Origin of the sequence: Mycobacterium sp., assembly GCF_036490025.1 — a bacterium.
Classification (GTDB): Bacteria; Actinomycetota; Actinomycetes; order Mycobacteriales; family Mycobacteriaceae; genus Mycobacterium.
In genome coordinates this window covers 1-46108 of record NZ_DASXEP010000075.1, presented here as the reverse complement: position 1 = coordinate 46108, position 46108 = coordinate 1, and the positions used below count along the sequence as shown (strand labels likewise).

Genomic DNA, 46108 nt, shown 5'->3' with positions numbered 1-46108 from the left:
TACCAAGCTTGGCAGGCCCAGTGGAATCAGGCCATGGAGCAGTTGGTGTTGTCCTACCGCGCGATGGCGGGCACCCATGAGAACAACACCACCTCGATGCTGGCCCGCGACCAAGCCGAAGGCGCCAAATGGGGCGGCTAGCCCCATCGGCGGCTCTGCTTGTGAGGCGGATCGTGTTGCACACCCGGCGGGTGGGTTCGCAACGTAGATGACCGCCAATCCCAACGCCGTCGAGCTCACCGTCGACCAGGCTTGGTACATCGCTGAAACCGTTGGAGCGGGCACGTTCCCATGGGTATTGGCGATCACCACGCCTTACACTGATGCCGCCGAACGGGGTGCATTCATCGCAACCCAGCAGGCCGACCTGACCCGCATGGGTATGGTGTCGGCCGATGGTGTCGTCAATTCGGCGGTAGCCGACTGGATCCGGGTGGTGTGCTTCCCGGAGCGGTGGCTGGACCTGCGCTATGTCGGGTCCGCCGCCGCCTCCGGGGGCGACGATCTGTTGCGAGGGATCATCGCTCGGCGGGGCGGGAAAACTGTTGTGGCACTGCGTAACGCACAGCTGGTGACGTTCACGGCGATGGACATTCACGACGCTCGCGCGCTGGTGCCGGTATTGGGTGTCGGCCTGGCGCAGCGCCAGCCCGCTCGTTTCGACGAGTTCAGCCTGCCCGCCCAGGTTGGTGCACGAGCCGACGAGCGGATACGTAATGGTGCCTCGCTCACCGAAGTCCTTGATTACCTGGGTATTCCGCGGTCGGCGCGTTCAGTGGTGGAGTCGGTGTTCACCGGGCCGCGCAGCTACGTCGAGATCGTCGCTGGCTGTCACCAAGATGGACAGCACACCACCACCGAAGTGGGCATGAGCGTCGTCGACACCACTGCGGGCCGGGTGCTGGTCAGTCCATCGCGTGCCTTCGACGGCGAATGGATCTCCACGTTCAGCCCCGGAACCGCCTTTTCCATCGCCGTGGCCGTCGAACAGCTCACCGGCCAGTTACCCGATGGCCACTGGTTTGAGGGCAATCGGCTCTCCAGAGATTTCAGCACGCAGGTCGACTCACAAGTGGTCTGACCCTCCCCGAACAACCGCTATTCACGAAGAGAAAGAGAAGCAATGTCCCGCAGAAGCCTGAGGAGCCGGTGATGTCCAGCGCTGTTATACCCATTGTGCGGGTCGCCATCCTCGCGGACAGCCGGTTGACCGAGATAGCACTGCCCGCGGAGCTGCCGTTGCGCGAAATCCTGCCGGCGGTGCAACGTTTGGTCGTTCCTGCCGTCGCTGAGGATGCGGCTGCCAACGGAAACGCCGTGACCGAGCCGACGACTCCGACTAGGCTCAGCCTTGCTCCGATCGGTGGCGCGCCGTTCAGCCTGGACGCCAGCTTGGGCACGGTCGGCGTGGTCGATGGTGACCTGTTGGCCCTGCTGCCGATCCCCGCCGGGCCGGCCGCGCCGGGCATCGTCGAGGACATCGCCGACGCGGCGGTGATCTTCTCTACATCTCGGTTGAAGCCGTGGGGCACCGCACACATCCAGCGCGGCGCGGTCGCTGCGCTTGCTGGATTGATCTGGGCCGCAACAGGTCTGGGAGTGGTCCACCGGGTAGCGACCGGCTCCTCGGCCGGGCTGTTCGCGGTGGGTGCGATAGCGCTGCTCAGCGTGCTGGCGGGTCTGGCCACGCGTTCGCCCCGCGCCGGTGCGGCGTTATCCGCTGCCGCTTTGGTGCCCATCGCCGCGGCGTTGGCCCTCGCCGTGCCGGGTAGCTTCGGCAGCGCGCAGGTGACGCTGGCTGCGGCCGGCGTGGCGGCGTGGTCGCTGATCACCCTGATCCTGCCCCGCCGCGAAAGCGACGGTGTCATCGGCCTTTTCACTGCAACGGTGGTGTTGGGCATTGGTGTGCTGTTGGCTGCGGGTGCGGCGTCGCTGTGGCAGCTGCCGTTGGTGACGCTGGGCGCCGGTCTGCTCGTCGTGGCGCTGCTGGTCACCGTCGAAGCCCCACAATTGTCCGCGCTGTGGGCACGATTCCCGCTGCCGGTCATTCCGGGACCCGGGGACCCCACCCCGTCGGCGCCGTCGTCACGGGTGCTCGCGGACCTTCCGCGACGGGTGCGCATCAGCGACGCGCACCAGACCGGATTCATCGCGGGTGCCGTGCTGCTCAGCGTGATCGGGTCACTGGCGATTGCGTGGCGCCCGGAGACATTGTCCGGGTGGGGTTGGTATGTGGTGGCCGCGACCGCTGGCGCGGCTGCGCTGCGGGCACGGGTGTGGGACTCCGCCGGGATCAAAGCGTGGCTGCTTGCCCAGCCCTTCTTGGTGGCCGTGGCGTTGGTCGTGCTTTACACCGCGACAGCGCACTACCTGACTGCGCTGGTGATCGCGATTGTGCTGGCGGTATTGGTGTCGGCGTGGGTCGTCGTCGCGCTGAGCCCAGGCATCGCTTCGCCGGAGAGCTACTCGCTGCCGCTACGCCGGCTGGTGGGTTTCGTCGCGTCGGGAATCGACGCGTCGCTGATCCCGGTGATTGCTTACCTGGTGGGACTGTTCGCTTGGGTGCTCAATCGATGAACTCTGCCCGCGCCCGTCGATTCGGTTGTCTCACAGCGGTTCTGGTAGCCGCGCTGTGGGCCTGCCCGCCTGCACTGGCGATCGATCGCCCACAGGTCGACCCGGGCGCCGCGCCACCGCCCGGTGCGCCGGGCCCGGTGCAGCCGATGGAGAAGAACGGCGAGTGCAGCGGTACCGGTGTGATCGCGGGTAGTGACTTCAAGGTGGCGTCGCCAAGCCAGCAGACGCTGGATCCGTCTGCGGCGTGGCGGTTTTCCCGCGGCGATGAACAATTGGTGGCGGTTCTGGACACCGGGGTGCGGCCGGGGCCGCGGCTACCGGATGTGCAGCCCGGGGGTGACTACATCGAAGCCACCGATGGCCTCACCGACTGCGACGGGCGCGGGACAGCGGTGGCCGGCCTGATCGCCGGCCAGCCCGGCGATGACGGTTTCGCCGGCATCGCACCGGGGGCGCGGCTGGTGTCATTGCGGGTGACGTCGGCGAAGTTCTCGGCGCGCGCCGCGGGTGGCGATCCCACCGTCGCTCGAGCGGTCGTCGACGTGACGGCGCTCGGCCGCGCGATCGTGCGTGCCGCCGATCTCGGCGCGCGGGTGATCACCGTCTCCGGGATCACCTGCCTGCCCGCCGATCGCAACGTCGACCAGGGCGCACTGGGCGCGGCGATCCGATACGCGGCCGTCGACAAGGACGCGGTGATCGTCGCCGCGGCCGGCAACATCGGTGCCGCCGGTGCGGCCGCGGGATCCGCGTGTGACTCCAACCCGCTCACCGACTTGGGTCGTCCCGACGATCCTCGCAACTGGGCCGGTGTCACCTCGGTGTCGGTGCCGTCTTGGTGGCAGCCGTACGTGCTCTCGGTGGGCTCGCTCACCCCGACCGATCAGCCATCGAAATTCACCATGGCCGGCCCGTGGGTGGGAGTTGCCGCGCCCGGCGAGAACATCGTGTCGGTGAGTAACCGCGACGACGGCGGGCTCGCCAATGGTCTACCGAATGAGCATCAGCAACTGGTGCCGCTGGTCGGCACCAGTTACGCGGCCGGATACGTGTCCGGTGTCGCGGCGTTGGTACGCAGCAAGTACCCAGAACTGAACGCCACTCAGGTGATTCAGCGGATCACCGCCTCCGCGCACAACGGCGCCCGTGCACCATCCAACGTGGTCGGCGCCGGCACCGTAGACGCCGTGGCGGCCCTGACCTGGCAGCTGCCCGCGGCCCACGACGACAAGTCGCCGGTGAAACACGTTGCGGCGCCGCCGGAGCCGGCACCAAAGAGCCCGGTGCCCCGGATCGTCGCATTCGGCGGCACGGCCGCTCTGCTCTTGGCCGTCGTGGCCGCTGCCGCGATCGCCGCACACCGAAAGGAACCCACACTGTGAGCGCGCACCAATCAGTTTCGCCGCCCACCGGACGGATCACGTTGGTGCTGTTGGCCGTTGTGGCCGCAGCCCTCGCCTTCCCGTGGCATTCGGTACGCGAGCGTTGGGTGCTCGGCGTCGCCATCGTTGCGGTGATCGTGTTGCTGACGCGGTGGAAGGGGCTGCCCGTCACCACGATCCTGCGCCGCCGACTGGCGATCCTGCGACCCAACCGCGGTGCACGCAGAGCGGAGGAATCCGTCACCGACCTGCGGACGACCGCGCTGCTGCGGGTGACGCCACCGATAGCCGTTGCCGACGCGCTGCCGCTGTCGTTGATCGCCGGTTATGCGGAACGCTACGGTCTGCACGCCGACGCCATCCGGGTGACCAGTCGCGACAGCACATCAGAAGTCGGCACCCGGGAGCGGGAGACGTGGATCGGCGTGACGTTGTCTGCCGCAGCGAATCTCGCTGCGCTACAAGCCCGTTCGCCGCAGATCCCGCTGCACGAGACCGCCGAGGTGGCCGCGCGCCGACTCGCTGACCACCTCCGCGAGAGCGGGTGGACAGCCGCGCTCGCAGCCCCCGATGACGTGCCGGCGCCCTACTCGCGGTCTGGCCGCGAGACGTGGTCCGGGATCAGTCAGGAGAGCACGGATTACGTTGCCGCGTATGGCGTCAAGGTCGACACCGCATTGCCGAACACGCTCGCGGCGATCTGGTCGTACCCGGTCCGCGAGGTCTGGACGGCAGCCGAGGTTGCCGGTGCCGGTGACAGCCAGACGCTGGCCGTCGCATGCGCATTCCGCACCGACGCCCGGCCCGGCGCGAGCGGGCCGCTGCCCGGACTGATTTCGAAATCCGGTATCCAGCGGACGACGCTGACGGCCTTGGAGCCGCTGTCGACCCGGCGCCTCGACGGCCATGTCGCACTACCCGAATCGCTGCTACTGGAGCGGATGCACTGGGCCAGCACCGCACAACCACAGTTCGCCGGGCCGCAGGCCGCGGTGAACTAGTCATCCGAGGCTCGTCGGAAAGAACAGGGCCGCGGCGTTCTCATAGAACACGCCGCGCAGCCACGCGTCGTCGATTCCCGGTAGCCGGGTGATCGCCCGCATGGCGTCCGCATAGCCGTAGGGGATGTTGGGAAAGTCGCTGCCGAACAGAATGCGATCACCAAGCTGCCGCAGCCGATGCAGGTGCGACGGCGGAAAGGGCATGAGCTCGTCGACGAACGGGGTGAAAGCCATGGTGGTATCGAGCCTGACGTCGGACGAGTCCTCGCAGATGTCGAGAAACTCCACGTACTCCGGCATCCCCATGTGCGCGACGATCAGCGGCAGCCGCGGATAGCGTTGCAGCAGAGCCCTTATCGGCTCGGGCCCAGTATGCTCGCCTGGAGCCGGTCCGGAACCGCAATGGATGACAACGGGTATCCCGGCGTCTTCGATGGCTCCCCAGACCGGGTCGAGAAGCGGGTCGTTGGGTTCGTACCGGCCGACTTGGACGTGTGCTTTGAAGACTTGCGCTCCGTCGTGGATCGCGGCCCCAACGTAATCTCCGGCCTCCGGCTCGGGATAAAACGTCGCGGTTGCAAGACAATCCGATGTCGCCCGGGAAAACTGAACGGCCCATTGGTTCAGCCACGCCGCCATCTGCGGTTTGTGCGGATAGACCAGCGCGGTGAAGCGGCGCACACCGAACTGCTGCAGCATCTGCACGCGTTCGGACTCGGCTGCCCGATAGTTGATCGGCCACTCACGGCCCACCAGCGGACCCGCGGAATCGAAGTACTGCCACACCTTGTCCATCACCGACTTCGGCATGAAGTGGGTGTGTACGTCGATCACACCGGGCAAGCCCAGCGTCGACCAGATCCGCCGTACCTCGGCGGCCTCGTCTTCGTCGGCCATGTTCCATCCTCGAGTTGTCCGGGAAGAAGTGGGTAATACCGTTGTCTATATCAGTCACTGCGCCGGCTGGTGGACAGGAGGACCAAGGTGTGGGACCCGGATGTCTACCTCACGTTCGCCGATCACCGGGCCCGGCCGTTCTACGATCTGCTGTCCCGGGTAGCAGCCCCGAGCCCGAGGCGGGTGGTCGATTTGGGCTGCGGCGCGGGAAACCTCACCGATCAGCTGGCTCGGCGCTGGCCGGATGCGGTCATCGAGGCGCTGGACAGCTCGCCGGAGATGGTTGCCGCGGCTCGGGAGCGCGGCGTGGACGCTTCGGTTGCAGATCTGAGAACCTGGACGCCGCAGCCTGATACCGACGTGGTGCTCAGCAATGCCGCCGTGCACTGGGTGCCCGAACACGATGAGCTGTTGGTCCAATGGGCCGGCCAGCTGGCCGCCGGGTGCTGGATCGCGATTCAGATGCCGGGCAACTTCGAAACACCGTCGCACGCCGCGGTGCGCGCGGTGGCCCGACGTGCGCCGTACGCAAAGACGCTGCGCGACGTCCCGTTTCGGGTGGGCACCGTGGTCAACACGCCGGCGCACTACGCCGAGTTGCTGATCGATGCCGGGTGCACTGTCGATGCGTGGGAAACTACCTATATCCACCAACTTTCGGGCGAGCATCCGGTGCTGGACTGGATCAGCGGCACCGCGCTTTTGCCGGTCAGCGAACGGCTCGACGAGCAGAGCTACCAACGGTTTCGCGAAGAACTCGTTCCATTGCTCGCCGAGGCTTATCCGGCTCGGCCCGACGGGAGCACCTTCTACCCGTTCCGGCGGGTGTTTTTCGTCGCTCGGGTAGGCGACTAGCCGGCTACTCCGGCAGTCCCAACCGCCGGGCGTCAGCGCGGTAGCGATCCACCCAGTCGTCGGAGCGCTGGTCAGCCTGACGTTCCAGCACTGGCGCGGGAGCCAGCCGGGGATCTTGGCCGACCGCCTCGAGGATCGTCGCGACGATCGTGGTCAAGTTGCGCCACAGCACCGGGTAGGGCACGTCGATCGGATCGATGGCCTCCTCGGTGAACCAGTTACGCCAGCCCTCCTCTTGCTGCTGCAGCATCGTGATGACGTGCGCGATCGCACCGGCGTGGTAGGCGGCTCGCGAGTCGCGCCGCGGGTCTGGCCGGCCGCGCCAGACCCGAGTCTGCACGGCGCGCCAGAACGACACTGCCTGCGACACCACGTCCGGCCGGTAGACGTGTACGTAAACCGGCTCGCTGCCGATCACGTCCCGAATGTCTGACCGCAGACCGTCGCCGGAGTGATCGGGCAACGAAGCCGCTCGGTACTGCAGCAGCGGCGTTTGATTCCACATCAACTTGCCGCCCCAGATGCCGTTGGGCGTCCGGCCAGAGCTGAGGATGTGCTCACGCCAGGCGACTGACGACGCGGTATCCGGCGTGCCCGGCACCAACGGGTCGAGAAGCTGCAGAATCGTCTCGTCCTCGACGTCGGCGAACCACTGCCGCGGTTGCGGCGACATCCCTGTCGTCGGCAGATACTGGAAGAACTCCTGTGGTTCGCCGGCACAGCCGGTTGCCCGCAACGATTCGACCAGCAGCGTGCTGCCGCTGCGTTGCGAGGCAAGCACGAGATACGACGTCGGTTGCGCAGGCATCAGCTGTCATGGCTCCGTTTGCCGGACTTCGACGTCGATACCGCGGTCGACGGCGATGGCCGAGCGACTGGTTGGAGCTTTCTTGTGAATCTTCAAGTAGGTTTCGGTGTAGCGTGCCGCGATGCGGGTGCCGGCGAAATCAGACGGTATGACGTCGCCGGTTTTCTGACGCCAATCATGAAGGCGGACAGCAAGATCAGCGGCAATCTGATCGGCGCGATCATTGCAGTCCCCGTCCAGCAGGTTGCTGGTTTCGGCGGGATCCGCGCGCAGGTCGTAAAGTTCGCGTTCCGGGCGCGGAGCGGTGACCAGCGGTGCGACGGCTTGACCGGACGGGCTCTCCTCGATGTCCCACGGCAGATCCAATAGCGGTCGGCGCGCGTAGTTTTCGATGTAACTGTATTCCTTTGTCCGGATCGCCCGGATCGGATCAAACGAGTCGTGATAGGTCTTGGTGGTGTAGACGTGGTCGCGCACCGGCTTTGGGGTGTCGGGGGCAAGCAACGCCTGCGCATGCGAGACGCCCTCGATATCGGCGGCCCCGGTCACACCCAATAGTTCCAGCAGCGTCGGGAGCAGATCTACGCCGCTGAATAGATCGTCGTACACCTTGTGCGCCAACCCCATCCGAGTGGGAGGGCGGACGATCATGGCGATTCCCGTCCCGGCCTCGTACAGAGTTGATTTCGCACGCGGAAATGCTGCGCCATGGTCGGTGAGGAAGACTACCCAGGTGCTGGCGTCCAACCCGGTGGCGGCAAGTGTGTCCAATATCTGACCGACCGCGGCGTCCGCGGTCGTGATGGATCCGTAAAACTCGGCCAGATCTTCGCGCACCTCAACGGTATTGGGCAGATAGTCGGGCAGATCGACGGCGGAGGCGTCCGCGGGCTCGTAACGATCCCGTGGATAGGGCCGGTGCGTTTCGAAGAAGCCGGCCGTCAGCAGGAACGGTCGGCTGGTGTCATGCTCGTGCAGCCAGTGCTGAGTCTGTTCGACTACGTACTCGCAGTAGGAGTTGGACACGTCGAACTCGTCGAAACCCAGCCGTGAGGGATGCGACGTCTCGTGTTGCATCCCGAAAAGTGCGGTGTGCCAGCCAGATTCGGAGAGGATTTGGGGTAGCGTACGAACACCGGGTCGGTATTCCCACCCGTGGTGGGCCAGTCCGACCAATCCGTTGCTCTGCGGGTAGCGACCGGTGAACAATGACCCGCGCGACGGCGAGCACAGCGGTGCGGTGGCATGTGCTCTGGTGAACAAGATGCCCTCCGCGGCCAGCTGGTCCAGCCGTGGGCTCGAGACGTCGGCGTGACCGTACACCCCGAGATAACGGCCCAGATCATGCCAGTGCACGAACAGCACATTGTCGTGCCGCGGACGTGTTGCGTCCTGATTTGCGTCTGTGCCGCCGATCCCCGTCACCTCCTGAGCTTGCCGGGCGCCGTCGACGTTATCGGCTTGGGCGCGCCGCTGGATATCGCGGCGGCTGTCCGGTCAGGGCCCGGCGTCAGCGACTCACCACTGTTGCGGCGGGCCGGGCGGGCCATATGGCGACGGTGGCGGCGGCGGTGGTTGCGGCGGTGGCTGCCCGGGTGGCCAACGCCCGCCGCCCGGAAAGCCGGTGGGCCCGGGGCCATCGGTCAACTTCGGCGGCATCCCCAAGACCACCCGGAACGCCGGGACGAACATGAGTGCTCCGGTGACCACGATGACGAGGCCGGTGATCAGGTCGTAGGTGACTCGACTGGTGGCGCCGTAGCGGGCCTCGCAAGCGATCGCCAAGATCAGCATGACGAAGCCCCCGCCGAGGATCAGGAAATGGCCCATTGGCTTCTTGAGAAAGAGCATCATCGCGCCGGCCGCCGCCGCAAGGCAGGCTCCGATGATCAGGAACAGGCAAATGACCAGCGCCACAGGAACAGTCGGAACCATGTTCTTGATCTGCTCACGGCACATGTTCAAGTACTCACCGCCGAACCGGTTACATACATCCGCAGCGCGGCTGACTGCGCTGTTCAGATTGATCCACAAGGTCAGCGTCAGGATGGCGCCGAGTAACCCCAGCAACCCGATGGCCGCCAGGCTGATCCAGCCGATGGTCTGCTGCAAACTCGGGACGGCAGCGGGTGCAGGGTAACCGCCCCACGGCGGCCTGTAGCCCGGCTGTTGGCCGTACTCGGCCGATGGAAAGCCGGGCCCGGGCGGCGGGCCATAGCCGGGAACAGGCGGTTGACCATAGCCAGGCTCGACGTGCTCGCGGGGATCTTCTGGCGAGCTGCCCCATTCCGGGGGAACACCCGGCGGAGGTGGTTGCACCTCGGCATCGTAACCGTCGGGCCGGTGAGCCTTGACGTTCTCCGGCTATGCCCCGGGCAGAACAATTCGGCGCCGGGCACGGTATCCGGGCCGAACCGGGTAGCCGCCGTGCGCGGCCAGCGAACGCAGCTGGCGAAGCGCGAAGTCGCGGCCTCGGCCCGACTCCGGGATCACCACTCCGGCCCACAGACCCTCGGAGCCCGGCGTTTCCCAGGCTTCGCGGGCGCAACGCCAACGAAGCGGGCACGCGCGGCACAGCGCTTTCGCCTCGTCGTCCGGGTTGGTGGTCCACCGCTCCGGGTCGGTGGTGCAAACCGGGACGAAATCTTCGGACGGCGCGGTCAGCGATAGCACGGTGGCAGTCATGGCGTTACCCCTCCAGTTGCGGCGCGCTCGCACCGCTAGTGCTACGACTCTATGCGTACTAACGCGCCTACGCAATGATTAAGTCGAAGCAGCGCTACGAAACCGAGCCTGGTTGCGGGTCGACGCCGCAAATGCCCCCATGACGTGCGTAAATAGCTGTAAACGGTGCTATGGTTGGCCCGCCGAGGCGGCCCGCCCGCAGCCGACCGTAGCGCCGGGTGCTACGGATTCGGGCCGAAGACGGAGCGTAAAGCGGGTATCGATGACGCTGGCGTAACGGGAAAGATGTAGCATCTTCAAAGCCGCGACGGGACTTGGGAGCAGGCGATGACAACTCGGCAGGCCGCGTCGGCCAATGGGCCCTACCTGTCGGTCCGAATCGGCACCGACACCCACACGCTCAATCCGAATTCCGGCGTAGCCGTCATCGGCAGAGACCCGGCGGCGGCCGTGCGCATCAACGACGACCGGATCTCCCGCTCACACGTCCGTCTGGAACCGCGTCATGACGGCTGGCACGTCATCGACACCAGTACCAACGGGATGTTCGTCGACGGGGTGCGGCGAAGTTCAGTGCTGATCACCGGCCCCCTGACGGTTCATCTGGGCGACGCGGACGGAATTGCGGTGACGCTGGCGCCCGGGGATCCGCCTGCGGCGGCGGCGGTGACGGCGATCGAGCCCGAGTCCGACGACGAGCACTGGGACGAGTTGGCCGAGACCGATCCCGATGTGGCCCGGGCCGGCAGCGCGGTCGCCGCTCGGCGGCGAGAACTCGATATCACCCAGCGCAGCCTGGCCCGAGACAAAGTCATCAACGCCGGCACCCTGATCGCGTTCGAAAAAGGTCGCAGCTGGCCGCGGCGCGGGACACTGGCCAGGCTGGAAGAAGTGCTGAACTGGCCGCCGGGAACCATCACGCGCATCCGTAACGGCGTCCCAGTCGCTCCGGGCGGTGACGTCACCGAGGTGCTGACCGAGACGGTCCAGGCGCCGCTGATGGCCGAGGCAGTCGAGCTGGCCATGCACAGCATCGGGACGGCGCTGGCCGCTCTGCCGGATCTGGCGGAACCGGACTTCACCCAGCGCGCCACTCCCATCTTGGCCGACCTGCGCAAGCTCGAGATGGTGGCGGCCAACGCCGCGCGCAATGCGAGGGGCACGCCGTCGGTGGTACTTGCGCTGAGCGCGGTGCGCCGAAGCTACAACGAGCTCATGCTGCGGGCCGCACAGTCGCCGTCTGCCACCCTGGGGCAGCGACTCTATGGCGCCCGGCACCGGGCCGAGCTCAGCGTCGACGAGGCGGCCAACGCCGCCGGCGTTTCCACCGAGGTACTTCTCGACGCGGAGTCCGAGCGCTCCGTGCCACCTGATGCCGCCGCCGCGATCAGCACCCTCATCGCGCAACTTGCGATGAGCTGACCCTCAGGTCGCGCGTTCGGGCGTCTGCACCCAACCGTTCTCCGACACGAACTCGCCGAGCGGACGGCCCAGCGCCCAGCCGTCCAGTTCCAGTGAAGGCCGGTCGGGGAAATCGGGCACCGGACCAAGACACAGGATCGCCACCGGCTCGGCACCGGCGGGCATCGACAGCAGCGACGCCAGCTTTGCCGGATCGAACAAGGACACCCAGCCCATTCCGAGGCCCTCGGATCGTGCTGCCAGCCAAAGGTTTTGGATGGCGCACGATACCGACGCCAGATCCATCTGCGGCATGGTGCGACGGCCGAACACGTAGCTGTCTCTGTCATCGGACAGCGCGACCACCAGCAACTCAGCGCAATCGAGGATGCCTTCGACCTTCAGCGCCAGAAATTCCTGCGCCCGGGGGCCCAGCGCGTGCGCCGTGAGCAAACGCTCCTCGTCGACCATCGCGTGAATGTGGCCGCGCAGCCCGCCGTCGGTGATCCGGATGAACCGCCACGGCTGCATCAGGCCGACGTTGGGCGCGGCATGAGCGGCTTGAAGCAGACGTGCCAGAACGTCGTCGGGAACGGTGCTGCCGGGCACGAACCGGCGCATGTCGCGACGCTCGGAGATCACGCGATAGACCGCTTGCCGCTCCGGCGCACTGAACGCGTGATCACCCACGTAGTCATCGTAGAAACCGCCGGGTGTTAAAGCGGGCAACGATGCCCAACTCGACGTGTCGGGGCGCTGGGTGGGCAACACTTGCGTCGGACCGTTTGTGCCAGAACCGGCGAAAAGGATCAGCCCCATGAACATTCCTGAGTCAGTGGAGCAGCTACCCACCAATGGCACTCGTGGACGCGTCTACGGCGAGCCGTACCGAACGGCGGATGGCGGGACGGTGATCACTGTTGCCAAGGTTCGTGCCGGCGCTGCTGCGCCGATGGGTGTATTCGTCGTGCACGGCGGGACGGTGCGCTGGGTGCCGGCGATCGACGCGAACCGGATCGCGCTGATCGGGGTGATCACCGGCCTGATCTCGGCGGTGCTTGCCAGCGCGGCAGTGCTGCGCCGCCCGCCGTGGCCCGACTTGTCGGCGACGTCGTCGGCCTGGGGGCGACGCTGAGCCGTTACGGCCGATAGGTGACGCCGACCGCGCGCAGAACATATTTCGCCGGCATGTCGAAGTTCAGCGATCGTCGGGGCAACCCGGCCAGCACGTCGGCGGGAACGGCAAGCTTGTAGTGCAGCGACAGGTGTCCGGTGAATGCTGGGTCCAGCCTGTCGACGTCGACATCGACGTGCAGCCCGGTTGCCGAGATCTCCGCGGTTGCCGAACCGGATTGCGTTGCCTCCCAACGAACGTCGACGGTGGGGCCGGCCAATTTGGGTAACGACGACAGGGTCGCCAGTACTCGTTGCGAGGTGAATACCAACGACCCGACGTAGCCGGCGACGCTGTGCGCCGAGCGCAGGCCCGGGATGGCGCCGCTGAACCGTCGGGTGACGGGGACGTAGTCGGCGAGGTAAATGATCCCTTCCGCCTCGACCTGGGCCCGCACGTCGGCGGGCAGCTTGCCGATGCCGAAGAGCCTGCGGACAAAGACCGGCATCAGCGGGCCCGCTTACCCAGCCGCAGCCTGAACCGGACCAGCCCGGCCAACACGACGGCCAGGGCCACCAGCATGCCGGCGCCGTGCAACCACGCGCCGGGTGCGTGACGCCACAACCGGTCGGCGGGCAGCCCCGCCTCGACGCTGTTCAGATCAACCGTCGACGCCGAAGCGGCAAACCCCCAGCGGGCCGGCACGAACCAGGCCAGCTGGTCCAGCACCAGCCGTCCCGTCACCGGAATCAGGCCGCCGGCCAGCACCATCGAGATCATGATCGTCACGACGAGCATCGGCAGCACCTGTTCGGTGGAGCGGGCCAGCGACGACAGCGCCAGCCCCACCATCGCCGAGGTGATCGCCGTCAGCGCCAGGCCCAGGTACAGCTCCAGCACGCCGTGAACGACGCCGCGCCCCAGTAGCGCGCCGCCATGCGAGGGCGTGCCTTTGCCGATCGCCATGATTGCAACCATGACCGCGGTGCCGATCAGCGCCGCAGCGCCGTAGACGACGACTTTTGCCATCAAATAGGCCGACGCCGAAAGACCGACGGCGCGCTCGCGCTGAAAGATCATCCGCTCGCCGACCAGATCGCGCACGGTCAGCGCGGTGCCCAGGAACACCGCGCCGATATTGAGCAGGATCAAAATGTCGATGGGTTCTTCGGCCGTAGTCGGGTTGGCCGATCCCAGCCCGGTGTTACCGGGCACCGCCAGCGACAGCACGCCGAGTACGAACGGCAGCACCGCCAGGAATGCGAAGTATCCGCGATCGGAGGTGATCAGCCGGGTTTGGCGGCGCACCAGCGTCAACACCTGTCGCCACCAGCTGGTGCGTGGTGGGCGTCCCAGCGGTGCTGCGCCGGCGGTCGGCGATGGCCTGCGCGGGGCGGCGGGATGACGGGCCAAATACGCGCGATGTGCACCATCGGGGTTGGTGCTGACGCGCGCGAAGATGTCCGCCCAGTCGGTGCTGCCCATCACCGGCCCGATCTGTGCGGGCGGCTCGGCGAAGGCGGTCTTGCCTCCCGGTGCCAGCAGCAGGATCTGGTCACACATGTTGACGTAGGTCAGCGAGTGCGTGACGACGATGACCACCCGGCCCGCGTCAGCCAACCGCCGCAGCATCGTCATCACCTGGCGGTCCAATGCCGGGTCGAGTCCCGACGTCGGCTCGTCGAGGATCAGCAGCGACGGACCGGTCAGCAGTTCCATGGCCACCGATGCGCGTTTGCGCTGCCCGCCGGACAGCTTGTCGACGCGAGTCGTCTTGTGCGGGGCCAACTCCAGCTCGTCGAGCACCCGCTCGACGACCTGCCGTCGGTCATCGGGGGAGGTGTCCGGCGGCAGTCGCAGTTCGGCAGCGTAACCGAGCGCCTGCTCGACGGTGAGCTGGCGGTGCACGACGTCGTCCTGGGGCACCATCCCGATGCGCGAGCGCATCGACGCGTACTCGGCGTGCACGTCGTGCCCGTCGAACGCAACCACACCGGCGCTGCGTGGCATCGCTCCACCAATCAGCTTCACCAGCGTGGATTTTCCGGCGCCGGACGGCCCGATCACCGCGGTCAGCGTTCCCGGCCGCGCGGTGAATGAGACGTCCTGCAGCAGTTGGCGCCCGTCGACGCTCAGCGCCAACCCGTGCGCGGTCAGCCCGCTGGTGTGGGCCGCCACCGGCTGAGGCACCAGGGTGTTACCGGTCGCGAGCAGGTCGGTGTTGCCGATCGTGACGACGTCGCCGTCACGCAGCATCGCGCTCGTGGTCAGGGTGCCGTTGACGAATGTGCCGTTGCTGCTGTTGTTGTCGCGGATCTCCAGACCGGCCGGACTGGGGATCAGCATCGCGTGCACGCGGGAGGCCAGTGCGTCCTCGACGACGACGCTGTTGGTCTTGGCGCGGCCGATCGTCGCCGAGCCCGATGAACTCGGTGCCCGCCCGATCCCGCCGACCCGCCGGGAAGGGGCCGGCCGGATCGGGCGCGACCGGGGACCTGGGGGGCGAACGGGCGGGCGAGATTGTGCCGGCGTCGGTGGTGTCGGTCCAGTTGGCCGGAATGTCACCGTCTCGGGGCTGTCACCGCGAGGTTCCCGCGACGACGTCGAAGCCGCGACGCGGAATGTCAACTCCGGACCGCGCGGGCTACCCAATGCGACGTTCAGGCGATCGCGGATGGGCACCACGTTGGCGCGGGAGCCGGCGACATAAATGCCGTTTTGGCTTTTGTCGACCGCCATCCACCGAGCGCCGTCGAACCGCAGAATCGCGTGCACCCGTGAGATCAGTGTCAGGTCGTCGGGATCGATGTCGTGGAAGCAGATGTCGCATCCGCGGTCGCGACCCACGATGACGTCGCGTTCGACGGGAAAGGTGTACATCGCCGATCCGACCCAGACCGTCAGTGGCGGCGCGGCGACGCGGCCCGCCGCGGCGAGCTTTATCGTGCTGTCGTCACCAGCGGGCTGCCGGCTGTGATCTGTCGGTGACATCCATTGCTTTCTATACCCGGGGAACCTGTGGGCGACGCCTACGAACATATAGGTGCACCAGCAGCGACAGCCGGCGAGAGCGGCGTCGCTGCCGCGCGGTGACCGGATCGACGCTAAACCTTGACTTGACCTGTCGATCGTGCGGCGCCGACGATAAGACGGTGCGCCGACTGCTGGGTTTACTGTGCGCCTTCGTGTGCGCAGCGGCTGTGCCCATGGTGACAGCTCCGAAGGGGGGTGCAGTCGGCGCACCTTGGTTTGCTCCGTCTGTCGGCGACGCCACTCAGGTGATTTCCGTTGTCGGGACGGGCGGTTCGAATGCGAAGATGGACGTCTATCAACGTGACGCCACCGGCTGGCAACCGGTCGCGGCCGCCATACCGACGCATGTCGGATCGGCAGGCCTTGCCGCACAGGCCAAGAGCGGTTATCCGGCGACGCCGATGGGTGTTTTCGCGCTGCCGTTCGCATTCGGCACCGCGCCCAATCCCGGCGGCGGTCTCAAATATGTTCAGGTTGGGTCAAACCACTGGTGGAACGGCGACGACGGCAGCGCCACCTTCAACACCATGCAGGTGTGCCATCAAGCTCAGTGCCCGTTTGACACCGGAGCCAGCGAGAATCTCGAGATTCCGCAGTACAAGCACGCGGTGGTGATGGGCGTCAATCCGAATCGTCAGCCGGGCAAGGGCGCGGCGTTTTTCTTCCACACCACCGACGGTGGCCCGACAGAAGGCTGTGTCGCGATCGACGACGCCAAGCTGGTGCAGATCATTCAGTGGCTGCGGCCCGGCGCGGTCATGGCGATCACCCAATAACTATCTGTGCCAACGGTTTTGCACCGTCAGGCCAGCGCGCTACCCGGCGTCACCTTGAAGCCCAGGTTTTTCAATGACATTGTGGCGTCGTAGGTTCGGTCGTATCCGGTGGCGCTGATCCGCCATCCGTCCGCGGTACGGCGGTATCGATCGTGGTAGAACCCGGCGCCGATCAGCATGAAGTCGAATTCAGCCACGATCACCCGGTCTTGCAGATACCAGGTGCCGGTGGCTTCGTCGCCGGTCACGGTGATCTCCGGATGGGTGACGCGATGTTCGGTGATCACGTTCGGTCCCAGCGACGAGCGCATGTACTCGACCAGATCGGCACGGTTGGTGAAGTGGTGCTCTTCGCCCATCGACGACCCGTAGTCGCCGATCACATCATCGGTGAGCGTCTCGGCGAAGTCGTCCCAATGCTTGGTGTCCAGCCCACGCAGATAGCGGTACTTGATCAGTTCTATCGCAGCGACGTCGGCGAGCCAGGCGTCGTGACCGTAGGAGCTCATCAGGTCATTGCAGCACATGCCGGCGGGTATTCTCCGGGCATCGGAGACTACGAAGGACAAACGCCAGCATGTTGAGCCCGGGCCGGATCTTCGCCGGATACCAGATCGACCGGGTACTGGGCGAGGGCGGAATGGGCACCGTATATCTGGCGCGCAACCCCGATCTGCCGCGCAACGAAGCGCTGAAGGTGCTCAATGCGGACCTGTCGCGCGATGCGGACTTTCGGACACGGTTCATTCGTGAGGCCGATGTTGCCTCGTCGCTGGACCACCCCAACATCGTGTCGATCCACCAGCGGGGCGAGTTCGAAGGCCAGCTGTGGATCGCGATGCAGTTCGTCGACGGTACCGACGCCAATGCTGCGCTGCGTGCCGGCACCATGACCCCTGCGCGGGCGGTGCACATCGTCAACGAAGTCGCCAAGGCACTGGATTATGCGCACCAGCGCGGTGTGGTACATCGTGATATCAAGCCGGCCAACTTCCTGCTTTCCGGACCGATAGGCCCCGACGAGCGGGTGTTGTTGGGCGACTTCGGGATTGCGCGTGCGTTCGACGACGCCGGATTGACGATCACCGGATCGGTGACGGCGACGGTGGCCTATGCGGCGCCCGAAGTGCTGGCCGGCCAGCCCTTTGACGGCCGGGCAGACTTGTATTCGTTGGCGTGCACCCTGTTTCGGCTGTTGACCGGCCAAGCTCCCTTTTCGATGGCCGACGGATCAGCGGCTGTGGTCGCGGCGCACCTGCACGCGCCGCCGCCGAAGGTGACCGACGTGGTGCCCAGCCTCTCGGTACAGATGGATCAGGTGATCGCCACCGCGATGGCCAAGGATCCATCGCAGCGATTCAGCTCGGCACGTGGTCTCGCCGAAGCCGCCGGCGCGGCCCTCAACGAACAGCTGGGCTCGACGACCGCACCGTGGCACCCGATTGCGGCCGCGCCGCAGTTGGGGCCATACGGTCAAAACCCTTACTCCGCAACGGCCCCACTCGGCTTCTACCGGCCGCCGGCATTCTCACCGCCGCCCAGGCGGGGCCGTGGCCGGCGCGTCGCTGCAGTGCTGTGCGCTGCCGTCACCGTGCTGGCGGCGGCGGTTGCTGTGGTGATGTTGACGACGACATCCCGTCAGCACCCGGCGGCTAAAGCGCCGGACGCCTCGGCTGCGAGCGCACCGGTGGGCCCGTTGACCAGTGCGGCGCTGTCGGGGTTGTTGTTACCGCCCGAGCAGGTCGCCGGAATCATCGGAGCCGCGGCGCTGGTCCAGGAGTCGTTCGCGGACACCGTGATCGACGATTCCGAAAAGCTCTTGCAGAAGGACTGCGTCGGCGTCATGGCCCCGGCCCAGCACCCGGTGTACGCCGACGCCGGATGGACCGGTGCGCGATCACAGGCGTTGCGCAACGCCGGCAAAGGCCCCCGGGTTTACGCCGTTATCCAGGCTGTCATCAGCTTTCCGACTGCTGATGCGGCGAAAAAGCTTCTCGCCGAACAGCAGTCGCAATGGGCGAGCTGCTCGGGCCGCACGCTGACGGTGGCGTTCCCCGCCCCGCCGACGCCGCAATTGTGGACCGCGGGCGCACCTGCCGACGCGGACGGCACCATGACGATGACGCAAACCTTGAAAGACGGTGGGGGCATGCAGTGCCAACGCGCCCTTGCCGTGCGCAGCAACGTCGCTGTCGACGTCTCCGCCTGCCGCTACGACGTCGCCAACCAGGCTCTCGACATCGTCAACGGAATCGCGGCGAAAATCCCTCGGTAACGCAACGTGGGTCAGCGTAGATAGTCGGTGACCATGTCGATCAGCGCGCGTCGCTCCCGCTGCCAGTCGATCGGGGTCCCCACGATCATCTGTGCCAGCACCACTCCGCGCAGTGTCGCCCAAATTACTTCGGCCACACCGTCATGAGACGGATCATCGGTTATCAGTCGGCCGAGTTGGCCGATCGCCGAGTTCATCTCCACCAGGTGGCCCCGTGACGAACCGCCGCGGTCGGCCCGCAGGATCTCGAACGCCGCCATCGATGTCGGGCTGCTGTAACAACTCCAGGCGGTGTCGACGACGACCTCGATGCGCTCCCGCAACGGCAGTTCACTGACATCGGCTGACGACAGGCTGTCCAACAGTCGGGCGACGCCGTCGTCGACGACGGCCATCAATAATCCGTTGCGGTCGCCGAAGTGGTATTGGATCACCCCCCACGTGACGCCCGCGCGTTCGGCGACATGTTTTGCGGTCGCGGCGGCGAAACCTTCCTCCACGATGCAGCGGACTGTTTCGTCGATGATCTTCGCGCGGGTGTCATCGCCGCGTTTGCGGGGCGCATTGGTCCGTCGGGTGGGGTTGACGGGTGGTCGGGCCTGCTGGCCGGCGGCGATGGACATTGTTGACTTTATAACATAGTCCGCCCTATTTTTGAGCGGTGAGCCGATCCCGTTATGCCCAATTGTCGCGTCAGCAGCTGACGGTGCTGCTTCCCGAGCTGTTGTTGATCGGCCAGATGATCGACCGCTCGGGCATGGCGTGGTGCATCCAGGAGTTCGGGCGCGACGAGATGGTGCAGATCGCCATCGAGGAGTGGGCCGGCGCCAGCCCGATCTACACCAGACGCATGCAGCGTGCCCTGAACTACGAAGGCGTCGACGTACCAACAATTTTCAAGGGGCTGCAGCTCGACATCGGCGCTCCGCCACAATTCATGGATTTCCGCTACACCATTCACGACCGGTGGCACGGCGAGTTTCACCTCGACCATTGCGGTGCGCTGCTGGACGTCGAGCCGATGGGCGACGAGTACGTCTTCGGCATGTGCCACACCATCGAGGATCCGACGTTCGACGCCACCGCTGTCGCGACCAACGCGCGCGCGCAGGTGCGTCCGATCCACCGCCCGCCCCGCGCTCCGTCCGACCGGCATCCGCACTGCGCGTGGACGGTGATCATCGACGAGTCGTATCCGCCGGTCGAGGGCATTCCGGCACTGGACATCGTGGCCGAAACCCGCGCTGCCAACTGGGAACTCGATGCGATCGATCGGTCTGACGAAGGTCTTGCCGACTATTCGGGGCCGGTGGTGTCGGACTTCGACTTCGGCGCGTACTCGCATTCGGCCTTGGTGCGGATGGCCGACGAGGTATGTCTGCAGATGCATCTGCTGTATTTGTCCTTCGCGATCGCGGTGCGCGCGCGAGCAGGATCGGACATCAAGCTGGCCGATTCGATATGCACCCGCCAGCTGATCGGCGTCGCCGGCCTCGGCGCCGAGCGGATCCATCGAGCCCTGTCACTGCCCGCCGGGATGGACGGTGTACGAAAGGTTTTCGAGCTGCACCCGCTGATCAGCCCGGTCGGCTACGTCAATGCCGAGATCCGCGATCAGTTGCGGGTTCAGCGGTCGCCGGCCCACGACGACGCGGCGTGGATCTCGCTGTGCTCACCGGAGTCGGCCCAGCCGCTACAGGCGATTGCCACCGCCGTCGACCCGCACATCGAAGTCCGTATCGCCGGCACGGGCACCGACTGGGTCGCGGAACTCTCCCAGACCGATACTGCCGCAAGCGAGCTGCCTGAGGTCTCGGTTGCCAAAGTGAGTGGCGGTTCAACGTTCGAGTTCCAGCCCCGGCGTTCGCTGCCGCTGACCGTGGTGTGACCCGATCTGTCAAGCCGCCGGTGATATCGCTTCGATGACGCAACCGCATCGACCGGATACCGATGATGTTGTGCCCGATCGCCGTTGCGTGGCCGCCGTTATGGTTGACGCTGGCCACCGAACGCTATCGACGAAAGTATTCACTTTATGTATGACCCGTTGGGGTTATCGATCGGGACCACAAATCTAGTCGCGGTCCGCAGCGGGAAGCCGCCTGTGTCGCGTCGCGCGGTGCTGACCCTTTTCCCGGATCGCGCGCCGGAATTAGGCCTGCCTGATAAAGATTCAGCGAACCCGGATTCAGCCGACACGGGCACGCTGATGGCCGGCTTCGTTGAGCGAGTCGGCGGATCAAACGCTTTGAAGTCCGCCGACGGTTCGACCCATGACCCGGCGCTGTTGCTTGTCGAGGCGCTGGATGCGTTGATCACCGCCACAGGCGGCAAGGCATCGAAGTCGAATCTCACCATCGCCGTCCCCGCGCACTGGGGACCGGCGGCGTTGCGGGGCCTGCAAGACGCGCTGAGCACTCACGCCGACTTCGTTCACGGCGCTGTTGCGCCGCGGTTGGTGCCGGATTCCGTTGCCGCGCTGACGGCGTTGAATTCCGATGCGCGGCTTCCTGCCAATGGAGTTGTCGCGCTTCTTGATTTCGGAGGAAGTGGCACCAGCATTACGCTGGCCGACGCTTCGGCTGATTTCACACCCATCGCCGACACCCTGCGCTACCCGGATTTCTCCGGCGACCTGCTCGACCAGGGGCTGATGGTGCACGCGTTGGACGGTGCGGGGCGCGGCAACGGCGCCGATCCCGCCAGCACCGCCGTCGTCGGGCAATTCGCCGGTCTGCGTGAAGAATGCCGGCTGGCCAAAGAACGGCTGTCCAGTGCGACAGTGGCCGAGCTGAACATCGACCTGCCCGGGCAGCAGACCCGCCTCGAGGTGAGCCGTGCCGAGCTGGAGAGCATGCTCGACGAGCGGCTCGACGGTTTGCTCGCCGCGTTCGACGACATGTTGCGCCGCAACAAGGTTCGCCGTAAAGATCTCGCTGCGGTGGCGCTGGTCGGTGGTGTGTCCAAGATTCCCGTTGTCGCCCAGCGTCTTTCGTCCCACACCAAGGCATCGGTGGTCACCGCCGTGCAGCCCGGATTCGCGATGGCGGTTGGTGCGGTGATGCTCTCCTCCCGGCAGCCGATCGAGCAGCAAGCCCAGGAGCGCGAAGAAACGACGATGGCTGCGCTGGTGGGTGCCGGCACCGGCAGCTTCGCCACCTCGACCAGCGGTCTGGCCACAACCGGTCGCTTCCTTGCGCCCACGGACGCACTTGGGACGCCCACCGGCACATTCGGCATCCCGACCGCCGGCTCTTTTCTCGACGACCCGTCGGAGACGATCCACGAGTTGGCCTGGTCGCAGGCCGACGATTCGGACGACGGCGAGCCGGTGCTCTACACGGGCGAGCCTTACGACATCGACGACAACCGGTCGACGCCCTCGCAACTGATGCAATTGCCGAAGTCCGCTCCGGTCGACCCGCCGGGCCGCGGATTTCGCCTGCCGCAGCTGTTCCTGGGACTTGCCGCGCTGATTTCGATGATCGCTATCGGCGGCGTCGCCTTCACGTTGACCAGCAGCACCAACCGCGCGCCAACGCTACCCAGCAGCACCACGATGGCGCCGCCACCGCCACCACTGAGCTCGCAGCTACCGTCGCCGAGCCCGGTGCCGCCGCCTCCGGCCAGCGCGGAGCCGTCGCCGATCGTCGCCCCGCCACCTACCAGCGAGGCGCCGCCGCCTCCGCCACCTGCGCCGGTGACCGAGTCGTATGAGCCACCACCGCCGTCAACCACGGCGCGGGCTACGACCACCGTGCCGCAGCCGACCACCACAACTCCGCAGGCGACGAGCAGCACCACCCCGAGCACGACGCCACCGCCGCCACCACCACCGACGACGAGTACCGCGCCGTCGGTGGTGATGACCACGACCTATCTGAACCTGCCCTTTGTGCCGGTGCCGATACCGGTTCAGGTGCCCGAAGGCCAAGGTGGGGCGACTCAGCAGCCACCGAACCCATATCAGCAGCAGAACCCCTACCAGCAGAATCCGTACCAGCAGAGCCCCTACGCGCCGCAGAATCCCTACATGAACCCGGGGTACGGCTACTGAGCGTGGCGTGAGCCACCCGAAATGCGCACACTGGGTGTATTCGGTGTGAGCTGCCAGGAGGCCGCAATGGACGACAACGGTCGGTTCGGATTCGATCCGGAAGATTTCGAGAATGTGATCCGCGACGCGACCGAGGGGCTTCGGGACGCGTTCGAGGGAGTGGGCCGGTTTCTCACCGTGCCCGGCGACCGGGCCGGATGGTCGTCGCTCTTCGAGGACTTGGCGCGGCGCACCCGGACCAGGCCGGAAACCACCGGCGAAGCCGGTGACGGGGTATGGGCGATTTACACGGTCAGCGCCGACGGCGGCGCCCGCGTCGAGGAGGTATACGCCTCCGAACTCGAGGCGCTGCGGGCAAACCAGAACAGCACCGACGCGACGCGCAAAGTCCGGTTCCTGCCGTATGGCATCGCCGTCAGCGTCTTGGACGATTCGGACGAGGCCCCGTAAGCCGTTGCGTGGTCACCTCGCTGCGGCACGTTCGCGTTCCGTAAGCCACAATGTTGTCCATGCGTCTACGCCAACTCGGTCGTGTCCTTATCACAGCACTGGTGCTTGTCGGCGGGCTGCTGAGCGCGCCGCTGCCAGTCGCCGCTGCACAGCCGTGCCCGGACGCCGAGGCGGTGTTCGCCCGCGGCACCGGCGAACCACCCGGTGTCGGCGGGATCGGGGAGCCGTTCGTCGCGGCGCTGCGCACAGCTATCGGTCCCAAGTCGCTCGACGTGTACCCGGTCAACTACGAAGCCAGCAGCGATTTCTCCGACCGCATCCAGTTCGCCCAGAGCGTCCTCGACGGAATCAGAGACGCCATGACCCACATCGAGGCCACGGCGGCGAATTGCCCCAAGACCAGGATCGTGCTCGGCGGTTACTCCCAGGGCGCGGCCGTTGCCGGTTTCGTCACTTCGGCGTCCGTCCCGCAGGGTGTGCCCGAGGAGTACGTTGCGTTCTTGCCCAAGCCGATGCCGCCGGAGATCGCCAACCACGTCGCCGCGGTCACGCTGTTCGGGAAACCGTCGACGCAGTGGCTGCAGAATTACGGTGCGCCGGTAGTCGCCATCGGCCCGCTGTATGCGCCCAAGACTCTCGACTTGTGCGCCGATGGCGACACGATCTGCAACGGTGATGCCGGCGGGCTGCCGAGTTTCGCGCACGCGTCCTACCCGGTGAACGGCATGGTCGGCCAGGCCGCGGATTTCGCGTCGAGCCACCTGTAGCGGTCCCGAGTCGAGCAGTTGGCCGATGTCGAGACCGCGTCGCGGGCCCCGTCACCTGCGGTGTCTTTATCTGATCGTGACTATTTCGTGATTTGCTCGTAAGCTGCTCGCCGTGGGTCGTCACGAGTTAGCCAGTACTGGGCGAAAGTCGCCGGTAGTGATGGCTGCAGTCATCGCCCCGGCGGCCGCCATCTTTGCCCTCGGCTGCGGCGCCGACTCACACGGCCACCACGGCAAGGCTGATTCGGTAGCTGACGACGCGTCAGCATGTTGCCATCTGCAGCTCACGGCCGCTGCGCCGACCGCCGCGTCGTGGTCCGCGTCCGCTGTACCCGCCACCGATGTCCCCGGTGAGATGGCGCCCGCATCACGCGCGTCGCGATGGCGGGCCGTCTCGAAGGACGCCCCGAACGTGCTGATCGCGGATATCGCTCCGGAACACGGCCTGCAGGTCAAGACGATCCTGGTCGCTCGCACGATCAGTGCCTTGTTCCCGGAGATCAAGAACATCGGCGGCGTCCGACCGGACTCGCTCAGGTGGCATCCCGAAGGTCTGGCGATCGACATCATGATCCCCAACGCCTCGAGCGCCGCCGGCATAGCGCTCGGAAACCAGATCGTCTCGTTCGCCCTCAAGAATGCGGCCAAGTTCTCGCTGCAGGATGCGATCTGGCGCGGCACGTACTACACGCCCAGCGGCCCCGCAGGATCCGGCTACGGCCATTACGACCACGTCCACATCACCACCCACGGCGGGGGATATCCGACCGGCCGCGAGGTCTACGTTCGCTGACCGCGTCAACGCGGCCCAACGAGAACGATTCGTTGTAGTCGGCGTCGGCCGTCTTGACGAACACGCCACGTCGAGGTCGAGCAAGTCTTTCAGTGTGGAAGCCATCATGCGCCTCGTTTCTCTTTGCGCCGCAGCGCGGTTCAGCCCCAGCGACGTGACCAATTCGTTATCGCCCAAACATCAAGTGTGGTACGCGTTTCCGGCGACGGTTATGATCGGTCCGAGTTCATCGCTGCGCCCCCGTACCCCCGCTGTTGCGGGCCAAACGTCTCTATTTGGAAACGGTCCGGTGTGGCGTGGTGTGTGTTGAACATAGGTCTATTAAAAATGACTTGGCCGTCGAACGCGGCCCCGGTGCGGCTTTGCGCTACTGCAGCACCTAGCGAATTGCGGGAAATACCCGAGCATGAACGAGGGAGTTGACGTCGATGGCAACCTTCGACCGATTCAACATCAAAGTCGTTGCCGGCATGGGATTGTGCAGCGCCGCAATAGCGTTGAGCCCGGACGCGGCAGCCGCTCCGTTGATTACCGGCGGCTACGCATGCATGCAGGGCGCGGCGGGCGAAGTCGGTGCGCCGGCAGTCGCCGGTGGTGCGGTTGGAGCCGCCGGCGGTTCGGCGGCGTGCGTTCCGGGCGCGCCGATCGCTGACATGGCCGGTGCGCCAGTGGCTGCACCGGTTCCTGCCGGCGTCCCAGTTCCCGCGGGTGCTCCGATCCCCGCGGGTGCTCCGATCCCGGCTGGTGCTCCGATCCCTGCCGGTGCGCCACTGCCAGCGCCCATTCCGGCTGGCGCTCCACTGATTGCGCTAGGCCCGGCGGGTGCTCCGGTGCCGGGTGCCGTACTCACCGACCTGGCCGGTGCGGCGGGAGGCAAGGGTGCGCTGACAGGCCCGGCACCGACAACCGGACCGGTGCCCGGTCAGCCGCTGCCGCCCGGCCCTGCCGAGTGACGAGTACTCCCGACTAAAGGTCGCGCCCCCGAGCCGAGCTTGGGGGCGTGATCTTTTGTCAGGCGAAAACCTTTGTACACGAAGAACGTTGCCTCCGGCATCGGTCGCCGGCGCGCTACTCCTTGACCACCACCGGGTCACCGACGTTGACCGTGTTGAAATACCATTCCGCGTCGGCGGGGCTCAGGCTGATGCAGCCGTGGCTGACGTTCTCGCGCCCCAGCGCCTGAACAGCCCACGGCGCCGAATGCACGAAAAGCCCGCGGCTGTTGATACGGGTGGCGTAGTCCACCGGCGTCCGGTAGCCCTCGGGATCGGTGATCGGAACGCCGACGGTGCTCGAATCCATGATCACCGTGCGCTCTTTGGACATGACCGTATAAACGCCGACTGGCGTCGGAAAGTGTGGCCGACCCATCGAGGCCGGCATGACACCAGGCTCGCCCCAATGCGGTTGGTGGTGTGGGGCCGGCAATTCAGGCGACGGCCCCGTCCGGACCCCGTCGACGCTCACGGTGAATGTGTGGTCTGAGATGTCGGCAACGCCGAGAACGGCAGGGCCCGTTTTGAAATCCGTCGACAGGCCGCCGACGGACAACGCTATTGTGCTGTGGGCCGGCCAGTATCGGTCCGGAACCCATTGCACGACATCGTTATCGATCCATTCGAACTTCCCGGTCATCGATGGTGCGGAGGTGATGTTGACGATCCGCTCGGCGGTGTGCCGGTTGACGACGGGCGCGCGGAACGTCACAACGACGGGGTGGGCCACTCCCACGATCTGACCCGCCGCCGGCCGAACCGAAGCCACACCGAACCCGTCTGACTGGTTTGACGACGTCAGACCGATGCCGGGCGGCCCGCTGACGACCGAACCGGCGATCCCGACCACCACAACAACAGACCGAAAGACCGCCCGCATGCGCCAGTTCCTTTTAGTAGACAGAGTTGTAATAACGATCTTAGGGCCCCCGCTCATATTGGAAGTGCAAGGGCGCGTTAGCAATTCGGTAAAGCATCCATCACAATTCGGCTACGGCCAGCGGAAACTTAGTCGAACGGCTAGCTAACCAGCACTTGCGCTGAGAGTTCTTTGAGCATGGCGTTGACCGGATCCATATGGGGTGCGCGCTCCCCATGGTTCGGCGATGGGATCCACGGTGGCCATGTCGCTGCATTGCCCCGGACCGGGCTTGTCGAACCTCGCCTGGTGGTCTGATCGTATTTGGTTGTCGCACAACGTGTTCAAATGAGAACGAGTAACTACTCGAGCGTCAGTAGAGCCTGGTCGACGTGGCTTCGGGTATCGCTCGACATCTTGCCGGCGACGGCGACCAGAAATCGCGCCGCGAGATCGCGGAGCTTCAGGTTGGATTCCTGCGACCGCCACACCAGGATGTCGAAGGCGTGCTCCGGGGCGATGCCGTAGGCGGCCATCAGTACGCCCTTGGCCTGCTCGATGCGAGCGCGGGCGTCGGCTACCGCCTCCAAGACGTTGGTGATGTCGCTCTGCAGCGAATCGGTGACGTCGATGTAGAAGCCCGACGTGCCGATCAGAGCACCGTTGCCGTCGACCATTCGGTCACCCGCGACGACGACGCAGCGGGTGCGTCCAGCCGCGTCGATGATGCGGTGCCGACTGCTGAACGGCTTTCCGTTCCGCACGTGGTCCAAGATGGCCGCGACACGTTCCCGGTCTTCGGGATGTTTGTGCTGCAGCAGAAGTTCGGTGGTGGGCTCTACCTCGTCCGGCCGGTAGCCGTGCATGCGCGCGACCGCATCCGACCACTCCCACCGCTGGCCCTCGACGAAGAAGCTGAATCTGCCGACCCGCTGCGGCTCGCCCAGTCCGAGCACCAGGTCAAGCGCGCCCAGTTCCTGTTCGGCGACGACGTCGGACGTCGGCGCCTCGGGCGGTGGCCCCGAACCATCGCCTGCTACCTGCCCTCCGCGACGAACAGCGGTTTGATCGTCGAAGTTCACAGCCATCGCGCGTTCTCCTGCACCTGCTCTGCTCGCTTTTGGCCTATCAGTTCCCGTTTTTGCGTGGGTCCATGCATGCGCTGGACGCGTGGCCCGCCGGTCAGCTCACCCGGTACTGCTCGGCGTCGCCGTGTTTGAATTCGATTCCCAGCCCGGGTCGGTGCTGATCCGGCCGCAATGCCCCTCCCTCGGGGGACAGCGCACCGTCGAAAAGCATGTGCTCGATGCGGTGGTGATCGTGGAAGTACTCCAGGTGCCGCAGGTTGGGGATGGCGGCGGCGACGTGCGCATGCAGGTTCGGGGCGCAGTGCCCGGAGACGTCCACGTTGTACGCGGCGGCCACGGCAGCGGCGCGCAGCCAGTCGGTGATGCCGCCGCAGCGGGTGACGTCGATCTGCAGGCAGTCGACGGCTTCGGCGGCCAGCATCCGGTTGAAGTAGGCGAGGTCGTAGCCGTACTCGCCGGCGGTGACGTCGGCAGCGACCTGGTCGCGCACCTCGTGCAGTCCGGCGAGGTCGTCGGAGGAGACGGGTTCCTCGAACCACGTGACGTCGTGCTCGGCCATGGCGTGCGCGACGCGGACGGCCTGCTTGCGCCGGTAACCACCGTTGGCATCGACGTACAGTTCGGTGTCGGGCCCGATCACGTTACGCGCGAGCGCAATTCGATCCAGATCGCGACGCTCGTCGGAACCCCAGGACTCACCGATCTTGATCTTCACACGGGGGATCTTCCAGGTATCGACCCACCGCTCGAGTTGAGCCCGAGTCGCGTGCTCGTCATAGCTGGTGAACCCGCCGCTGCCGTAGATCGGCACCTGGTGATGTGCCGTGCCGAGCAGTCGACACACCGGCATGTCCAGCAGCCTGCCCTTGAGGTCCCACAGCGCGGTGTCGACCGCCGAAATCGCGCAGGAGACCAGCCCCGGCCGCCCGCTATTGCGGATCGCCTTGACCATGGACTGCCAGGCGCCGGTGACGTCGAGGGCGAGGTGTCCCTTGACGGCGCCGCAAAGCGGGCCGCTGATCAGCTCGCGGCATGCCGCGGTGGCGTAGGTGTAGCCGATTCCGGTGCGGCCGCCCGCTGTTACCTCGGCGACGATGAGCGTGGTGGACGACCAGGCGAACGTACCGTCGGCCTCCGGTGCGTCGGTCGGAATTGTGTAGGCCCGCGCGGTGACCTCGTCGATGCAAGGGTCTGCCGGCATCTGGATCTCCTAACTGATCAACGCGGCGCGCACGGCCCTGGGCAGCGTGTAGCGGGCGACGGCGACGGCAGCTGGTGACGAAGACGGACGAGGGCGTTGAGCAGTCGCCCGGTCTCCGAGGCGGACGCGACCGCCGGAGTCCGTCGGGCCTGCGCTACCCCCGCGGCGGTGAAAAGGCCGGCGATCGCGGCGCTCATCAGGGTCAACCGCCGCGATCGGCGGTCAACAACCGCCCAGACGAGCATCGTGGCGGCATGCACGAAATCGGTTCCGGCACCCAGCGCCACGCTCACGGCGTCGGGCCGGACGTCGGTCACCGCCGCCTGCGCGAGCAAGCGTGCACCGAGGATGCGGGTCAGCGCTCGCTCCCGGACGGTAGGCCGTTGCCCAGACACCATGCGCAACAGCGGGTTCGGAACGGCGATCAGCGCCAACCCGTAGACAACCCGCGCCAACGCGGTCATAGCGCCCGCCGGCGGGCCCCGCGCGCCGCGAGGAAAGTGCCCACTCCGAGGGTTGCCGCGCCCGCGCACCCGGCGAAGGGATGGTGGGAGAACCACAGTTGCGGGCTGCGGGCATGAGAGTCGTCGTCGAAGCCTCCGCGGGCGCCGTGATCGCTGCCGGGCTCCTGATCCACCGGCTGCCAAAGGTTCTGTGGCTGTTGGCCGTTCACTCGTTCATCGGTCTGCTGCGAGTCGTATCCGGTACGGCCCAGATAGCGGTCCAGCAACGGCGCGATGAACTTTTGCGCGACGAGCGTGACCGCGGTGCTCTCACCCACCCAATATTGTTTGCGCTCAGGGTGATCCGCGGCGTGGACCACGCCACGGGCGGCAACCTCAGGCTGGTAGATCGGCGGTACCGGCTGGGGATGCCGGGGAAGACGGGACAGCACCCAGGAGAACTGCGGCGTGTTGACCGCGGGCATCTGCACCACCGTGATCCGCACCTGCGAGCCTTCGTGTAGCAGCTCGCAGCGCACCGATTCAGTGAACCCGTTGATGGCGTGTTTGGCGCCGCAGTAGGCCGACTGCAGCGGGATGGAACGTTGGCTGAGCGCGGAGCCGACCTGCACGATGGTGCCGCGGCCGTGCGGCCGCATTTTGGCCAGCGCCGTCATGGTGCCGTGCACATAACCGAGGTAGGACACCTCGGTCACCCGTTTGAATTCCTCGGCGGTGATCTTGCTGAACGGCGCGAACACGGAGGTGAACGCGACGTTGACCCAGACGTCGATGGGGCCGAAGACGCTCTCGGTCTCGTCGGCCGCGGCGACGACGGCCGAATAATCGGCGACGTCGGTCGGGATGGCCAGCGCCTTTCCACCGCCGGCTTCGACGTCGCGGGCCGCGCCCTTCAGCCCGGCGGCGCCGCGGGCAAGCAGGGCAACGTTCGCGCCGCGCCGCCCGAACAGCTGGGCGGTGGCGCGGCCGATGCCGGCGCTGGCTCCGGTGATCACCACGGTCTGTGTCATCGCAGAATTGCCTTTCCTTCGGGCCGGTGCTCAGTCGTGGTGGACCGCGTCATCGGCGAGCGTCGCCGTGCACTCCAGCATCAGCGCGTGCGCGAATGCCTGGGGGAGGTTGCCGCGGAGCTGGCGCTGCCTGACGTCGTATTCCTCGCAGAACAATCCCGGCGGCCCGCAGGCGGTTCGATTGCGTTCGAACCAGCGCATCGCGCAATGAGCATGGCCCAGTTGATGTTCGGCGAGCGCCATCATGAATCCGCAAAGCAGAAAGGCACCTTCGGCGTCGCCGAGGTCACGCTCGTCGTGCCGAAAGCGGTAGACGAACCCGTCCTCGCTGAGCTGGTGCCGAACGGCGTCCAGCGTGGCTCGGGTCCGCGGATCGTCGACCGGCACGGCGCCGCGCACGGGCGCCAGCAGCAGCGAGGCGTCGACCCCGGGCCGCCGCGGGCTCCGTTGCCAGTAGCCGCCGTGCGGGTTCAGGCTGGTGGCTGCCGTGTCGGCCAGGATCGCGTCGGCCAGCGAGGCGCAGGGGGCTACCTCGGAACTGCCGCCGGCCACCTTGGCGATGGCGCGCAGCCCGGCCACACACGCCAGGCGGGACTGCGTCCAATGCTCGTCATCGATTTCCCAGATCCCCGCATCCGGTTCGCGCCAACGTTTTTCGATCGCGCTGATGGCCGTCTGCACGGCGCGCCAACCTTCGGCGTCGAGCCGATCGGCATTGGCTGCCCGGGCCAGCAGCTGTAGCGCGTCGCCGAAGACGTCGAGCTGGAATTGCTGGGTGACCCGGTTGCCGATCTTATCGGTACCGCCGGGGTAGCCGGGCAGGTCGAGGGCTTCTTCGTCGGGCACGCTACTACCGGTGATCGTGTAGGCGGGTTTGAGGTTCGGGCCGTCTTCGAGCAGCCGGGCGCCGACGAATTCGACTGCGCGGTCCAGCAATTCGGCTTCTCCTACGGTCGCCGCGGCGAGACCGGCGTAGACCTGGTCCCGGATCCAGGCGTAGCGGTAGTCGTAGTTCTGATTGGTGTGTGCGCGTTCGGGCAGGCTCATCGTGGCGGCGGCGACCATGGCGCCGCCGCTGCTGGTCAGTCCGCGCAGCACCGCGTAGGAGTGCCGACCGTCGCGCGGGGCGATGGTGCAATTCAGCTCGGGCACACTGCGATGCCAGGCGGCCTCGGTTGCGTCCCAGGCGATGTCGGGGTCAGGCGGCGGGTCGGGAAGTGTGCGTTCAGACAGCTCCAGCACCAGATCATGCTGCTGGCCCTCGTCGACGGTGACGTCGCAGATGAGCAGGTCCCCGCTGCCATGCGCCGATTTCACGGCGCGCGCATCCCGGCCGCCCAGCCAACGCCACCGCAACGGTCCCGACTTCCCGCTCCATATCCCGTCGTCGACGCTCGGCCGGCCGGGGCCGTGCTTGCCGAACGCGGCGCTCGGCTGTAGCAGCACCCGCACCCGCGCGGTCCCGCGGCAGCCCATCAGACGCCGCAGCAGCACCACCCGGTCTGGATCGCCGGGAAAGGCCAGCGCCTCACGACATTCCACGATGCCGTCACGGGTTATCCAGCGGTTGCGCCAGATCAGGGTACGCGGCTCGTAGTAGCCGCCCCACACATGCCGCGCGTCGGTCGGCGTGATCGCGTAAACGCCGCCGCCACCAATGAGGTTGGAGAAGGCGGCGTCGGAATCCCACCGCGGCGCGCACATCCATGCGATGTCGCCTTGTGGCCCGATCAGGGCTCCCCGCTCGCCGTCGGCGAGCAGCGCGTACTCCCGCAGCACCCGGGGTGAGAAAGTCGCCTCGACGTCGATCGTACGGTCAGCCACGGGCCCCTGCCTTCGACGGCCGCCTCGCCGCGCCGGTGCCGATTCGGCCGTTCGCCATCCGTTCGGCGAGCCGCGAAGCCAGCGCCATGATGGTCAGCGCTGGATTGGCCGAACCCTGCGTCGGGCAGACCGAGCCGTCGGTGACGAACAGGTTCGGCACGCCCCACATTCGGTGATCGGAGTCGACCACCGAGTTCTCCGGGCTGGTCCCCATGCGGGCGCCGCCGATCAGGTGGGCGAAACGCTGGATGGTGAGCACGTCCTGGGCACCGGCCGAGTGCAAGATATCGCTGATCACGTTGGTGGAGTAGGCCATGTTGGCCTTGTCGTTGTCGCAGAGCGTGTAGTCGAACCGGGCTACCGGGATGCCGAACGGGTCGGTCTCCTGAGCCAGGGTGACCCGGTTGTCCGGCCGCGGCAGCAGCTCGTTGAGCACGCCGATGGTCGCCCAATGGTTGTAGTCGCGCATGTACTCTCGCATTGCGCGCCCCCAATGACCTTCGGCGAGGATGTGTTCGGCCCAGCCGATGGGCAGCGGCGAGATGGTCTGGATGGAAAAGCCGCGGGCGAATCCACGGGAGTCGTCGGTCTCGTAGAACTGTTCGGAGGACACCTCCGGCGGAGGCGCCTTGTACATCCGCACCTCTTCGGACCACCGGCCCGCGGACTGGGTGGCGCCCTGCACCATCACATAGCGGCCGACCTGATCGTCGTTGTTGCCCAACCCGTTCGGGAAGAGTCGACTGGCCGAGTTCAACAACAGCCGGGGGGTTTCGATGGAATAGCCGGCGATCGCAACGGCTTTCGCACGTTGCAGGTGCGGTGTCCCACCTGCCTCGTCGTAGTAGACCACCCCTCGTGCGGTGCCGGTTTCGTCGAGTTCGACGCGGGCGGCCATGCAGTTGGCACGTATTTCCACATCGTGGGTCAGCGCGTCGGGCAGGTGCGTGACGTAGGGGCTGGCCTTGGCGTTGACCTTGCAGCCCTGCAGGCAATAGCCGCGGTAGATGCAGTGCGGACGATTGCCGAAAGTGCCGTTGACGATACCGACAGGTCCCACCCGCATCTCGATGCCGAGCTGCATCGCGCCTCGCCAGAGTTTGGCGGCCGCGCCCGAAACCGGATGTGGTGCAAAGGAGTAACGGTGCGGATAACCCCAGGGCCAGTTCTGGCCGGCCACCGGTAACTCGAGCTCGATGGTCTCGTAGTGGCGACGGATGTCGTCGTAGCAGATCGGCCAGTCCGCCCCGACGCCGTCGAGGGTGTAGGTCTCGAAGTCGCTGGGATGGAACCGCGGGGTGTAACCGGCGTAGTGCACCATGGAGCCGCCGACACCGCGCCCGGAGTTGTTCTTACCCAACTCGATCGGGTCTTCGCCGCCCAGGATGCGCTTCTGTGTCCAGTACAGGGTGTGAGAGCCCGCCTCGTCGGAGACCCAGTCTTCGTCAGGATGCCAAAACGGGCCGGCCTCAAGTATCACGATCCGCCAGCCGGCCCGCGCCAGCCGTTGCGCGAGCACAGAGCCCCCCGCACCGGCCCCGACGACGACAAGGTCCACCTCGTCGTCGTCGCGATAGCGGCGCATGGTCTTTTCGCCGGGCAGCGCCCGTGAATGCAGGTCGAGCAGGTACCGGGAATCGTTGTCTTTCGGTCCGACCGCTCCTTTGAGCAGGCCCCGTAGTCGATCGCCCATCACAACTCACCGTTCTGGACCACGCGGACCGGGTCCTCGTCGGTGGCGCCGCGGGTCTCGAACGGTTCGCGCACCGAGGCCGGCCCGGTGGCACCGCCGAGACGCATGAAACCACGCGGATACGCCGGGCCGCCGAATCCGATCTCGTTCCAGGCCCACGGGTGGGAGTAGAAGCCCGCCAACGTCGCCCGCATGCACACCGACCAGGCGCGCTTGACGTTCAGTCGCTCCCAGGTCCCGCCGTCCAGCTTGCCCTGCGAGAACTTGTCGACAATCTCTTCGCGGGTGCCGGATTCGGCGGCGGCGAACGATGTCTTGCCGTAGCGGTCGGACGCGGTCTCGTCGAGTGCGCGCAGCACCAGGTGCCACGTCTCACGGTCATCGGGCATGTCGGCATATTGGTAGCCGTCAAGCCGCCCGTCGGCGAGCTTCGAATCGACGGATTCGGCCACCGGCACCCGCGGTTCGGTGTCTTGCGCCAGCACCGTGTCACAGAACGCCCGCAGGCACGGCTCCTCCTGCGCGGTGAAGAACCGCAGCGGGCCTGGTGGTTCCAGCCGCGCGAGCACCACCTTCTTGGTGGCGTCATCCCACCAGTCGGCGGTTTCCAGCACATCGAAATCGGGGTAGCGCCCGATCATTTGCGGTGTGGTGCCGCGGCGCTGGCGGGGGAGCCAGGACGGATGCGGCGGCTTGCCGTCCGCGCGCAGGTTGGGCAGGTGGTCGGGACGTGAGGTGTCGGCCATCGGGCCTATCCCCGGAAGCTTTCGCGGCGCAGGACTGACGCCAGCAGCCCCATGCCCCCGACCATGCACATCAGCCCGGGCGCCGCGATGGGCGGCCCCATCGGCACGTTGTAGGAGGCGTTCTTCCACCCGCCCGGCTTGCGTGCAACGCCGCGTGCGTGCAGATACTCGCCCATCAGGCCGTTGGCGGTGTAGATGGCGGCAGTGATCGGCAGCCAACGCTTGGCCCAGCGCCGCGAGAACACGCCGCCGATTCCGGCGACGACCACAGGCGGGGTCACCACGATCGGGCTCCACATCCATTTGTTGCCGAAGCTGGCCTTGTAGTGCTCGAAATAGATTTCCGCCGTCGTGACGACGGCGGAAATCGCGGTCAGCCCGGACAGTGAGCGTTCGAACCGACCGTGCGCGACGTCGTAGAGCGCGTGCTCAGCCAGCGGTTTGGCCTCGCCGCTTCGTCGTCCGCTGTTGCCTACCAATAACATTCGATGTCCCTCCCTAGTTCAACCGGTGAATCGCGCCGGGACCGAGACGACCAGGAACGACGGCATTTCCCCATCCGGGAGGGTGCCCAAGATCGTGGTTGTCCCGCCGCCGGGAAACGCGACGATCGCCATGCCCATCGGGCCACCTCACTTCATGTGAGAACACGCCTCTGTCAGCCACGCGTGCCGGTCCACGCTGCGACGTGGCTGCTCAGAAAACTGCATATGCGTCAGCTGCGTGTTTCAACCGAGGCGGCCGGACAGCACTCAGGGGTGCGTCGTGGCCTGCGCTCCTGCGTTGTACCCATGGGGGTCTCGAACTAAACCAACTGCAATCCTTCTGTGGCGCTGTGATTCTCGAACCGGATCGCGCCCACCGCATTGCCCCGGGTGGTGTGTCGGTAGAGTCCGCCGCGATACCGGCATATGTTCTAGCTGATCCGCGAGCGCTACGGTCGGTACGACATATAACGGAGGTAGCTATGGCCGGGCAGGTCCCACTGGTCGAATATCTGGTGCTCGACGACGGTGATGCGCACCTGGTCGCGCAGGAATGCACAAACTGCGGCGCCCGTTTTTTCGATCGGCGCAATGCCTGCGCCCGTTGTTTCGCATCCGACTTTGCAACCGTTGCGGTCATGACCGAGGGGACGGTGCGGGCGTTCACGATCGTGACTTTTGCCGCGCCTGGCATTCCCACCCCGTTCGTCGCTTCCGTGGTCGACTGCGACGGCACTCAGGTACGCGCCAATTTGGTCAACGTCGAGCCCGATCCTGAGCACATCCGCGACGGGATGAAGGTGCGGCTGGCGACATTCTCGGTCGGCACCGACTCGGTAGGCACCGAGGCGATCGGCTTCGGCTTCGAACCTGCAAACTGACGATCCACTTCCCACTTCACGAAGGAGCAACCCACCATGAGCGCCAGCGACGAGATCTGGATTCTCGGGATCCGGATGACCAAATTCGGCAAGCACCCCGACAAGGACACCGTCGACCTCGCGGCCGAGGCGGCGACCGGCGCGCTCGCCGACGCCGGGGTGACGATGGCCGACATCGGCGTCATTGCCGCCGGGAACCTGATGGCCGCGAACGCGGGGATCGGGCAGCAGCTGCAAAAGCAGATCGGGCAGACCGGCATCCCGGTGTACAACGTGGCCAATGCCTGCGCAACCGGGGCCACCGCACTTCGGACCGCCATCATGGCCGTGAAGGCCGGCGAGGTGAAGTACGGATTGGCGGTCGGTGTGGAGAAGCTGTCCGGCGCGGGGCTGCTCGGCGGTGCCGGAACGAAGAAAAAGGACAACGACGTCTGGACTCCGGCCGGCCGCTACGGCGCGGTCGCTCCGGTCGACGGGCGCATCGGCACCGAGGCCATGCCCGGTGTGTTCGCCCAGATCGGTACCGAGTACGGCCATAAATACGGCGGTACGAGTTTCGAGCTGTTCGCCAAGATCAGCGAGAAGAACCACGCCCACTCGACGTTGAATCCGCTCGCGGCCTACCAGAAGAAGTTCACTCTCGAGCAGATCATGAACGACGTCATGATCGCTTACCCGAACACCCGGGCGATGTGCTCGGCCAACTGTGACGGCGCCGCCGCAGCGGTGGTGTGCAACGGCGAGACGTTGAAGTCGCTGGCCTTGCAGCAACGCAAGCGCGCGGTGAAAGTCGCGGCCTCCGTCTTGACCACCGACCCGTTCGAGGATGGCTGCCAGGTTTTGCCGAACGTCAACACGCTGACCCGCAATGCCGCCGCGACGGCGTATGAGCAGGCCGGTATCGGCCCGAGCGACCTCGATCTGGTCGAATTGCACGACTGCTTCGCCACCGCCGAGCTGGTACATTACGACAACCTGATGCTGTGCGAAAAGGGCGGGGCCGCAGACTTTTTCAACACGGGCGCGACGTGGCGCGACGGCTCGACCCCGGTGAACGTCTCGGGCGGCCTGCAGTCCAAGGGACACCCCATCGCGGCCACCGGTATCGCCAACATCTGGGAGATCTGCCATCACCTTCGCGGCGAAGCCGGCGACCGCCAGATCGAGAACGCCAAGGTCGGACTGGCGCACGTGATCGGTCTGGGCTCGGCATGCGGTGTGCACATCCTGGAGAAGTCCGCCGCTTAAGCGGTCGACGACTTTCGACTGCAATGTTTGCATTATGTGCAACTATTGCTAGATGGCGTGTCAAATGGGCCTGCGCGAGCGGCGTCGGCGCGAGACCAGCGCGGACATCCGCGGTGCGACCTTGCGACTGGCGCGTGAACGCGGCTGGGACAAGGTGACTGTCGAAGGAATCTGCAACGAAGCCGGAATTTCGACCCGCACATTCTTCAACTACTTCCCGAACAAAGAGTCCGCGATCGCCTACGGCCCCTCGGACATCCCCGCTGAGTTGGTCGAAGAATTCGTCGCCGCCGGACCAGCCCCCTATTCCGTGGTTCTGGCAGAACTGATAACCCTTGCGGCACACCACATCCGCGATGTGCCGCCGGAGCGCGAACAGGCTGAAGCGATGCTGGAACTTGCCAAAACCGTTCCCGCGGTGCTGTCGGCGTTTCTCGCTGACCTGGAGCGTTTCCAGAACCACCTGACCGAGATGGTCTCCCGTCGTCAGGCGATGGGTCCTGAGGACGAGATATCGGCACTGATCGCGGCACTGGCGATCACGGCTATCCGCTCGGGCCTCGAAAGCTGGTCAAGCAGTGAACCGAAGGGTGCCGACGACACGCCGATGCCGTATGTGGAGCGCGCCGCGGCGCTGGTCAACAGCATTTTTACCAGCTAGTTTAGATCGACTAATCTTTTAACTTGCACAATCTGCAAAAAGTACACATCATGTACTGGGTGCAGCTAGCGAAGGTATTCCGCAACGCATGGTTACCGCTGTTGATCGTCATGGTCGTGGTGGTCGGAGGTTTCGCGGTGACACGGGTCAAGTCGTTCTTCGGCGCCCACGACACCGGCGTCATCACGACTCCGCGACTCGACGATTCCAAGCCGTTCAAACCGAAGATCGTCACATACGAGGTCTTTGGATCGGCCCATCGCGCCAACGTCAATTACCTGGATCTGAGTGCGCAGCCGCAGCGGCTTGACGGTGCGCCACTGCCTTGGGTGCTGACACTGAGTACGACCGCGCCGTCGGTGTTCCCGACGCTGTCGGCGCAGAGCGACGGTGACATCCTCGGCTGCCGCATCACCGTCGACAACGAAGTCAAGGACGAGAAAACCTCCGACGGCGTGCACGCCCTGACCTTCTGCATGGTGAAATCAGCATGAGCACTGGCTTTCCCGACGCCCACACTCACGAGATCCCCATTGCGCCCAGGCACTCTGCCCGGGCGAGGATCCCGCGATTCATCCGCACGTTCGCCGTGCCGGTCATCATCGGCTGGATCGCATTGATCGCTTTGCTCAACGTCGTCGTGCCGCAGTTGGAGGCGGTCGGCAAGATGCGCTCGGTGTCGATGAGCCCGGACGACGCATCGTCGGTAGTCGCCACCAAGCGCGTGGGCGAGGTGTTCCACGAGTACAAATCCAACAGCTCGGTGATGATCGTTCTGGAGGGTCAGAAGCCGCTCGGCGCCGATGCGCACGCGTACTACGACCAGATGGTCAAGAAGCTCGATGCTGATACGAAACACGTTGAGCACGTCCAGGATATGTGGAGTGATCCGCTGACCGGAGCGGGCGCGCAGAGCAACGACGGCAAGGCGACTTACGTCCAGGTCTACCTGGTTGGCAACCAGGGTGAGGCGTTGGCCAACGAGTCTGTCGAGGCGGTGCAGCAGATCGTCAAAAGCGTGCCGGCGCCCGTCGGAGTCAAGGCATACGTGACCGGACCTGCCGCGCTGACCGCCGACCAGAACATCGCCGGCGACCGCAGCCTGCAGGTGATCGAAACCGTCACCTTCCTGGTGATCATCACGATGCTGCTGCTGGTCTACCGCTCGGTGGTGACTGTGCTGCTCACCTTGGCGATGGTCGTGTTCGAGCTCGCCGCCGCCCGCGGGATGGTGGCCTTCCTGGGCTACCACAAGATCATCCTGCTCTCCACGTTCGCCACCAACCTGCTCGTCACGTTGGCGATCGCGGCCGCCACCGACTACGCGATCTTTCTCATCGGTCGGTATCAAGAAGCCCGGTCCGCAGGGGAATCACGAGAAGACGCCTACTACACCATGTTTGGCGGCACCGCCCATGTGGTGCTCGGATCGGGTCTGACCATCGCCGGCGCGACCTTCTGCCTGCACTTCACGAACCTGCCCTACTTCCAAACGCTTGGCATTCCGTTGGCCATCGGCATGGTGGTGGTCGTCGCGGCGGCGTTAACGCTTGGGCCCGCGGTGATCTCGGTGGCATCGCGCTTCCGAAGCGTGCTCGAGCCGCAGCGAACGCAGCGTATCCGCGGGTGGCGCAAGATCGGCGCTCTCGTCGTCCGCTGGCCGGGGCCGGTCCTGATCGCGAGCATCGCGCTGGCATTGGTGGGCCTGCTCACCTTGCCGGGCTATCGGACCAACTACAACGACCGCAACTACCTGCCCGCCGACCTGCCGGCGAACGCCGGGTACGCGGCCGCCGACCGGCATTTTTCCCAGGCGCGTATGAATCCTGAGCTGTTAATGATCGAAAGTGACCACGACTTAAGGAATTCCGCAGACTTCCTGGTCATCGACAAAATCGCCAAGGAGATCTTCCGGGTGTCCGGCATCGGTCGGGTGCAGGCCATCACCCGGCCTGAGGGCACCCCGATCGAGCACACGTCGATCCCGTTCCAGATCAGCATGCAGGGCGTCACCCAGCAGCTGAACCAGAAGTACCAGGAAGACCAGATGGCCGACATGCTCCACCAGGCCACCATGATGGATTCGACGATCAACAGCATGGTCAAGATGCAGAATTTGACCAAGCAGATGTCCGATGACATGCACGCGATGGTTCAGAAGATGCACTCGATGACCATCGATGTCGCCGAATTGCGAGACCACATGGCCGATTTCGAGGACTTCTTCCGGCCCATTCGCAGCTACTTCTACTGGGAGAAGCACTGCTTCGACATCCCGGTGTGCTGGTCGCTGCGATCGGTTTTCGACGGGCTCGATGGTATCGACACGATGACCGACGACATCGAAAGCTTGCTGCCGATCATGGACAATCTCGACAAACTCATGCCTCAACTTACGGCGTTGATGCCCGAGATGATCACCAACATGAAGGACATGAAGACCACCATGCTGACGATGTACTCGACCCAGAAAGGGTTGCAGGATCAGCAGAAGGAGTCGCAGAAGAACTCAGCAGCGATGGGTAAGGCGTTCGATGAGTCGAGGAACGACGACTCGTTCTATCTGCCGCCGGAGACCTTCAAGAACGCCGAATTCAAGAAGGGGATGAAGAATTTCATCTCGCCTGACGGGCATGCCGTGCGCTTCATCATCAGCCACCAGGGTGATCCGATGACGCAAGAAGGTATTTCGCATATCGACGCGATCAAGCACGCAGCGAAGGAAGCGCTGAAGGGCACCCCGTTGGAGGGCTCGAAGATCTACCTCGGTGGTACGGCAGCGACGTTCAAGGATATGGGAGACGGCAGCAACTACGACTTGCTGATTGCCGGAATCGCCTCGCTGTGCCTGATTTTCATCATCATGCTGATCATCACGCGAAGTGTCGTCGCATCAGCGGTGATCGTCGGCACCGTCTTGCTCTCGCTGGGAGCATCGTTCGGGTTGTCCGTTCTCATCTGGCAGCACCTGATCGGCATCGAGCTGCACTGGATGGTGCTCGCGATGTCGGTGATCATCCTGCTTGCGGTGGGCGCCGACTACAACCTGTTGCTAGTGTCGCGGTTCAAGGAGGAAATCCACGCCGGGCTGAACACCGGGATCATCCGGTCGATGGGCGGTACCGGATCGGTGGTCACCTCAGCGGGGTTGGTGTTCGCCTTCACGATGATGACGATGGCGGTCAGTCAGCTCACGGTCATCGGCCAGGTCGGCACCACCATCGGGCTCGGGCTGCTCTTCGACACCCTGATCGTGCGGTCTTTGATGACGCCTTCTATCGCAGCGCTTTTGGGCAAATGGTTCTGGTGGCCGCAGATCGTTCGACAACGCCCGAAGCCCTCACCGTGGCCTGCGCCGGCCGACAAAAAAGATGAGTCCCTCGTCAACGCTTGATGGCATCCGTCAGTGGATGCGCGCGCTGCCGCCGAGGCCGATCTCGAGAACGCTGCCGGTGATCACGCCGGGATCGGTGACCAGGTACAGCACTGCGCGGCTGACGTCCTCGGGTTGCAGCCACGGTTGAGGTATCGGGTTGGCCTTCATCATCCGGCGCACCAGATCGTCCGGGATGTCGTCACCGCCAGTGGGTTGCACCATCGGTGTTTGCGTTGTGGTCGGGCAGACGACGTTGACCGTCACGCCCTCCTTGGCGACCTCCAGGGCAACGGACTTCGCCAGACCGATTACGCCCCACTTGGTGGCGTTGTAGGCGGCCAGGTCGGGGATGCCCATCCGGCCGCCCATCGACGAGGTCACCACGACCCGCCCGAATTTCTGCTGCCGCATCATCGGGATGGCCGCCCGCAGGGTGTGAAACGCCCCGGTCAGATTGGTGTCGACGAGCTGCTGCCACACGTTGTCGCTGACCTCGTCCAGGGGGCCGGTGCTGACGATTCCGGCGTTGGCCACCACGATGTCGAGGCTGCCCAGGTCGGCGACCGTCTGCTTGACCGCGGCGTTGACCGCGGCCGAATCGCGCACGTCCACGGTCAGCGGCACGCAGCGCCGACCCAGCTCGTCGACCAGCTTTGCCGTCTCGCGTAAGTCGTCCTCGGTGCCAAGCGGATAGGTCAGGTCCGCCATGGCGCCGGGAGCATCGGCCACCACGATGTCGGCACCCTCGGCGGCCAGCGCCAACGCATGTGCGCGGCCCTGCCCGCGAGCTCCGCCGGTGATCAAGGCAACGCGTCCATCCAAAGCACCCATAGCTGGTTAAGCTACCAGTCGGGTAATCGGTTGCGGCGGGCTTTATTTCGACCGTGGCCTTGGGCTAACGAGTGACGCCGGCCAGTTCGCGTGCCACCGCATCGAATGCGCGCAGCGTTTCCAGCATGTGCGATTCTGCAGAAGGCGGCTGCGAGGACAACTTGGCGGCGACCGTTTCCGCTGCGCGGTTGATGTAGATCATCTGACCGCACATGCCCAGGCACATCATGACGTTGTTGCCCGGGTAGGGGAACCACATCTGGTTGCGATACGCCCCGCCGGGCAGTTCGGTGTTGTCCGGGCTGGCGGCGAACGCTTGACGCGAGGCGGAACCGCCGTCCAGGGTGTCGGCCACCCAGGTCGCCGGCACCGCCTGTTGCCCGGTCAACGAGACACCGTCCCGCAGAAACAGCGACCCGAACCGGACCATGTCGGTAAGACACGCGGTGATACCGCCGTCGAAGAACCCGGTGCCGGCGGCGTCAACGCCGATGGTGGCGTCGCATCGGGCGCCGATGCGGCTCCAGAGCAGCTCCGACATCAGTTCGGGCATCCGCTGACCGCCGGCGACCTCGCAGATCCAGCCGAGTACATCGGTTTCGCACGAGCGATACGCGAACGGACCGCCGTGCGCCGACTTTTGCTGCAGGGTGAGCAGATAGTCGTACAGCGTGGCGGGCACGTCCGGACTGCTTCTGGGCTGCCACCCGACTGCCTGCTCGAGGACGTGTATCTCCGCGGCCGGGTCGAGGTAGTCATCCGAGAATGCGATACCCGATCTCATGTCCAGCAGGTTGCGGACCGTCGCACCGGCGTAGCCGCAGTTCGCCAGGGCGGGAACGTACGCCGTGACGGGCGCGTCGAGCTCGATCGCGCCGTCCCCGTGCAGCGCACCGACCACCGCCGCCACCAGCGACTTGCTGACCGAGAACACCAGGTGCCGGGTCTCGGGCCGCATGCCGCCGAGATATTCCTCGGCGACCATCGAACCGCGGTGCGCGACCGCCCAGCCGTCGGTAGCGGTGGTTGCCATCACCGCGCCAACGGTGGTTGCCGGCCGGTCGGTGGCGATCACCGGAATCTCGGCTACCGCAGCGCTGGCTGCAGGCAACGCCGCGACCCGATCGGTCCCGCGCGAGATCACCGCGGTTGGCACGAACTCTTCGACGTGCTGGAACGACCAATGCGAATACGGCGCCGATAGCCAGTTTCCCAGTGAGATACCGGCAGGGACGCGACTGCTCACGCCCGTGCGACGAGCCGCGAGACGATCGGCGAGGCCGGCGCCAGGGGTGTCGAGACGAATTTCGCCTTCATGCCCTTGACCCAGCGCTGGCAGCGTTCGGTGAGCCGGTAGTCGTCGGTCTGCAGGTGTCCGCGGGTGACGAGTACGCCGAGTTGGGCGCCCTCGGAGCGTAGGTCGCCGGGCGCGGCGACGCGCATGTAGAAGGCCTCGGACCCGTCGAGCAACGTCGCCCAGTCGTTGGCGGACCGCGCAAAGGACACCCGACCGTCGTCATCGATCCGCCACACGCCGGTCCGTGGCGTCGCGGTGAAAAGTTCGATATCCGTTGAGGTTTCGTTGATGATCACTTGGCTCCAGACCTCGTCCTCGCCATAGCCCCGCTCCCAGCGCGAGTTGATCTCACCGACGTCGATCTCGTAGTCCACGTCCATGTACTCGAGCAGGTGAAAGAGGAACAGCGGCATGTCCGCGTAGGCCTCGGTGGTCAGGTTCGTCATCGGGCTCGCGCCGGACAAGCGCGGGTTCACTTCGCCTAGGTAGAGCTCGTCGGAGTCCAGGTCATGCAGCAGGTCCACTTCGAAGTAGCCTCGGTAACCCTCGCGGCTCAGGATATCGCCCAGCTTGCCCACCATTTCCCGGGCGGCGTGGGTCTGGTGCGGCGGAAGGACCTCGCGCCAGATGTCATTGCCGCACCAGCTGCCCCGGTACGGAGTCAGTTCCGAATAGCCGACGAGACTCGTCATCGCGGGGCCGATCACGGTGCCATGGCGGGTCACGGCACCCTCGATGCACACCTCGACATTGCGGATGCGCTTCATGACTTTGAATTCCTGCTGCCCGGCAAGGTCACTGGCATGTTCGTCCCAGTCGCGCTGACCATGCACGAAGAACGTCCCGCTGCCGGCATTGCCATATGGGATCGAGATGACCAGGTCATCTCCCAATCCGGCGCTTTGCGCGAGCGCCATTAGCTCGTCGTAGGAGCCGGCCCGTCCCATCACGTGCGGCACGCTCGGTACGCCTGCCTCGTCGGCCAGGCGCGTCATGACGGTCTTGGAGCCCAGCCGATTGCGCAGCTCCACCGCGGGGTGCATGACCTCCAGACCCGCTTTCCGCGCGAGGGCTTGAGTTTCCTCGTCCAGCATCACAAAGCAGGCCTTGGCGCCGGGCCCTCGGCCCGCGATGAAGTCGAGCGTCTCAGGATCGGTCAGCAAGTGGTTACAGACGTCCCCCATGGAGTCGAAATCAAGCCGGTCGCGCCGCCGCGGCACGAACACGCGGGAATGCGTGCCCTCGAACGAGTCAAAGTACGTCAGGTAGAAGAAGTTTCGTATCCAGCGGTCGATGCCTAGCAAGTTGAATGGGGTCGGCGAGATGAAGTACAGCGGAACGGCGTTGGTGTGAAAGAAAGCGCGCACGTCCGATAGGCCGTGCAACGCGCGGCGCGGCTCGGGCGCCATCATGCCGGTTGCAATGATGTCGACGGCTGCGGCCGCTGTGGGGGTGGTGGCGCGGGCGCGACGACGGTGGGCTCGAATACCTGCATCTAACTAGTGTGCACCTGCCGATGGTCGTGTCGACCCTTGTTGAACGCGGAATCAGCCGACGTCGCCGGTCAATCCCACATGATTTCCGAGCTTCGTTGGATGCGGTTGCACCCCACATCGCGGGCACGACTTGCGGTCCCACAGCGGGCAGATGACGCCACATTCAGGGCAGGCGAAGTGGTGCCCTGGGGTGGGCAGGCATATCGCCGTCCATGACGTTGATCCCGGTGTCGGCAGAAACCAGACCGTGCTCAGCGCAGACGACCGCCGCCATGACATCGCCGCGAAATCCGAAGCTGAAGTCGTCGACAACACCGTCAGCGCGATAACCACACGCCGAGCAGGTATATCCGGCAGCCGATCCCATGGTGCCTCCCGTACGGGTTAGGTTGCCTACCATCATGGCGCAGGGTCGTCTGTGCGAACGTGATCATCCGCCAGCTTGAGTCACAATTGCGCTCCGGAGTATGGGGGACAAGCAATGCAAGACGATCGTCAACGCCGCCACGACGAGTTGGCCGACCGGATCAAAGCTTGCACGCGGTGCAACGGACTAAACGAAGTTGGCAAGACCCAGGCTGCGCCGGGTTACGGTTCGGTCAGATCGCGAGTGGTCATTGTCGGACAGAGCTTGTGTGGTCCATGCATGGCCAAGCAAGAGCCGTTCTACGGCGGAAGCGGAAAACACCTCGACCGCGCATTCGCCCGCGCGCAGATCGACAAGATCGATCTCTACATCACCAACGTCGTGCACTGTCACCCTCCAAACAATCGCGCATCGCTTCCCCAAGAGGTCGCCAATTGTGCGCCGTACCTCAGTGCGGAACTCGACATCGTCCGACCCCGGTTGGCGATTGGGCTTGGGGATGACGCGAAAGCTGCACTGCGGGAGAACTATCCGACGTCACCCCAGCTCGACTGGCCGCTATTGACCATCGACGGTCTCGAGCCCGGGGTTCCGGGTAGGCCCGTGCTGCTATTCCCACGCCACCCTGGTTCGTTCCGGTGGATTCGTAAGGAGCTTCGCGACGACATGACGGAACAGTGGGTGGATTGTTTGGCGCGCGCGTTGCGGTGGGCGT

Annotated in this window: 44 protein-coding genes and 1 pseudogene; 22 read left to right on the top strand and 23 right to left on the bottom strand. The window is 65.6% G+C overall.

Annotated features, from left to right (window positions below; all coding sequences use genetic code 11):
- From VGG53_RS08795 to eccE, 5 genes and pseudogenes are all read left to right on the top strand, one after another.
- Positions 1–141, top strand: a pseudogene (locus tag VGG53_RS08795) (WXG100 family type VII secretion target); the annotation flags it as partial.
- 67 nt (positions 142–208) lie between these two features.
- On the top strand, positions 209–1081 hold the full coding sequence (locus VGG53_RS08790) for an ESX secretion-associated protein EspG (protein ID WP_331517660.1): 873 nt from the start codon (positions 209–211) through the stop codon (positions 1079–1081).
- Positions 1082–1152: 71 nt separating this feature from the next.
- Positions 1153–2577 (top strand): type VII secretion integral membrane protein EccD, encoded by a 1425-nt coding sequence (gene eccD / locus VGG53_RS08785; protein WP_331517659.1) that lies wholly within the window; start codon positions 1153–1155, stop codon positions 2575–2577.
- Complete coding sequence (gene mycP / locus VGG53_RS08780; protein ID WP_331517658.1) at positions 2574–3959, top strand: type VII secretion-associated serine protease mycosin; 1386 nt, start codon at positions 2574–2576, stop codon at positions 3957–3959. Before eccD ends, mycP begins: the two co-directional genes overlap by 4 nt.
- Positions 3956–4960: a type VII secretion protein EccE gene (gene eccE / locus VGG53_RS08775; protein WP_331517657.1), complete on the top strand. Its 1005-nt coding sequence runs from the start codon at positions 3956–3958 to the stop codon at positions 4958–4960. The genes mycP and eccE overlap by 4 nt, the downstream gene beginning before the upstream one ends.
- Here the strand turns inward: eccE and VGG53_RS08770 are convergent, their stop codons facing one another.
- Positions 4961–5857 (bottom strand): amidohydrolase family protein, encoded by an 897-nt coding sequence (locus VGG53_RS08770; protein ID WP_331517656.1) that lies wholly within the window; start codon positions 5855–5857, stop codon positions 4961–4963. It abuts the gene before it with no gap.
- Positions 5858–5944: 87 nt separating this feature from the next.
- On the opposite strand from VGG53_RS08770, the gene VGG53_RS08765 reads away from it, so the two are divergent.
- The gene (locus VGG53_RS08765) at positions 5945–6712 is read left to right on the top strand and encodes a trans-aconitate 2-methyltransferase (RefSeq protein ID WP_331517664.1); all 768 of its coding nucleotides are present in this window, start codon (positions 5945–5947) and stop codon (positions 6710–6712) included.
- A gap of 4 nt (positions 6713–6716) precedes the next feature.
- On the opposite strand, the gene stf0 is transcribed toward VGG53_RS08765, so the two are convergent.
- The 4 genes from stf0 to VGG53_RS08745 form a co-directional block, all read right to left on the bottom strand.
- A complete protein-coding gene (stf0, locus tag VGG53_RS08760; protein WP_331517655.1) occupies positions 6717–7520 on the bottom strand; it encodes a trehalose 2-sulfotransferase in 804 nt (267 codons plus the stop codon).
- Positions 7521–7526: 6 nt separating this feature from the next.
- Positions 7527–8936 (bottom strand): sulfatase, encoded by a 1410-nt coding sequence (locus VGG53_RS08755; RefSeq protein ID WP_331517663.1) that lies wholly within the window; start codon positions 8934–8936, stop codon positions 7527–7529.
- 102 nt (positions 8937–9038) lie between these two features.
- The gene (locus tag VGG53_RS08750) at positions 9039–9839 is read right to left on the bottom strand and encodes a hypothetical protein (RefSeq protein ID WP_331517654.1); all 801 of its coding nucleotides are present in this window, start codon (positions 9837–9839) and stop codon (positions 9039–9041) included.
- Positions 9840–9884: 45 nt separating this feature from the next.
- The gene (locus tag VGG53_RS08745) at positions 9885–10205 is read right to left on the bottom strand and encodes a WhiB family transcriptional regulator (RefSeq protein ID WP_331517653.1); all 321 of its coding nucleotides are present in this window, start codon (positions 10203–10205) and stop codon (positions 9885–9887) included.
- Between the two features lie 327 nt (positions 10206–10532).
- On the opposite strand from VGG53_RS08745, the gene VGG53_RS08740 reads away from it, so the two are divergent.
- Positions 10533–11627: an FHA domain-containing protein gene (locus VGG53_RS08740; protein ID WP_331517652.1), complete on the top strand. Its 1095-nt coding sequence runs from the start codon at positions 10533–10535 to the stop codon at positions 11625–11627.
- Positions 11628–11630: 3 nt separating this feature from the next.
- On the opposite strand, the gene bluB is transcribed toward VGG53_RS08740, so the two are convergent.
- A complete protein-coding gene (gene bluB, locus VGG53_RS08735) occupies positions 11631–12296 on the bottom strand; it encodes a 5,6-dimethylbenzimidazole synthase (protein WP_331517651.1) in 666 nt (221 codons plus the stop codon).
- 127 nt (positions 12297–12423) lie between these two features.
- Between bluB and VGG53_RS08730 the strand changes: the two genes are divergently transcribed.
- Positions 12424–12741, top strand: a complete 318-nt coding sequence (locus VGG53_RS08730; protein ID WP_331517650.1) for a hypothetical protein — start codon at positions 12424–12426, stop codon at positions 12739–12741.
- A gap of 4 nt (positions 12742–12745) precedes the next feature.
- On the opposite strand, the gene VGG53_RS08725 is transcribed toward VGG53_RS08730, so the two are convergent.
- Positions 12746–13228: a hypothetical protein gene (locus tag VGG53_RS08725; RefSeq protein ID WP_331517649.1), complete on the bottom strand. Its 483-nt coding sequence runs from the start codon at positions 13226–13228 to the stop codon at positions 12746–12748.
- On the bottom strand, positions 13228–15711 hold the full coding sequence (locus VGG53_RS08720) for an ATP-binding cassette domain-containing protein (RefSeq protein WP_331517648.1): 2484 nt from the start codon (positions 15709–15711) through the stop codon (positions 13228–13230). The genes VGG53_RS08725 and VGG53_RS08720 overlap by 1 nt, the downstream gene beginning before the upstream one ends.
- Positions 15712–15872: 161 nt before the next feature.
- On the opposite strand from VGG53_RS08720, the gene VGG53_RS08715 reads away from it, so the two are divergent.
- Entirely contained in the window at positions 15873–16529 is a 657-nt protein-coding gene (locus tag VGG53_RS08715) for a L,D-transpeptidase (RefSeq protein WP_331517647.1), read from the top strand.
- A gap of 26 nt (positions 16530–16555) precedes the next feature.
- Here the strand turns inward: VGG53_RS08715 and VGG53_RS08710 are convergent, their stop codons facing one another.
- The gene (locus tag VGG53_RS08710; RefSeq protein ID WP_331517646.1) at positions 16556–17056 is read right to left on the bottom strand and encodes a nuclear transport factor 2 family protein; all 501 of its coding nucleotides are present in this window, start codon (positions 17054–17056) and stop codon (positions 16556–16558) included.
- Positions 17057–17106: 50 nt separating this feature from the next.
- On the opposite strand from VGG53_RS08710, the gene VGG53_RS08705 reads away from it, so the two are divergent.
- Entirely contained in the window at positions 17107–18804 is a 1698-nt protein-coding gene (locus VGG53_RS08705) for a serine/threonine-protein kinase PknH/PknJ (protein ID WP_331517645.1), read from the top strand.
- Between the two features lie 11 nt (positions 18805–18815).
- Here the strand turns inward: VGG53_RS08705 and VGG53_RS08700 are convergent, their stop codons facing one another.
- Positions 18816–19427: a TetR/AcrR family transcriptional regulator gene (locus tag VGG53_RS08700; protein WP_331517644.1), complete on the bottom strand. Its 612-nt coding sequence runs from the start codon at positions 19425–19427 to the stop codon at positions 18816–18818.
- Positions 19428–19465: 38 nt separating this feature from the next.
- Between VGG53_RS08700 and VGG53_RS08695 the strand changes: the two genes are divergently transcribed.
- The 6 genes from VGG53_RS08695 to VGG53_RS08670 all read left to right on the top strand — a co-directional run bounded on the left by VGG53_RS08695 (position 19466) and on the right by VGG53_RS08670 (position 25824).
- Positions 19466–20692 (top strand): hypothetical protein, encoded by a 1227-nt coding sequence (locus tag VGG53_RS08695; protein ID WP_331517643.1) that lies wholly within the window; start codon positions 19466–19468, stop codon positions 20690–20692.
- 216 nt (positions 20693–20908) lie between these two features.
- Positions 20909–22861, top strand: a complete 1953-nt coding sequence (locus tag VGG53_RS08690) for an Hsp70 family protein (RefSeq protein ID WP_414688921.1) — start codon at positions 20909–20911, stop codon at positions 22859–22861.
- A gap of 66 nt (positions 22862–22927) precedes the next feature.
- Positions 22928–23311: a hypothetical protein gene (locus VGG53_RS08685; RefSeq protein ID WP_331517641.1), complete on the top strand. Its 384-nt coding sequence runs from the start codon at positions 22928–22930 to the stop codon at positions 23309–23311.
- A gap of 59 nt (positions 23312–23370) precedes the next feature.
- Positions 23371–24078: a cutinase family protein gene (locus VGG53_RS08680; RefSeq protein WP_414688920.1), complete on the top strand. Its 708-nt coding sequence runs from the start codon at positions 23371–23373 to the stop codon at positions 24076–24078.
- A gap of 112 nt (positions 24079–24190) precedes the next feature.
- Positions 24191–24871 carry a hypothetical protein gene (locus VGG53_RS08675; RefSeq protein WP_331517639.1) on the top strand — a complete coding sequence of 227 codons (681 nt, stop codon included), beginning with the start codon at positions 24191–24193 and terminating at the stop codon, positions 24869–24871.
- Positions 24872–25299: 428 nt separating this feature from the next.
- Positions 25300–25824 (top strand): hypothetical protein, encoded by a 525-nt coding sequence (locus VGG53_RS08670; protein ID WP_331517638.1) that lies wholly within the window; start codon positions 25300–25302, stop codon positions 25822–25824.
- A gap of 115 nt (positions 25825–25939) precedes the next feature.
- On the opposite strand, the gene VGG53_RS08665 is transcribed toward VGG53_RS08670, so the two are convergent.
- From VGG53_RS08665 to VGG53_RS08625, 9 genes are all read right to left on the bottom strand, one after another.
- Entirely contained in the window at positions 25940–26746 is an 807-nt protein-coding gene (locus VGG53_RS08665) for a L,D-transpeptidase (RefSeq protein ID WP_331517637.1), read from the bottom strand.
- 341 nt (positions 26747–27087) lie between these two features.
- Entirely contained in the window at positions 27088–27813 is a 726-nt protein-coding gene (locus VGG53_RS08660; RefSeq protein WP_331517636.1) for a PAS and ANTAR domain-containing protein, read from the bottom strand.
- 94 nt (positions 27814–27907) lie between these two features.
- Entirely contained in the window at positions 27908–29014 is a 1107-nt protein-coding gene (locus VGG53_RS08655; protein ID WP_331517635.1) for an enolase C-terminal domain-like protein, read from the bottom strand.
- A 17-nt stretch (positions 29015–29031) separates the two neighbouring features.
- Positions 29032–29478, bottom strand: a complete 447-nt coding sequence (locus tag VGG53_RS08650) for a hypothetical protein (RefSeq protein ID WP_331517634.1) — start codon at positions 29476–29478, stop codon at positions 29032–29034.
- The gene (locus tag VGG53_RS08645) at positions 29475–30488 is read right to left on the bottom strand and encodes an SDR family oxidoreductase (protein ID WP_331517633.1); all 1014 of its coding nucleotides are present in this window, start codon (positions 30486–30488) and stop codon (positions 29475–29477) included. Before VGG53_RS08645 ends, VGG53_RS08650 begins: the two co-directional genes overlap by 4 nt.
- Before the next feature lie 30 nt (positions 30489–30518).
- Positions 30519–32312 carry a glycoside hydrolase family 15 protein gene (locus VGG53_RS08640; RefSeq protein ID WP_331517632.1) on the bottom strand — a complete coding sequence of 598 codons (1794 nt, stop codon included), beginning with the start codon at positions 32310–32312 and terminating at the stop codon, positions 30519–30521.
- On the bottom strand, positions 32305–34005 hold the full coding sequence (locus VGG53_RS08635; RefSeq protein WP_331517631.1) for a GMC family oxidoreductase: 1701 nt from the start codon (positions 34003–34005) through the stop codon (positions 32305–32307). The genes VGG53_RS08640 and VGG53_RS08635 overlap by 8 nt, the downstream gene beginning before the upstream one ends.
- Complete coding sequence (locus VGG53_RS08630) at positions 34005–34751, bottom strand: gluconate 2-dehydrogenase subunit 3 family protein (protein ID WP_331517630.1); 747 nt, start codon at positions 34749–34751, stop codon at positions 34005–34007. Before VGG53_RS08630 ends, VGG53_RS08635 begins: the two co-directional genes overlap by 1 nt.
- Before the next feature lie 5 nt (positions 34752–34756).
- Entirely contained in the window at positions 34757–35236 is a 480-nt protein-coding gene (locus VGG53_RS08625; protein WP_331517629.1) for a hypothetical protein, read from the bottom strand.
- 482 nt (positions 35237–35718) lie between these two features.
- On the opposite strand from VGG53_RS08625, the gene VGG53_RS08620 reads away from it, so the two are divergent.
- Genes VGG53_RS08620 through VGG53_RS08600 form a run of 5 tightly spaced genes read left to right on the top strand, consistent with a single transcriptional unit; the run spans position 35719 to position 41420 of the window.
- Positions 35719–36117 carry a Zn-ribbon domain-containing OB-fold protein gene (locus VGG53_RS08620; RefSeq protein ID WP_331517628.1) on the top strand — a complete coding sequence of 133 codons (399 nt, stop codon included), beginning with the start codon at positions 35719–35721 and terminating at the stop codon, positions 36115–36117.
- Positions 36118–36153: 36 nt separating this feature from the next.
- On the top strand, positions 36154–37365 hold the full coding sequence (locus tag VGG53_RS08615) for a thiolase family protein (RefSeq protein ID WP_331517627.1): 1212 nt from the start codon (positions 36154–36156) through the stop codon (positions 37363–37365).
- Positions 37366–37417: 52 nt separating this feature from the next.
- Positions 37418–38026 (top strand): TetR/AcrR family transcriptional regulator, encoded by a 609-nt coding sequence (locus tag VGG53_RS08610; protein WP_331517626.1) that lies wholly within the window; start codon positions 37418–37420, stop codon positions 38024–38026.
- A gap of 50 nt (positions 38027–38076) precedes the next feature.
- The gene (locus VGG53_RS08605) at positions 38077–38520 is read left to right on the top strand and encodes an MmpS family transport accessory protein (RefSeq protein WP_331517662.1); all 444 of its coding nucleotides are present in this window, start codon (positions 38077–38079) and stop codon (positions 38518–38520) included.
- Positions 38517–41420, top strand: coding sequence for an MMPL family transporter (locus VGG53_RS08600; protein ID WP_331517625.1), 2904 nt, complete (start codon positions 38517–38519; stop codon positions 41418–41420). The genes VGG53_RS08605 and VGG53_RS08600 overlap by 4 nt, the downstream gene beginning before the upstream one ends.
- 9 nt (positions 41421–41429) lie before the next feature.
- On the opposite strand, the gene VGG53_RS08595 is transcribed toward VGG53_RS08600, so the two are convergent.
- From VGG53_RS08595 to VGG53_RS08580, 4 genes are all read right to left on the bottom strand, one after another.
- Positions 41430–42233: a mycofactocin-coupled SDR family oxidoreductase gene (locus VGG53_RS08595; protein WP_331517624.1), complete on the bottom strand. Its 804-nt coding sequence runs from the start codon at positions 42231–42233 to the stop codon at positions 41430–41432.
- 64 nt (positions 42234–42297) lie between these two features.
- Complete coding sequence (locus VGG53_RS08590) at positions 42298–43479, bottom strand: serine hydrolase (RefSeq protein ID WP_331517623.1); 1182 nt, start codon at positions 43477–43479, stop codon at positions 42298–42300.
- The gene (locus tag VGG53_RS08585) at positions 43476–44942 is read right to left on the bottom strand and encodes a biotin carboxylase (RefSeq protein WP_331517622.1); all 1467 of its coding nucleotides are present in this window, start codon (positions 44940–44942) and stop codon (positions 43476–43478) included. The genes VGG53_RS08590 and VGG53_RS08585 overlap by 4 nt, the downstream gene beginning before the upstream one ends.
- Before the next feature lie 247 nt (positions 44943–45189).
- A complete protein-coding gene (locus VGG53_RS08580) occupies positions 45190–45393 on the bottom strand; it encodes a hypothetical protein (protein ID WP_331517621.1) in 204 nt (67 codons plus the stop codon).
- Positions 45394–45636: 243 nt separating this feature from the next.
- Here VGG53_RS08580 and VGG53_RS08575 point away from each other — a divergent pair.
- Positions 45637–46108 (top strand): uracil-DNA glycosylase family protein (locus tag VGG53_RS08575; RefSeq protein ID WP_331517661.1); only part of this gene is annotated, 472 nt, incomplete at its 3' end.

Bases quoted from the DNA above. Each gene is read 5' to 3' on its own strand.
- VGG53_RS08790 (WP_331517660.1), top strand. From the start codon at position 209: ATGACCGCCAATCCCAACGCCGTCGAGCTCACCGTCGACCAGGCTTGG.
- VGG53_RS08635 (WP_331517631.1), bottom strand. From the start codon at position 34,005: ATGGGCGATCGACTACGGGGCCTGCTCAAAGGAGCGGTCGGACCGAAA.
- VGG53_RS08610 (WP_331517626.1), top strand. From the start codon at position 37,418: ATGGCGTGTCAAATGGGCCTGCGCGAGCGGCGTCGGCGCGAGACCAGC.
- VGG53_RS08745 (WP_331517653.1), bottom strand. From the start codon at position 10,205: ATGACTGCCACCGTGCTATCGCTGACCGCGCCGTCCGAAGATTTCGTC.
- VGG53_RS08615 (WP_331517627.1), top strand. From the start codon at position 36,154: ATGAGCGCCAGCGACGAGATCTGGATTCTCGGGATCCGGATGACCAAA.
- eccD (WP_331517659.1), top strand. From the start codon at position 1,153: ATGTCCAGCGCTGTTATACCCATTGTGCGGGTCGCCATCCTCGCGGAC.
- VGG53_RS08585 (WP_331517622.1), bottom strand. From the start codon at position 44,942: ATGATGGCGCCCGAGCCGCGCCGCGCGTTGCACGGCCTATCGGACGTG.
- VGG53_RS08660 (WP_331517636.1), bottom strand. From the start codon at position 27,813: ATGGCTGTGAACTTCGACGATCAAACCGCTGTTCGTCGCGGAGGGCAG.
- VGG53_RS08710 (WP_331517646.1), bottom strand. From the start codon at position 17,056: ATGTGCTGCAATGACCTGATGAGCTCCTACGGTCACGACGCCTGGCTC.
- VGG53_RS08705 (WP_331517645.1), top strand. From the start codon at position 17,107: ATGTTGAGCCCGGGCCGGATCTTCGCCGGATACCAGATCGACCGGGTA.
- VGG53_RS08650 (WP_331517634.1), bottom strand. From the start codon at position 29,478: ATGACCGCGTTGGCGCGGGTTGTCTACGGGTTGGCGCTGATCGCCGTT.
- VGG53_RS08740 (WP_331517652.1), top strand. From the start codon at position 10,533: ATGACAACTCGGCAGGCCGCGTCGGCCAATGGGCCCTACCTGTCGGTC.
- VGG53_RS08700 (WP_331517644.1), bottom strand. From the start codon at position 19,427: ATGTCCATCGCCGCCGGCCAGCAGGCCCGACCACCCGTCAACCCCACC.
- VGG53_RS08630 (WP_331517630.1), bottom strand. From the start codon at position 34,751: ATGGCCGACACCTCACGTCCCGACCACCTGCCCAACCTGCGCGCGGAC.
- stf0 (WP_331517655.1), bottom strand. From the start codon at position 7,520: ATGCCTGCGCAACCGACGTCGTATCTCGTGCTTGCCTCGCAACGCAGC.
- VGG53_RS08580 (WP_331517621.1), bottom strand. From the start codon at position 45,393: ATGGGATCGGCTGCCGGATATACCTGCTCGGCGTGTGGTTATCGCGCT.
- VGG53_RS08770 (WP_331517656.1), bottom strand. From the start codon at position 5,857: ATGGCCGACGAAGACGAGGCCGCCGAGGTACGGCGGATCTGGTCGACG.
- VGG53_RS08645 (WP_331517633.1), bottom strand. From the start codon at position 30,488: ATGACACAGACCGTGGTGATCACCGGAGCCAGCGCCGGCATCGGCCGC.
- VGG53_RS08670 (WP_331517638.1), top strand. From the start codon at position 25,300: ATGGCAACCTTCGACCGATTCAACATCAAAGTCGTTGCCGGCATGGGA.
- VGG53_RS08730 (WP_331517650.1), top strand. From the start codon at position 12,424: ATGAACATTCCTGAGTCAGTGGAGCAGCTACCCACCAATGGCACTCGT.
- VGG53_RS08720 (WP_331517648.1), bottom strand. From the start codon at position 15,711: ATGTCACCGACAGATCACAGCCGGCAGCCCGCTGGTGACGACAGCACG.
- VGG53_RS08620 (WP_331517628.1), top strand. From the start codon at position 35,719: ATGGCCGGGCAGGTCCCACTGGTCGAATATCTGGTGCTCGACGACGGT.
- VGG53_RS08665 (WP_331517637.1), bottom strand. From the start codon at position 26,746: ATGCGGGCGGTCTTTCGGTCTGTTGTTGTGGTGGTCGGGATCGCCGGT.
- VGG53_RS08680 (WP_414688920.1), top strand. From the start codon at position 23,371: ATGCGTCTACGCCAACTCGGTCGTGTCCTTATCACAGCACTGGTGCTT.
- VGG53_RS08595 (WP_331517624.1), bottom strand. From the start codon at position 42,233: ATGGGTGCTTTGGATGGACGCGTTGCCTTGATCACCGGCGGAGCTCGC.
- VGG53_RS08600 (WP_331517625.1), top strand. From the start codon at position 38,517: ATGAGCACTGGCTTTCCCGACGCCCACACTCACGAGATCCCCATTGCG.
- VGG53_RS08625 (WP_331517629.1), bottom strand. From the start codon at position 35,236: ATGTTATTGGTAGGCAACAGCGGACGACGAAGCGGCGAGGCCAAACCG.
- VGG53_RS08685 (WP_331517641.1), top strand. From the start codon at position 22,928: ATGGACGACAACGGTCGGTTCGGATTCGATCCGGAAGATTTCGAGAAT.
- mycP (WP_331517658.1), top strand. From the start codon at position 2,574: ATGAACTCTGCCCGCGCCCGTCGATTCGGTTGTCTCACAGCGGTTCTG.
- VGG53_RS08605 (WP_331517662.1), top strand. From the start codon at position 38,077: ATGTACTGGGTGCAGCTAGCGAAGGTATTCCGCAACGCATGGTTACCG.
- VGG53_RS08655 (WP_331517635.1), bottom strand. From the start codon at position 29,014: ATGCCGGCAGACCCTTGCATCGACGAGGTCACCGCGCGGGCCTACACA.
- VGG53_RS08725 (WP_331517649.1), bottom strand. From the start codon at position 13,228: ATGCCGGTCTTTGTCCGCAGGCTCTTCGGCATCGGCAAGCTGCCCGCC.